Here is a 56,582-nt window from a genome sequence, read left to right as displayed (position 1 = left end):
GGCCCTCTGTCCACGGCGTGCTGGTATCAAATTCATACTGTGGTAAAGCCGCTAACATGGCCCGGTCAAACTGCGCTTCACTCCCCACATTGGTAAGGTCTATGTTACCACTGACGGTCAAAATAACGGGCCCGTTAGGCACGTCTAGTTCATCGACTGAATCAGCAAGCCCCACCAGGGGAGCGCTGAACATCAGCACGGCCCACCCCATTAACCACGCTTTCACAGTAAACACCTCACGCAAGGTTGCCCGCTGGTTATAGCTCCCAGGAACAATAAAAGAAGACAGCGTAAAGGTTACGCCATCTCCTTAAGCAGGTCAGGGCAAATACTGTTTTTTTCGTCACTGAAACGTTATTTACTGTTCACACTAGGGTTACGATTTGATTTTCTCGAAGGGTTCAAAGCGCACCAAATCTTCGTAGGCGTGCCAACTGGCATGTCCTAGCACAGGCAAAATAAGTGCAAGACCAATGTAAAACGTCATAACGCCAACCAGAACGCACAGGGTAAGAATCACCGCCCATAACAGCATCACGCGAAAGTTACGCGCGACACAGCGTACGCTAGCTTCTATCCCCTCCATAAAGGTTAGGTCTTGATCCATCAAGGTAGGAATCGCTACAACGCTTATGGCGAAGGCGCCAAAGGCTAAAATCCCGCCTGCAACTGTGCCCACTGCCAACATGCCCAGGCCCTCTGAGGTGGTCAGCAGCGCAGTATAGAGCGACGCGGGACTAGGCACTTCAAAACCGAAAAATAGTGCGAACAGCAGCGTGGCCAAACGAATCCAAGCGAGGAAGAAGATCATCATCATGACGCCCATCATCGCCAGCTGACCAGCATGGGGCTTCCAGCTTCCAAACGCATCACCTAGGTTAGGTACTTGTCCACGTTCCAACGCTCGGCTAATACCATAAGAGCCTACTGCCACCAGCGGGCCAATAAACATAAACCCGGCAATCATGGGCAGCAGCCAGTACCAGTAGCCCATGGTGAAGGCGCCAAGAGTAATGGCAATACTCAACCCCACCCAAAACATGCCATAAGAGAGGCTCACTACCGTTGCCCGACGAAAATCCTCTACGCCAGCAGCCAACCACGCCCTGGGTCGATCCAATCCAACCTTGTTAATAGTGATTTTAACGCTGGGTTGATCCGCATGGTGGTTTGTTTTTGTTGTAGCCGCATTCATGGCATCACTCCTGTTGTTCCTGATATAGACCCTGGATTCAGGATTTACCTCTAAGGCATCAACACTCATTACCCGTTGACGGTATTAACACTAAATTAATGGCTTAACATTATTTGTTAATACCCTCTTAATGTAGCTGACCAACGCTGTTTGGGGTGACGCTTTGAGATGCGCGTACAAAAAATCCACGAAACAGCTGTCAACCGCCAATTAAATTGCTGCGTTAGTAAAAACCGATATAGTCAAGACGCGCGACGGACGGCCATAAAAAACTCCGAGCAACTGCCCGGAGTTTTGGGTTTTCCGTACGTGACGCTCTGAATGTCTAGCGCACAATCATTACCGACATTTTGGCATGGTGCACAACGTGCTCTGCATTGGGGCCGAGCACATAATCGACAAACTTACGCTTATTGTGGGAAGCCATGACGATTAGATCGACGTCCAGTTTCTTACCGGCTTTAATAATGGCCTCCCAAGGTGAGCCATCCACAATGACACTTTGTACCTGAATGTCGTCGGGCACATTCGTCTTGATAAAGTCATGGAGCGCATCGGTGATCGCTGTATGCGCTTTTTTGGAGAAGTCCTTGGGGAAGTAGGAGCCCACCATGGGCATACGATAGTCCGGCAGTACCGTCACCACATGAAGCGAGGCGCCAAAAGTTCGACATAGCGTCAGGGCTGTAGGCAGCGCCTTCGACCAGGAAGACTCCTCGTTCAAATCCACCGGCAACATGATCTTGCTATACATGGCACTCTCCTTCATGCGGTGGCGGCAGCTTGCGTGTTATCGCGACGCCGACGCTGCATCAATACGATCAACCCAAAGACCAAGAAGGCAGGAATCCACATTAGCTCCTTAGTCCAGCGGTCGACGGGGGCCAGAACTTCGATGATTTCTTGATCGAAGTCGAAACCGAGCTCTGCCGCTTGGCTGCCGTAGGTCACCATATCAACGGTTGCCGTGCCATCCTCAATAAATAGCTCCATGCCCAGGTTATTGAGCCGCTCCTGACCTGTTTCGCCTTCAGGTACCGGTAATGTCATGTAAGTGGTCATGGGATCGCCATAATCATCAAGACCCGCAATCTGCAAACGCAAAGAGGAGTCTTCATCCACATCACCCAGCGCTTCGACGAATTGCGCGGGTGGGATGGATTCGTAGGGATCATGAATCATGTCCATCCAGAAACCAGGCCGGAACAGCGTGAACGCAATCAGCAGCAGCACGATAGACTCATACCAGCGGTTGCGCGTAATCATAAAGCCCTGGGTCGCGGCAGCGAAGATCAACATAGCGATGGTCGACACCACAAAGATCAACACCCCCTGAAGGAAGGTCACATCGATGAGTAGCAGATCGGTATTGAAGATAAACAGAAACGGCAGCGCCGCGGTACGAAGGCTGTAATAGAACGCCTGGAAACCGGTTCGAATGGGATCGCCACCGGATACTGCCGCCGCCGCAAAGGAGGCCAGCCCCACCGGTGGGGTAACGTCGGCCATGATGCCGAAGTAGAACACGAACAGGTGTACCGCAATCAATGGTACCAGCAAGCCATTTTGAGCGCCCAGGTTGACGATGACCGGTGCCAGTAGTGCCGATACGACGATGTAGTTTGCTGTCGTAGGCAGCCCCATGCCGAGGATCAAGCTAAGCACAGCGGTAAGCAGCAAGATTAGCATCAAGTTGCCCATGGCCAGCGTTTCCACCACTTCGGCTAGCACCAGACCCACCCCGGTCTGGGAGACGGCACCGACGATGATACCGGCGGTGGCCGTGGCAATGCCAATGCCGATCATGTTGCGGGCACCGGTGACCAGGCCATTCCAAAGATCCATCGCGCCTTCACGCAGATCCGCCCTCATATCGCTGCGTCCGCGAAAGATTGACGTAATGGGGCGCTGGGTCAGAATAATGAAAATCATGAAAACGGTGGCCCAGAAAGCCGACAGTCCTGGCGATAAACGTTCCACCATCAGACACCACACCAGCACAATAACCGGCAGGATGTACTGCAAGCCAACCAGCACCGTCGGTTTGGTCTGGGGCAGTGTAAAGATCGGTTGGTTAGGGTCATCGAGCTCGAGTTCTGGGTAACCGGCCGCCAGTTTGAGCAGGGCAATATAAATGACCGTAAGTCCAACGGCTACCACCCAGGGGGTCGCATCCCCCAGTACCGGCTTGAGCCAGCCAAGGCCGTAATAAACAGCCAGGGCGGTGCCCATCATCAGTAGCAAACCACCGAGAAAGCCAATCACTTTATTGACCAGCGGCTTAGGTGGGTTACTGCTTTGCAGCCCCTTCATGTTGGCCTTGAGGGCCTCAAGGTGAACGATGTAGACCAGCGCAATATAGGAGATCAGCGCGGGAAGGAAGGCATGCTTGATCACCTCGACATAAGAGATGCCCACATACTCGACCATCAAGAAAGCGGCCGCCCCCATTACCGGAGGCATAATCTGTCCATTGACCGATGACGCCACTTCAACAGCGCCCGCCTTTTCCGCGGAAAATCCGACACGTTTCATCATCGGCACGGTAAAGGTGCCGGTGGTCACCACATTGGCAATCGAGGAGCCGGAAATCAGACCGGTCATGGCCGAGGCCACCACGGCAGCTTTCGCTGGTCCGCCGCGATAGTGGCCCAATAGTGAGAACGCCACCTTGATAAAGTAATTGCCAGCACCCGCCTTATCGAGCAGAGCACCGAATAACACAAACAGAAACACGAAGCTGGTTGATACCCCCAGAGCGATACCGAAGACCCCCTGCGTAGTCAACCACTGGTGATTAATCAAGCCAAAGAGGCTCACCCCACCATGGGAAAGAATACCCGGCATCCAAGGGCCAGCCAGGCTATAGAGAAGAAAAACCGACGCTACAATCATTAACGGCGGGCCAAGCGCTCGACGCGTCGCCTCGAGCAGCAGCAGTATCCCTGCGATGCCAATAATAACGTCCTGCAGTATCGGTGCGCCGGGGCGCTGGGATAACTGCTCGTAAAACATAAACATGTAAGCGCCACAGAAGGCCGCCGCTGCTGCAAGCACCCAATCCTGAATCGGAACACGGTCGCGCGGGGAGCGCTTGAGTGCCGGATAAGCCATATACGCCAAAAAAAGCGCAAAGGCCAAGTGAATAGAACGCGCCTCAGTGGCACTAAATACACCAAACCCAAGGACGAAGGGCACTGGCGAAGCGATCCACAATTGAAAAAGAGACCACACTGCCGCAATGCTTACCAAAAGCTTTCCGGGCATGCCGGCTGGCTTGCGGGCTCCTGTGTCGCTAGAGGCGACCATATCCTCCAAGTCTACTCCGGCTCCCGAAGGCCTGTTCTTATCGTCTGTCATCTGCCTGCCCCGCTCCGAGTCGATTGACGCATCATTGCCATATCGAAATGCCCTATCAACATTTTAAACGCCCTATCAACATTCTAAACCAAAATGCGCGGCACCCTGAGGTAACCGCGCATTTCTTACTAAGGTAGTATCACCTTAGGCGTCTGGATTACTCAATCCAGCCTTGTTCACGGTAGTAACGCGCTGCCCCATCGTGCAAAGGTGCGGAAAGCCCTTCACTCACCATCTCTTCTGGATCAAGATTTTCGAAGGCCGGATGCAGACGCTTGAAACGATCGAAGTTGTCAAAAACCGCCTTGACGGTCTGATAGATCACTTCTTCGTCAGCCTCAGCGGTGGTGACAAAGGTTGCTGCCACGCCGAAGGTTTCGACATCTTCGTCATTGCCGCGATACAGACCACCCGGAATTACCGATGCGGCGTAGTAAGGATATTCATCGACGATGCCTTGAATGTCTTCGTCGTTCAATGGAATCAGACGAGCATCAACGGTGGTGGTGGCTTCCTGGATGGAGCCATTGGGGTGGCCAACCACGTATACCATGGCATCGACGTTATTATCAGCGAGTGCCGCCGCTTGCTCGGCAGCATCAAGCTGAGATGCCAACGAGAAGGTGTCTTCAGTCCAGCCCTTGGCTTCCATCACCACTTCCATGGTGTTGCGCTGGCCCGAACCTGGATTACCAATGTTGACACGCTTGCCTTCCAAGTCATCGAGCGTCTCGATGCCAGAATCAGCCCGCGCAAGCAGCGTCAACGGCTCACCGTGGACACGGAACACCGCACGCAGCTCTTCGTAGGGCTCGCCTTCGAAATTCCCAGTGCCGTTGTAGGCTTGATACTGAACATCGGATTGAGCGACACCCATGTCCAATTCGCCGGACTTGATGCCATTGATATTGGCGACAGAACCACCGGTGGAAGGTGCATTACACTTAATATCGGCGTCTTCGAGACGATTAACCAAACGACAGATCGACTGACCCACGACGTAGTAAACGCCGGTTTGGCCACCGGTGCCAATGGTGATGAATTGCTCGTCATCCTGTGCCATTGCCGGTGAGGCGAAAGCAGCGGCGGCAAGTAGCGCACCGGAGAAAGCAGTAGTGGAAAATACATGGCGTTTCATGAACACACCTCTTTGTATTGATGTTGTGAGCGTATTTGATGTTACGAGCATCGCACGCTTTGGTCTCACCTGATGAACCGTTCCCTCAGGTGCCCTTGTTCCAAAACGTTTTCAAGACATTCTATTTTCTAGACAAACGGTTACAGGCGACCCATAAGCTGCCTGCTAGCATTACTTTAGCGAAAAAAACCTAATTAGCGAAATGTAATACGCTAAATAATGAATTTCGCTGTCGTCTAATACTCAGTGTAGCGGTCTTCATCGTTTAGGGAACGTTAACTGCTATACCGCCTTTGCATAAGGTACGCAAAAGGGTAAGCAAAATTAATCAACGTTATAGCCCAAAACGCGCGGCAGCCATAGCGCGATAGCGGGGAAGATTGCCACTAGCGCTAGCGCACAGCCCATTGCAACGACAAACAGCAGCGCCCATCCGATGGTCTGCTCCAAGCGAATTTTGGCCACTTCGGTGGTCACCATCAAATTCACCGCCACCGGCGGGGTAAATTGGCCAATGGCAATATTCATCGCCAACAGAATCCCAAACCACACCGGGTTCCACTCAAAATGCTGCATCACGGGGATCAAAATCGGCATCATGATCAAATAAATCGAGATCGCATCCAACAGCATCCCAGCGACCAACACTGCTAACATCACCAGGATTAGCAGCAAAACGCCGTTATCGGTCAGGCTAATAATCCATTCCGCCAAGTGGCGGAAGGTGCCCAGCATGGTGCCTGCCCAGGCAAAAATCCCCGCCAGAGCGATAATCAGCATCACCACGCCGGAAATAATCGCCGCCTCACCCAATAGCTCCCATAAATCACGCAGCGACAGCTCGCGGGTTAGAAACAAACCGACAATCGCACCATAAGCAACGGCTACCACGGCCGCTTCGGTGGGTGTAAACAGCCCTGAACGCAACCCCCCCAAAATCAGCACCGGGGCAAACAGCGCCGGTATCGCCTGTTTAAAAGTGGAGCGCACACTTAGCCTTTCAGCCCCCTCTATGGGTGTGCCGCCCTCCCAACCGTAGCGTTTGGAAACGAGCATAGCGGGCACCAGTAGCGCCAGCCCCGCCAGAATACCGGGAAATAAACCTGCTGCGAAAAGTGCGCGTAAATCGACGCCCGGCACCACGATCGAGTAAAGAATCAGCGCCACTGAAGGGGGAATGAGAATCGCCGTCGAGGCAGAGGCGGCAATCAGCGTGGCGGAAAACGGCTTGGGGTAGCCCGCTTTGGTCATACTCGGCAGCATCACCATCGCAACCGCCGCGGCATCAGCAGGGCCTGAGCCACTCATTCCGCCCATAATCATACACACCAGCACCGCCACCAAGGCTAAGCCACCGTGGCGCGGGCCAATCAAAGCCTGGGCAAAACGCACTAAACGCAGCGCTACACCGGAACGTTCAAAAATAAGCCCGGTTAAGATAAACAGCGGAATCGCAATCAAAGGGTACTTGGCAATACTGTTATAGGTATTGGTACCCATCGTTGCGAGCATGTCCGGTGACAAACCCAGCACGATGCCAACGGCCCCGGAGAGCGCCAGCGAAAACGCTACCGGCACCCCCGCTATCAGCAGCCCCGCAAACGCCAGTATCATCCACACATCAGGGCTCATCGGTGAGCCTCCCCGTTAAACGGTCGGCGGTTTGCTGGCATAAGCGCCACACCATGGCCGCAGAGAGCACGGGCAGCCAGACTAAATACCACCACTGAGGCAAGCCAAGCCCTGGTGACAGCGACTCCCACTGATACTCTTGCCAGGCCATCTTGCCGCCATACCAAGTGATCAAACCCAGCACGGTGGCACCGCAAAGCGCTTGAAAAAGGATCAGTACACGAAGGTACTTGAGCGGCAATGCCCGTTCCAAAAAGCCAATACGAATATGGCGGTTACGCCGCAGCGCCACCGAGGCACCGGCAAAGGTCAGGACTACCAACAAAAACACAGAAAACTCTTCGGTAAATGAAAAAGAGCCGCCGGTTAAGTAGCGAGTAATCACATTACCAAGACTAATCAATGAGATAATGATTAATGCCAGCGCGCCCAGCCAACGTTCAGGGCGCGCATCAGGAAAGCCTTTCATGGCAGCCTCACAGCAAAAAACTCCCAGCCTTCAAGGCCGGGAGTTTGAACATCAAAAGTAATTAACGCGCGTCGATAGCGGCTTGTGCGGCCTCTACCACCTCTTCACCAATCCGCGGCGCCCATTTTTCGTAAACGGACTGGGTGGCATCGACAAACGCCTGGTACTGCTCATCGGAAAGCTCGGTTACTGTGACGCCGCGCTCTTGAATCGCCGCAAGCCGCTCGCCCTCTTCTTCACGGGTCATGGTGATTTCCCACTCACCCGCTTCTACCGCGGTTTCGCGCAGCAGGGTTTGCTGCTCTTCGCTCAATGTTTGCCATACCTGCTGATTGACCGCAAAAATCAGTGGGTCATTCATGTAGTTCCAGAGTGTCAAATGCTCCTGGCCGACTTGATCAATGCGCGCGACGTCAAACACAGAGAGTGGGTTTTCCTGGCCATCAACGGCGCCGGTGGTCAGCGCAGGCTGAGCGTCTGTCCAGCTCATTTGGGTGGGGTCGGCGCCCAATGCCGAGAAGGTATCCTGGAACAGCGGCGAGCCAACAACGCGGATTTTCAGGCCGTCCAAGTCGTCTGGCTGGCTAATCGGCCCGCGAGAATTGGAAACCTGGCGGAAACCGTTTTCACCCCAGGCTAATGGGATAACGCCACGAGATTCGATTGCTTCAAAAACCAACTCCCCTGCTTCACCACCGGTAACCGCATCAACGGCGGCTTCATCGGGAATGAAGAACGGTAAAGAGAATAGATTAAGTTCCGGCACCTGGGGCGACCAGTTGATGGTCGAGCCCACAGCGGCATCAATCAACCCGGAGCGCATTGCGGAGAATTCGCGGGTTTGGTCACCGGAAACCAGTTGAGAGTTGGGGTAAACGCGCAGCGTTAACTCGCCGTCGCTACGCTCCTCAACTAGTTCGGCCCACTTCTCAGCCGCCTGCCCCCAGGGGAAAGCGTCAGACAAAACCGTAGAAACCGAGAGTTCGCGTGCTTGTGCAGAAAGGGAGGCGGTCAGCAGAGCCGCACCGGCCAAGCCAGCGGTTAAACGAGCCATTGGGCGTGTCAGCGTCATGGTAGATCCTTTTTTAGCTATTTTTATGATGTGCGTTTAGTGGTGTGCGTGGACAGCAGTTGTGAAGCTTTTCGAGAAAGCCCCACTTATTGTATGCACTTAGGGCGCGAAAGGAAGTCGCCTAAGGTCGGCATGTTGCAGTACTGGCCCTTGAGACCAGGGTATATGGCAACACCAAATTGTCTACTTGCCTTCCTTCCAGCACCTCGATCAACATCGCAACAGCTTCGCGTCCGAAGGCTTCCGCCGGTTGGGCAATCGTCGTCAACGGCGGGTCGCTGTAAGAAGCAAACGCAATATCATCAAAGCCTGCCACCGAAATATCCTCCGGCACCCGCAGGCCCGCTTCTTTGATACGGCTTATAGCGCCTATGGCCATTTCATCGCTTTCACAAAAAATGGCGGAGGGGCGCTCCGCTAAAGCAATAAGCGTTTCAGCCGCCTGATAACCAGAACGTGGCGTGAAATCGCCAGGACAAAGCAGGCACTCATCTAACGGAATGCCCGCTGCGCTCAACGCATCCTGGTAGCCTTGTTGGCGGTCACGGGTCAAGGGGCTGCGCCGAGGCCCTTTAATCATGCCAATTCGACGATGCCCCAGGGAGATCAAGTGCTCGGTGGCCTCCCGGGCTGCCGCGCGGTTATCGAGTTTGACGGTGGGACAGGGCGCATCGTCCAGCACCTCGCAGGCATTGATCATGGGCAATACCGCCCCAGCAGGAAACGCCTTTTCAGAAAAAGGGTTAAAAGCACGCAGTTGAATCACGCCATCCGCCTGGCGGGTACTGACTAAACTGGCGTATTGGGTTTCCATCGCCTCATTACCAAGCGTATTACACAGCAGAACGCCGTAGCCGCGTTCTTGGGCAGCTTCCTGAATACCGCTGATTACCCGCGCAAAAAAGGTGTTTGCGATCGTGGGTACCAATACCACTAAGTTATAAGTACGTTGAGAGCGAAACTGAACCGCCATCAAATTAGGTTTGTAGCCCGCTTGATCAACGGCCTTCAGCACTTTTTCCCGGGTGGTGGGCGAGACGATATCCGGCGACTTTAACGCGCGTGATACGGTCGCTACCGATACCCCCGCTAACTCGGCGACCTTACGTATATTGGTCATGGCCTCCCTTATCACTAGGTAATCGCCGTAAGCAGATGGTTGCGCGGCATTATTCATATCAGCTTAACGTATCCCAGCGTTAAACTCAGCGCGCGATTTCCCAACCCTTCGCGCGCACCGATAGACCTTTGTCGCATTGACGCTTATAGCGTGGAGCCCTAATTTCAAGCCAAATGTAACCGGTTACATTATCGTCTGTACAAGCGCAGCCTGAACAAGCGCCACCTGAAAAATCATAAGCTTTATTAAAGCAGGAGCCTCTCTATGCCGCGACCCAATCAACCCCGCATCCGCTTAGGCATGATCGGCGGCGGACAAGGGGCGTTTATCGGCCAAGTTCACCGCTTAGCTGCTCGCCTCGACGATACCTGCGAGCTGGTATGTGGCGCCTTTAGCCGCTCGGCGGATAACAACCAACTGACTGGCGAAGCGTGCCACCTCCCCGACGAGCGTATTTACGCTGACTGGCAGCAATTACTGGAAAGCGAGCAGCAACTTCCCGCCGAACAACGCATGCAGTTATTGGTGATCGTAACGCCTAATCACCTTCACGTACCAATCGCGGAAGCGGCCATGCAGGCAGGCTTTCATGTGTTCTGCGAAAAACCGGCGGCAGTATCACTCCAAGAAGCTCAGCGCTTAGCAGCAAGCTGGCATGCCAGCGGCTGCCTGTATGGCTTGGCGCATACCTACTTAGGCTACCCCATGGTATGGCAAGCCCGAGAAATGGTGAGCGAGGGCCAAATAGGTAGCATTCGCAAAATTCATGTGGAGTATCCCCAGGGCTGGCTAGGCGAGCGTTTAGAACAGCAGGGTAATAAACAAGCCGCGTGGCGCACCGACCCTTCGCTCGCAGGTATCAGCGGCTGCATGGCCGACATTGGCACCCACGCTTTCGGCCTCGCTGAGTTTATTTCCGGGCATCGTGTTAGCGAGCTATGCGCCTCGCTTTCCAGCCACGCCGATGGTCGCCAACTGGATGATGATGGCGATGTGCTGCTGCGCACCGATCAAGGCGCCAGCGGAACCCTCATTGCCAGCCAAGTCTGCAGCGGGGAAGAAAACGCACTTAAAATTCGCATTTACGGTGACCAAGGGGCGTTGGAGTGGCATCAAATGGAGCCCAACAGCCTGTTCTACCGCCCGCTTCAAGCACCGATGCGCACCCTCCGTGCGGGCATCGACCAACCCGACCTTTTCCCCAGCGCGATGCAGCTCTTGCGCCTACCCGGCGGCCACCCTGAGGGGTATCTGGAAGCACTCGGCAACCTTTACCGCGACTTTGCCCACGCCATTCATCAAGGCAAGCAAGGCGACGTTGAGGGCGTTCCCGGTATGGCCTCCGGGCTACGTGGCATGGCGTTTATCGAGGCCGTCACCACCAGCGCCAAAAGCGAACAGAAATGGACGCCACTGCCTGCCACTCAACTAACGGGAGCCTAATCATGCCCAACACCCATCAAGGCATCCGCGGGCCCGCCATTTTCCTGGCCCAGTTTATCGGCGACGAAGCGCCTTTCGATAGCCTCGACGGTATCGCTCGTTGGGCGGCCGAACAGGGCTATCAAGCCATTCAGCTACCCACTGCAGACAGTCGTTTTATCGACCTGCACAAGGCCGCTGAAAGCCAAAGTTACTGTGATGAGTTAAACGCCCGCTGTGAAAAAGCCGGCGTTGTGATCAGTGAACTCTCTACCCACTTACAGGGCCAACTGGTCGCCGTGCATCCCGCTTGCGACGACTTATTCGATGATTTTGCGCCTGTTGAGCTACACGGCAAGCCTCAGGAGCGTACCGAGTGGGCCATTGAGCAGCTAAAGCTGGCTGCCAAAGCCAGCCAACGGCTTGGTTTAACGGCTCACGCGACGTTTTCCGGGGCGCTGCTATGGCCCTTTGTTTACCCCTGGCCCCAACGTCCTGAGGGGCTAGTCGAAGAAGGGTTCAACGAGCTGGCCCGGCGGTGGCGGCCAATTCTGGATGCCTTTGATGAGGCAGGTGTTGATCTGTGCTTTGAGATTCACCCTGGCGAGGATCTTCACGACGGTGCGTCTTTCGAGCGGTTCCTGGCGGCAGTGGACAACCATCCACGGGCGAAAATTCTTTATGACCCCAGTCACTTACTGCTGCAGCAGTTGGATTATCTCGAGTTTATCGACCGCTACCACGAGCGTATCGGCATGTTCCACGTTAAAGACGCTGAATTTAACCCCAATGGCCGCAGCGGCGTTTATGGCGGTTACCAGGGTTGGGTAGAGCGCCCTGGACGCTTCCGTTCATTAGGCGATGGGCAGATCGATTTCAGCGGGATTTTTAGCCGCCTGACGCAGTACGGATTTGATGGCTGGGCGGTGCTTGAGTGGGAGTGCTGCATTAAAGACGCCGCCCAAGGCGCTGCAGAGGGCGCACCTTTTATCGAAGCCCATCTGATTCAACCTGCCGGTCGCGCCTTTGACGATTTCGCTGGCGTAACCGCCAGCCCTTCTCGCAACCGACAAATTCTCGGTCTTCCTTCACACCGCTAATTGATTGTTTTAAATCAAGACCACAACCACAACAAAGGATCACGTCATGGCTATGATACGCACACGACTCAGTATCATGATGTTTTTGCAGTTCTTTATCTGGGGCGGCTGGTTTGTCACCCTTGGCACCTTCCTGGCCAACAACCTCAACGCCAGCGGTGGTCAGATTGGCATGGCCTTCTCCACCCAATCCTGGGGTGCCATTATTGCCCCTTTCATTATTGGCTTGATCGCTGACCGCTATTTCAACGCCGAGCGTATTCTCGCCGTACTCCACTTAGCAGGCGCTGCGTTAATGTACGGCCTGTATGTCGCCAGCGATTTCAGTACGTTTTACCCGTTAGTGTTGATGTATATGATTATCTATATGCCGACACTGGCGCTGGTTAACTCAGTCTCTTTTCGCCAAATGAGCGACCCAGGCCAGGAGTTCGCCAAAATCCGCGTGTGGGGAACCATCGGTTGGATTATCGCGGGCTTGGGTATCAGTTACTTATTCGCCTGGGACTCTTCTCAAGGCATCGCCGACGGCATGCTGCGTAACACCTTTTTGATGTGCGCTATCGCATCATTAGCCCTAGGCCTATACAGCTTTAGCCTGCCCGCCACGCCGCCTAAAGCAAACGGCCCGGTTGGCTTAAAAGAAGTACTAGGGCTAGATGCACTGGCCCTGCTAAAAGACCGCAACTACGCCATCTTCTTTATCGCCTCTATTCTGATTTGTATTCCGCTGGCATTTTATTACCAAAACGCCAACCCTTTTCTGGCAGAGATCGGCGTGACCAATCCAACCGGCAAAATGACCCTGGGCCAGGTATCGGAAGTGCTGTTTATGCTGTTGCTACCGGTCTTTATTCATCGCTTTGGTATCAAGAAAACCTTGCTGATCGGTATGCTGGCGTGGGCGCTACGCTATGCGCTGTTTGCGTTCGGTAACGCCGATGAGATGGTGTTTATGCTCTTGATTGGTATTGCACTGCATGGCGTGTGCTACGACTTCTTCTTCGTGACCGGCCAAATCTACACCGATGCCCGCGCAGGGGAGAAGTTTAAAAGCTCTGCCCAGGGCATGATCACGCTGGCCACTTACGGGGTAGGCATGCTAATAGGCTTCTGGGTAGCCGGTCAGATTACCGATCACTTCTCCACCAACGGCGCGCATGACTGGCAAGGCATCTGGATGTTCCCAGCGGTATTTGCTATCGCGGTTCTGGTGTTGTTCTACCTCACCTTTAAAAACGATAAAAGCGTAACGGCTAAGTCTAACGTGTAAGGGTATAGAGCATAAAAACAGTCGGGTGCATTGGCGGTGCCCGGCTTACTAAGCTTTGTACGAAAACTGTCCTAACAGATACAGAGCCAACACAATCAACGCAAGCAAACCCACTACTGCACACAAAGCGCCGTCGGCTCGACTCCTATGCTCATTGAGATATATCACTTCAGACGCCGAAGGATATTTTCCCAAAGTAACTAGCTTGCAGATTGGCCAGCCAACCCAGTAACAAACTGTTCTGAAGAATATCTCTGCCAGTATGTAACCTATTACCCTAAAAAACCCCCTGCCTATCTCTTCAACAAAGCCGTCCATAAAACTCCCTTTCGGTTAAACGTAAATACATAACCAAATCCGCTTTCTTTTCACTTCTATTTTGCCATAGCCGGGAATCGCAGCTGGCTTAATGGCTAACGCTCACCTTCCAGTTCGTGCCATACGCGCAGAATAATGATGACGCTCGGATGTACTGAATAGCGGATAACGTACTTACCAAAGACCATGTCACGAACAGAATCCGGTGCCATTTCAACCGGCGTTCCCATTTTAGGGAAGTCTGGCAGTAAGTCGATTTTGCCGACCAGCTCAGCTGCTATCCGGCCTGCTGCTGATGGATTATGGATGGCGATGAACTCTCTAAGGCGCTGCAAATCTTCAATGGCTTCATCCGTGTAAACCAGTTTCACCTACCCGACCTCGGTGCATCCTGCTCATTTTCGGTTCCCCAGCTATTGAGCCAACGATGAACCTCGCTGCTATCAACCACCTTCCCCTGCGCGGCAGACTCCATTGCCTCTAGCGTTTGCCTCCAACGCTCTTGCTCAAGCTGTTGTTTCTCGATGTATTCCGACAACGCCTGGTTGATCACCCAGCCTTTGCTCCGGTGGAGCCTGCTCGCGATAGCTTCCAGATGCTGTTCAACGTCTGTCTGAAGACGAACTGTAGTGACACCCATATCTATATCCTCACCCCAACGACTACAATGTATTACAGCATAGTCAATGAGGGCGATACAAAAAAGCCCAGTCCCCGATATATCTAGCATCAGAAGACTGGGCTTGCTCGCTGAGGGTGCTTAAAAGCGCCTGACTATAACTCTCTCACCCAAACGTTTCGAAAGCTAACGTCCGCATCGTGATCCTGCAGGTAAATGGGTGCGCAGTCGTGGGCTTCTTCGTAATTGGGTTCGCCAATCCACTCGGTGGTGCCTTGCACTTCAGCATGGTGCTGAACCACTACACCGTTATGCAGAACGGTGATGTAGGCAGGCGATTCAAGGGCGCCTTCATCATCAAAACGTGGCGCGGTGTAGAGGATGTTATAGCTCTGCCACTCACCAGGCGGGCGGGATGCGTTGACTAACGGAATATGCTGTTTGTAGATAGATGCCGCCTGGCCGTTGGGATAGGTCGGGTTGTCATAGGAGTCCAGCACTTGCACTTCATAACGCTCTTGCAGGAAGACGCCGCTATTGCCACGATCTTGACCCTCCATGCCATCGATATCGGCCGGCGCTCTCCACTCCAAGTAGAGCTGCACGTCGCAGAAATCCTGACGTGTGCGTATTCCTCCCGCGCCGCGATTCACCGTCATCACGTCGTCTTCCACGTGCCACTCGGCTGGCCCGCCCTCTTCGGCTTCCCACGCGCCTAAACCTGTGCCATCGAATAGCACGATCGCATCGGAAGGAACGCCCGTCTCAGGCACCGAAACCAAAGGTGGCACAGGCTCCCACACTTCTGTTTTGGTGGATTGCTGTTCGGGTGTCAGCGACTTATCCGAGCCGCCCTCCTGAGCCGCACTGTCGAATGCCAACAAACTGCCACAAGCCAATAAGCAGAATGCCTGGGTGTATTGATAGTTCATCAATGCTCTCCTTTCCATTATGTGGCCCAAGCAGGCTCGCCGTTATAAGGCGCGCAGCCCTCGTAGCGGCCTGGCACCGCTTCGTAGCGCAAGACTTCAGTCGCGCCAACTTCTGAGGTGAAGAAGCCGAACAGCGTTAGCTGCTTCATCATAGTGAAGTAGTGTGGAAACGCTTCCTCGCTATCCGCGTGCTCCTGGGATGACTGGGTTTCCGCCGTTTGATTTTGAGCGGTCTGGGTCTCTGCAGTCAGTGCCTCAGCAGGGGTTGGCTGCTTTCTGCGGGCCTGTTGCTGGGCGTGCGCCATCGCTTCGCGATCCAACTCGTTTACGAGCTCTAACCGCTGCTCGCCACTCAGCGCTATAAAATCACGTTCGTAAGCCGCTCTGCTGCGTGCCTCAAGCTGCGCTAAACCAAAATAGAACACCTCTCTTTCTGAGGGCGTATAGCAGTCGCTGACGAACAGGGCCATAAACTCCCCGACGCCAGCGTCTTTAGCACCTGGGGTATCGGTTCTCGGCAGAATGGTTTCGGCAAGCTCGTCCAGCCGCTCTACATCACGGCTGCTAAAGGGATGGCCTGACTGGCCAGCATCGCTAAAGGCAAATAGGGATTTGCCTCCAATCATCGCTGTACCGGTAGTCAGGGCGATCATTTTGAGTAATTCGCGACGATTCATGACAAGTTCCCCCGCTTCAGCTCTTCCACCGCATAGTCCACCGCCCGAGCGGTAAGCGCCATATAGGTTAGAGAAGGATTTACACAAGAGGATGACGTCATGCAGGCGCCATCCGTAACAAACACATTGGGCGCATCCCACACCTGGTTGTGGCTATTGAGCACTGAAGTTTTCGGGTCACGGCCCATACGCGCGGTGCCCATCTCATGGATCCCCATGCCTGGCGCGTAATCGCCTACGTCACCTGTGACGTTCTTCACGCCCGCGGCCTCAAGTAAGTCGACCGCATCTTGAACCATGTCCCGACGCATATCGCGCTCGTTTTGCTTGAGCTCAACGTTGATCGACAGCACAGGCAGCCCCCATTTATCGCGAACGCTGTGGTCAAGGGAGATGCGGTTATCGTGATCGGGCAGCATTTCGCCGAAGCCTGTCATACCGATCGTCCAACCGCCTGGCTGGCTAAGTGCTTGCTTTAAATCAGCGCCGATATTGAGCTCAGCAATTTCGCGATCCCAGCCCTCGCGGCTCGCCGCGCCTTGATAACCAAACCCGCGCACGTAGCTTCGCTGCTCATCGCCTACGTTGCGAAAGCGCGGAATGTAAAAGCCCGCAGGACGGCGTCCGAAGTAGTATTTGTCGAGATAGCCTTCCACTTCGCCACTGGCACCGCAGCGGAAGTGGTGATCCATCACGTTGTGACCCAGTTCGCCGCTGCTACTGCCCAAGCCCCCTTCCCAGACATCGGTGGCGGAGTTCATCAAAATCCAGGTAGTGTTGAACGTAGACGCATTGAGGAAGATGACATCAGCGGTGTACTCATGGACTTCATGGGTCTCAGCGTCAATCACCTCAACGCCCCGCGCCCGCTGACGGTCTTTGTCGTACAGCACCTGGCTGACAATCGAGAATGGCCGTAACGTTAGATTACCTGTGGCCACCGCCGCGGGAAGCGTGGCGGACTGGGTGCTGAAATAGGCACCATAAGGGCAACCCAGCCAGCATTTATTGCGGTATTGGCAGTTGACGCGATTTTGTTCCGGCTTTGGCTGGGTAATATTGGCGACTCGGCTGTGGATAAGATGGCGCTGCCCACCAAAGGCCTCTTTAATACGCTTGGCGGCATCTTTTTCCACGCAGTTAAGCGGTATTGGCGGCAGAAACTCGCCATCGGGAAGAATATCTAGCCCTTCCTGAGTACCTGCAATACCGGCAAAGCGCTCCACATAGTCATACCACGGGGCGATATCTTCATAGCGAATCGGCCAATCAATGGCGATGCCTTCACGCTGGTTGGCCTCGAAGTCCATAGGGCTGAGCCGATAGCTTTGCCGCCCCCAAAGCAGTGAGCGCCCCCCTACATGATAGCCGCGAAACCAGTCAAAGCGCTTCTCTTCCACGTAGGGATTGGCCTGCTCATCCGCCCACATGCCCATGGTGGCTTCATTAAGGGGGTAGTCGCGCCTGAGCACGGGGTGTTTAGCGATCATCTCCTGGGTCGGCTCATTACGGTGGGGATAATCCCACGCCTCTTTATTGGCATTGTGGTAATCCTTCACGTGTTCAATGTTGCGCCCACGCTCAAGCAGTAAAACCTTCAAACCTTTTTCAGTGAGCTCTTTAGCGGCCCAGCCACCGCTAATGCCTGAGCCAACCACGATGGCATCGTAGTGATTATCTGGCATGGTCATCTTCCTTATTGTGTTGTTGTTCGAGTCGAATCACACATCGCAGCGCTGAATAGCTGCCTGCAGTGATTCTATTTTTGCCTGTTGGCTAGTACGGTCAGGGAGAAATTCTTGGGCGATATAGCCCTGAAAGCCGGTATCTCGAATAGCGCGGCAAATCGCGGGGTAGTTGAGCTCTTGGGTGTCGTCTATTTCATGGCGCCCAGGCACACCGGCAGTATGGTAATGGCCGAAAAAGCGATGGTTTTCACTGATAGTGCGAATGACATCGCCCTCACTAATCTGCATGTGATAGATGTCATAGAGCAGCTTGAAGTTGGGCGAATCGAGGCGACGGCAAAGCTCAATGCCCCAAGCCGAGTTGTCACAAAGATAATCGGGGTGGTCGATTTTGCTGTTGAACAGCTCCATCTGTAGCACCACGCCTTTTGCCTCTGCCTGGGCAAGAATCTCCTTCAGCCCCGTTTCGGCATTTTGCAAACCCTGTTCAGGGCTCATACCCCGGGCATTGCCGCTAAAACAAATGAGATTGGTGTAGCCCGCCTGGCTGACCAGATCGATATGCTGAAGGTATCGCTCAATCAGCTCTGAGTGAAAGCGGGTATCGCCCCAGCCATCCTCAAGGCTCAACTCAGCGCCATTACACATGGAAGAGTCGAGCCCATACCGCTGAAGCACAGGCCACTCTTCTGGCCCCACCAGATCAATCGCCGTAATGCCCAACTCAGTTGAAAGCTGGCAAAGCTCTTCCAGAGACAGAAAATCGAATGTCCAACGAGCGACTGAATGATGGATATTGCCTTTTAGTGCCCGCTGAGAAGGCATATCGTCAGCTAGGGCTCGAGAGCCAAGCTGAGATAGCGCCGCCAGACCAATAGCACCGGTAACGCTGTGGCGCAGCAGGCTACGCCGATCAATAAGGTAGCGCTTCATAAAGCATCCTCGCGTTCGTCATCTAAATGAGATGGCCTAGGCGTGCATTACTCTTCTCGAAGCGCTGTCAGTTTTTCCTGTAAGAAGCTGTTGCCCTCGGTAATCACCGCTTCTGCGTCGAGTGGCATATCGTGTTCGATGATGTACCACTCAACACCAGCGGCCTCGATGGCAGGCAAGATTGCATCCCAATCCAGTACACCTTCCCCGAGTGTGGCGAAACCGCCCTCTTCTTCGGCGGTGCCTTCTGGAGCATTATCTTTGGCGTGAACAGCAAACAGTTGCCCATCAAAACGCGAGACATACTCAACCGGGTCAAACCCGCCACGTGCCACCCAGGCGATATCCAATTCCGCCAGCAGATCAGATCCAGCAGCATCAAACAGATGCTCTAACGCGGTTTTACCGTCATACACTTCCATCTCGAAATCATGGTTGTGGTACGCCAACCGGACACCTTCGGCATCGAGCTCAGCGGCAATATCACCTAGCTCTTCACCCAACGCCTGCCATCCTTGTGCATCACTAGGGCGTGCGTCCTCGGCTAGATAAGGCATTGTTAAAGTGTCGTTACCCACCGCCTGATTAAAAGCCACCGTTTCATCTAAGCGATTGCGCAAATCGTCTAGCTGCACATGACTTGAGATCACTTCAAGCGCGTGCTCTTCTAACAAAGCATTGAGTTCTTCGGCTGTCACTTGCTGGGTGCCCACCGTCTCAATGGCAGAGACTCCCGCCCGATTTACGGCGGCTAACTGCTCCTCCAAATTGCCAAAATCACGCAGCGTATACATTTGAACAGCAATGGGTAATTCTGCTGTGCTGCTTTGTTGAGCTTGAACAACGCCAGGCACACTCAGCACTGACAGCGCCACTGCACTAGCAGCCAGCAGAGCCTGTGAACTCAAACGTTTTGGGCGTAGTGGGGTATCCATATCCACCTCATTGTTGTTGGATTGTTATAGGTTGTGAAAGCGCCGACGCAAAAATGTAATCGGTTACATTTATTTAGAACATCTCAGTTAAATGTGCAAGTCAGCAACTTTTTTCACCGCTTTAAAGGGGACAAAAAGGACTTAACACCCACACAAGTCAGTTAACAACCAATTGTTTATCAACAACATATAGACTATTAAAGAAAAACCTAATACTTTGGTATCAAGCAGTAGCGGCGCTTACCTGCAACTCATTTCACTATTATTTTTGCCGTCTCCCAAGCTGATACAATGGCTATCGTTTCCATCCACCAACGGACATCAACGTGCCACTACGCGACCTGCTGCTCGGCCTCTTTGTTATCGCCATTTGGGCGCTGAATATCATTGTTATCAAGGTCGGTGTAGCGGAGCTACCGCCGCTATTGATGACCACCCTACGTTTTATGCTGGTCGCAGTTCTGCTGGTGCCCTTCTACCCGGTGGCGCGAGTGCAATTGCCGTTTTTGCTACTGTTATCCATCACCTTCGGCAGCCTCCACTTCGCTCTTCTGTTTATTGGTTTGGAGCATGCAGAAGCAGGTACCGGCGCGCTTTTAGTACAGATGGGCACGCCCTTTGCCACATTGCTAGCGGTCATCTTTCTAAAAGAGAAGCTAGGCCCCAAACGGATTGTCGGGCTGCTACTCTCTTTTGCTGGGGTAGTCGTACTGGCCGGTGGGCCAACGCTGCCCTCTCCTTTACCACTGGCGATTCTGTTGTGCAGTGCCATGGGCTGGGCGGTGTCGCAGCTGTTGATCAAGCGTGGCCCGCCCATTGCGCCGATGGCGTTGGCAGGCTGGGTGGCGCTGTTCGCGGTGCCTCAGGTAGGGTTGGGGTCATGGCTATTTGAGAGCGGTCAGTGGCAGGCGATGCAGCAAGCAACTTGGTTAGGCTGGGGGGCGATGATTTACACCGCCGTAATGTCGTCGATTGTCGCTTACGGGATTTGGTATGCGCTTTTACGCCGTCACCCGGTTAATCGCGTGGTACCCATGACGCTACTCGTACCGGTATTGGCAGTCGGCCTAGGCGCGCTGTTAATGGGCGACAGCCTAGGCGTGCATAAACTAGTGGGCGGCGGCTTAGTGGTCGCGGGTATAGCCCTGATTGTGATCAGATTTCGCCGCCGCCGATAAAGGTCATATCGAGGGAAATCAGCGTAGCGACATCGGCAGCAGCGCCGTCATCGAAACGTCACATATCCACTCAGGCCAATCAGTTAGACTGAACAGTCACCAAGCCGGGAGTTCCCTATGCAGATGCTGGCGCTTTACAGTATCAAGGGGGGCGTGGGCAAGACCGCCTCCGCCGTCAACCTCGCCGCCGAAGCGGCACGCGACGGCAGGCGAGTATTGCTGTGGGATCTCGATCCACAGGCCGCCACCACCTTCTACCTGCGCAGCAAACCCAAAGTGCGTGGTGGCGTCGACAAACTGGTCAAGGGCAAGGCCGATCTCGACCGGGCGATCCGCGAGACCGACATCGAAGGGCTCGACCTGCTGCCAGCGGCGCTGGGCTCGCGTGACCTGGAAGCGTCGATGGAAACCCGCAAACCCAGCCGGCTGCGTAAGATCCTCAAGCCGGTGATGAGCAGTTACGACCTGGTGATACTCGACTGCCCGCCGAGCCTGTCGGCACTCGCCGAGCAGATCTTTTCAAGCGTCGATGCCCTGCTAGTGCCGATGGTACCGACCACCCTGTCGTTGCGCACTCTTGAGCAACTGGACGGTCATCTCGACGCGGTCGACCATGCCTGCCCGATCTGGCCATTCGTGACCCTCGCCGACCGTCGCAAGACCCTGCACCGCCAGGTGATGGAGAGTCTCAGCGAACGCTGGCCGAGGCGCCTATCGACGACCGTGCCCAACGCCAGTGAGGTCGAGCGTATGGGTATCGAACGCGCTCCGGTCGGGCATTTCGCCCGCAGCAGTCGGGGCAGTCGCGCCTACACCGCGCTGTGGCGAGAGATCGCGCAGCGTATACAATGACCTTCTGAGCTTCGCTCTGCTGTTAATTGGCTTGCAGCAGGCGGAAGAGGTACCGGCGCGCTGTTAAGGGACGACAGCCTAGGCGTGCATAAACGAGTCGGTGGCGGCTTAGTGGTCGAGGGTATAGCCCTGATCGTGGTCAGGTTTCGCCGCCGCCCAGTTTAATCTCCAGGCTGGCAGAAACCGGCTTCTTCAGGAATAGAAACACAGTCCCCTACTTTGATACCGCGCTCAGCAAAGTAGCCGCCATTAACCTCTAACGCTGAATGATAAGCCGCACCTGCAGGATAAGAGGGGCAGTCGCTCGGCGACGAGGATTCGCAGGGCTGCATAGTATTAATCGCCGCGATCCGCCCATCGCTATCGATAAAGGCAATATCCAGAGGGATTAGCGTGCGATACATCCAAAAGGCATTGTTGGCCGACTGCTCGTTCTCAAAGCGAAACAGCATGCCACTTTTTTCGGGCAAGCTCTCACGCCCCATTAACCCGCGCTGACGCTGCGAAGCCGTTTCCGCCACTTCAACCTCTAGACGATGTGGGCCGCCCTCGCTGTGAATAGCCAGCGCCAGCGTCTGCATCTTTTGTGCAGATGCCTGCCCCCAAGCAAACGAGCTGAGTAGCGACATCGGCAGCAGTGCCGCCATCGGTAACAGTAAAGACGCCTCAAGCAGCGTGCGACGCGTGGGATCCATGCTTACTTCCTTTTGTCATGCGCATCTGCGCGAACTCGGTGGCCTGGCAAAAGGTAAATGCCTGCTGCCAGCAGCGAAACCTTCACCACGGCGCCGCTGGTTAACTGATTACGCCGGGCGGCATGGGTGGCAATATCAAAACGTAACATATCGCCGTGATCGACGCTTAGCGAAACTGAAGTGATGCCGCCCAGTACGACCAGTTCGCTAACGGTGGCAACGACCGGGTTCTCCCGCTCGCCGTGTGAAGGACGGCCGCGACGGTGAAGCACAATATCGGAGGGCGGCAAGTACCAGGTGACTGTTTCACCCAGCGTCAGATTATCTAACCCCTCGGCTACCTCTAGATAATTTTCGCCCCACCGCAGCCGACGCTTGCCCTCCTCATCCACCACTACCCCTTCAAACAGATTATGGCGGTCTAACAAGCGCGCCACCAGCGGCGACAACGGCCGACGAAAAAGCACATCAGGAGCATCTTGCTGCAGGCTGACGCCGTTATGCAACACGCAGATTTGGTCGGCCAGCGCGGCGGCTTCTTCCAGGTCGTGGGTCACCAGTACAATAGGAATCTCGATCTGCTGACGCAGCAGCGCCAGCTCGCGCTGCAACCGCCGCCGGGTCACTTGATCCACCGCCGAAAACGGCTCATCGAGTAACAGCACTTTGGGGTCACGGGCCAAGGCGCGGGCCAGCGCCACACGCTGGCGCTGGCCACCGGAAAGCGCGTTGGGGTAGCGCTTGCCCAGCCCGTCTAAACGCACCTTGGCTAGCCACTGCTCGGCCTGTTCACGGCGTTGCGGTTGGGGCAGGTGGCGCAGAGGGAGCTGAATATTTTGTGAGGCGGTTAGGTGCGGAAATAGCGCATAGTCCTGAAACACTATGCCGACCTGTCTACGCTGGGGCGAGAGTGAATGCTTACGTTCGGCGTCAAACCAAACCTCTCCAGCGCACTCCACTCGCCCGCCCTGGGGGCGATAAAGCCCGGCAATAGTGCGCAGCAGCGTGGTTTTGCCGCTGCCCGATGGCCCTACCAGCGCCAGCAGTTCACCGGGTTGGCAAACAAACTCGGCGGCCAGTGGAATCGGCCCCGTTTGATTGACCGCCACGCTCAGCCCTGCAATCGGCCCAGAGACCGGCTCTGTGATGCGCGAATCAGCCACGTACCCACCGTCTGCGCCCGGCCAGACCATAGACGAGCCCCAAGGTAATAAACGATACCAACAGCAACAGCGCCGACATCTGTGCAGCGCCCTGTTCATCGAAGGCCTGGACGCGATCATAGATGGCAATGGCGAGAGTCCGGGTTTCACCATCAATGGCGCCACCCACCATCAAGATGACGCCAAATTCGCCCAGCGTATGGGCAAAGGTAAGCGCTGCCGCTGACATAATGCCTGGCCACACCAAGGGCAGCTCGATGCGCAGCAGCGTCTGCCAAGGGCTTAGCCCACTGCACCAAGCCGCTTCACGCAGGTTGTGGGGCACATGTTCAAAGGCACGCTGAATGGGCTGCACGGCAAACGGCAAATTGGCGATCAGGGAGGCCAATAGTATGCCAGTGAAAGTGAAATTCAGCCCGCTACCGGTCATTGCTGCCCAAAACGAGCCCACTGGCGCGTCGCGGCCAAAGCTCAACAGCAGATAAAAGCCCAGTACGGTAGGCGGCAATACCAGCGGTAGTGCGATCAGCGCTTCGCATAGCCCTTTGCCGCGGAAACGCGCATAGGCTAGTGAGCGGCCTAGCCAAATAGCGATGGGTAGCAGGATAAGACAGGTGAACGCCGCAAGGCGTAACGAAACCGAAAGCGCCGACCAATCCATTATGCCCCTTCCATTATTCGACGCTAAACCCGTAGGTACGCAAAATGGATTGTCCCTCGTCCTCTTGCAACCACTGATAGAAGGCCGTGGCAATATCTCCAGCCTGATTGGTCAGTACCATTCGCTGGCGTAGTAGGCTATGCCACTCCTCAGGGATAAGTACGTACTCACTTCGCTCACCTAGTGTGGGAGCCAGCGCCAAGGAGTAAGCCACCAGCCCACCGCGCGCATCGTCGGAGAGCGCAAACTGCGCCGCCTGGGAGACATTTTCGCCCAGTATCCGCAGCGGCTCTGTTTGCTCCCAAAGCCCGGCGTACTCAAGCGCCTGCCGCGCCGCCACGCCATAGGGGGCGTGTTCGGGGTTGGCCAGGGCGATGCGCTCAGTAGTCCCCGCCTCTAACGCGGTTTTAACCGCTTCAAGCGGCGTCTCCTCGTTAGGTAAATCACCACGCCCTGCGCGCTGCAGCCACACTAAACGACCAATGGCGTAAATCACGCCCTCATCTTGTGTGTAGCCCTCCTCATAAAGCGCTTGAACGTAGCTCTCGTCAGCAGAGAGATAGAGCTCAAAGGGCGCGCCCTGGGCAATTTGACGCCGGAAGTTGCCTGACGAGCCAAAGTTTAGCCGTAGGGCGTGGCCGGTTTCCTGCTGAAACTGCTCGGCGGCTTCTGTCAGCGCAAACTGTAGATCAGAGGCCGCCGCCACGATAGGCGCCTCCGCCTGCGCAGGGGAACCTATCAGAAGCAAGCAGGCGAGCAGCAACCCATGCGCTAATTTAGCTTTTAGCATGCTCGTCAGTAATCTCCATTACCTTCATGGTATTGGTGCCGCCATGGGCGTTCATATGGTCGCCGCGAGTTAGGATTACATGGTCGCCAGGTTTGGAGATACCGGTCTTGACAAGCATCTCGAGGGCACGGTCGTTTAGCTCGGTGGCGCTCATTTCAGAGGTATCGAACGGTAGCGAAACAACACCGCGGTAGAGCGCCATGCGGCGTTGGGCAATGGGATTATGCGCCAAGCCGACAATCGGCAGGCCCGAACGAATGCGCGAAGCGATCAGCGGTGTATAGCCCGATGAGGTCATACAGGCAATCGCGGTAATGCCGGTCATATGGTTGGCCGCGTACATGGCGGAGAGCGCAATGGTCTCGTCAGGGCGGGAAAAGCCTTCATGAATACGGTGACCGGACTCCTGGGCGGTTTTTTCCCGCTCAGCTCCCAGGCAAACACGTGACATGGCTTCTACGGTTTCCAGCGGGTAGTCGCCCGCCGCGGTTTCCGCCGAGAGCATGACCGCATCGCTGCCATCCAGCACCGCGTTGGCCACGTCAAACACCTCAGCGCGGGTGGGAAGAGGCGCTGAAATCATGCTCTCCATCATTTGCGTGGCGGTAATGACCGCACGGTTGAGCGAACGCGCTCGTTTGATCATGCGCTTTTGCACGCCGACCAACTTGGCATCGCCAATTTCTACGCCTAGATCACCTCGCGCCACCATGACCGCCTCAGAAGCTTCGATAATGCCATCCAGGGTGGCATCATCCGCTACGGCTTCGGCTCGTTCGACTTTGGCCACCAGGCCAATCTCTTTACCCGCCTCACCTAATAAGCGGCGTGCTTCGAGCATATCTTCAGCATGGCGGGGGAAAGAAATGGCCAGGTAATCGACGCCAATCTCAACGGCGGTCTTAAGGTCTTCTTTATCTTTTTCAGTCAATGCCGGAGCGGAGAGTCCGCCGCCCTGCTTGTTGATGCCTTTATGGTTAGAGAGCTTGCCACCCACTACCACGGTGGTATGCACCTGTTGGCCGTCAACACGGGCCACGTCCAGCACCAAACGTCCGTCATCTAACAGCAGGCGGTCACCGGCGGTCACGTCTTGGGACAAGGTCTTATAGTCGCAGCCGACTTGATGCACATCGCCCGCATCGCCATCCAGCGCCATATCGAGAATAAACGGCTGGCCCTCTTTAAGCACCACAGCCCCATCTCTAAACCGTGCAATACGAATTTTGGGCCCCTGCAGATCACCCAACACCGCGACGCTGCGGCCTAGCTTGGCGGCGATTTCACGTACCTCGGTTAGTCGGCGGCGGTGATCATCCGCTGTGCCATGGGAGAAGTTAAGACGCACCACATCGACACCCGCCTTGAGCATGGCTTCCAATACGCCTTCCCGGTCGCTGGCAGGCCCAAGGGTGGCGACAATTTTGGTACGACGGATCGAGGAGAAGTGCAGTGCGTTCATAATGTTCCAACCATGCAATTTAGCGTGTAGTGACTTTTATTAAGTAACTCTATCCAGTAACCCTAGCTTACCAGTTTAACGCGCTCTATATGACAGCAGTGCAACGCAGAGGGTTGGTTTAAGTCAACGTCACGGTGATCGTGAGAGGAAACTCATCGCAATTATTGCCATCACCGCCGCGATCCACTACCAAAAACTCGCCTTCGCGCTCCAGCACCGATTGAATGGCGTGCCAAGTGCCAGCGCGGTAATTCACCCCTTGGCGGCCATCGGTGACAAACGCTCGCACGTCTGCAGGGTTAATATGTTCCCCCGGTGGGGCTACCACAACAATAAAGCGCTCCTGGTGCAGCGGCATAAACGCCTGACTGCCCTGGGGGTGACGCTCTAAAAACGTTAGCTCCAACGGCAGTGTAATCGGCTGGCTCACGAAGATATTAATCAGCGTGTGAGCGTTTTCGCCTAGAGTTTCCACCTTGGCAAGATCATGGTGGCGCTGAGTGCGCCCGGCGTTGATGGGAAACGACGCGGAGGTGCGCGCATCAATCACATCGCCAAAAGGGGCGAAGGCCTCTGCGGTCAACGGCTCGGCTTTTAGCTCTAGCATTGTTGTGTCCTTCTAAAGTTCTTTGTTACTCAGCGTGGCATGGCCACTGCCAGCCTGATAAATGCACTAGTGGGAGGCAGCTTTAGCTCGCGCGACCCTTTAAAGCTGCCTGCTTGAAAAGCTAGCGCAACCAGTTTTAACGAGCCCCCAGACGAAGAGCAGGATGACGATTAACATCTTTATACAACAGATACCGGAATGGCCCGGGGCCAGCGGCGTAGCAGGCCTGGGGGCAGAAAGCGCGTAGCCACATGAAGTCCCCGGCCTCTACTTCTACCCAGTTTTGATTCAGGTGATAAACCGCTTTGCCTTCGAGCACGTAAAGGCCGTGTTCCATGACATGGGTTTCATCGAAAGGAATTACGCCGCCGGGCTGAAAGGTAACGATATTGACATGCATATCGTGGCGAACGTCCGCAGGGTCGACAAAGCGTGTGGTGGCCCAGCGTCCTTCGGTGCCCGGCATTTCGATAGGCGCAATGTCCTGCTCGTTGGTGACAAACGCCGTTGGCACCTCGAGCCCTTCCACAAACTCATAGGCCTTGCGTACCCAGTGGAAACGTACCGGCGCGTTAGATTCGTTGCGCACTTGCCACGAACTGCCCGGGGGAATAAACGCATAACCGCCGGGCTGCAGGGTGTGGCGCTCGCCTGACAAAGTAAGCGTTAACTCACCTTCCACAATAAACAACACGCCTTCCGCCTGAGGATCAGGCTCGGGCTTATCGCTGCCGCCCTGGGGCTGGACTTCCATAATGTACTGGGAGAACGTCTCGGCGAACCCCGACAGCGGCCGCGCCAGCACCCACAGACGAGTGCCTTCCCAAAAGGGGAGATTGCTGGTGACGATATCGCGCATCACGCCTTTGGGGATCAGCGCATACGCTTCAGTGAACACGGCGCGATCAGCGGTGATTTGCGTTTGCGGCGGGTGCCCGCCGGTGGGAGCGTAGTAAGTAGCTGGCATTTTTAACCCTATTTGACTTAGTAAAAACACAAGTTATTCATCTTGTATACAAGATTAGCTAACCACAATAAAGCAATCTTTAACAAAGCTCTTGTGAAACACTCCTCCCAATAGTAACTTCTTTAGAAACTTTCGTTTCATGATTCTAAGATCATACGAGCATGTCCAAAAACAGCAACCTCGGCGCGGCGTGACGCCCGCTAACCGCTGCTCAGGTCAGCTACTTATAACAAACGCGAGGCATAGCATGTCCCAACACACCCCCTCTTCGTCTTCCTCAGATCGCCCCACGTCCAAGAAAAGCTGGTGCCGGATCCCTGACATTTACGCGGTTCTGTTCATATTTATCGCCCTGGCCGCGATAGCAACGCACTTTGTGCCGGCCGGGCAGTTCGAGCGTGTTCCTGGCCCGAATGGGCGCATCACTATCGACCCGAACTCTCATGAGCAGATCGCTTCGTCACCAGTTGGCATCGTCGACTTTATGCTGGCGATCCCGAATGGCTTAATGAGTGCCGGTGAAGTTGTCTTTTTCACCTTCATGATCGGCGGTATGTTCATGGTGCTAAGGCGCACCGGCATTATTGAAATAGGTGTGGACAAGCTAACGCGCCGCTTTGCGCGACAGAACCTGCTCACTATCCCCGTGTTGATGACGGTTTTTGCCCTCATAGCGACGGTTATCGGTACCCAAGAGTTGGCGCTGGTCTATGTGCCGGTCATCTTGCCGCTGATGATTGCCTTGCGCTTTGATTCAGTCACGGCCGCGGCGGTGGCACTTTGTGCTACCACGGTCGGTTTCACGACGGGTGTGCTCAACCCCATCAATACCGGCCTAGGACAGCAACTCTCAGATCTTCCTCTCTACTCCGGCTATGGCTTGCGCGTTGTGGCATTTGTGGTGATGTTAGCCGCGGCCATTTTCTTCGTTATGCGTTACGCCCGTATGGTGCATCAAACACCTTCACTTAGCCTGCTGAGCAGTGACACTAGCGAATCCGAAAAACGCTCGCTTTATCAACATGCTGACAATAGCCCAGCCTTAATCGCCAGCGCTCGCCAGAAGCTCGCGGCCATCGCCACCTTCGCCTTCTTCGCGGTACTCGTCTATGGCGTACTGCAGCAAGGCTGGTTCATGATGGAAATGGCAGGCCTGTTTATCATCATGGGCATTGTTGTGGGCCTAATAGCAGGCCTCGACACCGACGAAATATGCGCAGGCTTCAACCAAGGCTTCCGAGATGTGCTGGTCGGCGCCATGATCGCCGGCGTCGCACGCGGTGTTGCCGTGATGCTGGAAGATGGCCACATCATGGACACGCTGGTGTTTGGGCTTGGCAACCTCGTCGGAGGCCTGCCAACCCTGCTTTCGGCGATTGGCATGTTCTTCGCCCAGCTAGGCTTCAATTTCATTGTCCCCTCCGGTAGCGGCCAGGCCCTGGTCACCATGCCGCTGATGGCACCGCTCTCCGACATCATCGGCGTTACCCGCCAAACGGCGGTGCTGGCGTTCCAGTTGGGTGACGGTATCGGCAATATTTTATACCCGACCTCAGGCTACTTTATGGCGACCCTGGCACTGGCAGGTGTGCCATGGCAAAAGTGGGTCAAATTCTTCTTCCCACTTTTTTGCGTCTGGATAGCGATTGCCCTGGGCTTTCTTATTTTCGCGCAGGCAACCCAGTGGATCGGCTAGAAGTGGATCGACTAGAGCACGGCAGAGATAAACTGCTTTAGCTCCGGCGTTTGTGGGTTGCTGAATAGCTCGCTGGGGGCGCCCTCTTCATGGATGCGCCCCTGGTGCATAAACACCACGCGGTCGGCCACATCACGTGCAAAGCTCATTTCATGGGTGACCAGAATCAGCGTCATGCCCTCGGCCGCCAACGCCTCCAATACGCGCAGCACTTCCCCGACCAGCTCAGGGTCAAGTGCTGAAGTCACCTCATCGCAGAGCATCACTTTGGGGCGCATGGCCAGCGCCCGGGCGATGGCGACCCGCTGCTGCTGACCACCGGAAAGCTGCGCCGGGTAGGCATCGTATTTGTCGGAGAGGCCCACTTTCTCAAGCACTTCGCGGGCGACTTTCTCGACCTCGGCTTTCTCCTCGCCACGCACCACCAGCGGCGCCAAACAGACGTTCTCACCCACGGTTTTATGAGGAAACAGATTAAAGCTTTGGAATACCATGCCGACGTTTTCACTCAGCTCTTTGGGCGACATTGACGCCGCATCGAGCTGCTTATCGGCAATGGTGATCTCGCCGCTGTCATGTTTTTCCAGCTGATTCAGGCAGCGCAGCAGGGTACTTTTACCCGAGCCACTGCGACCAATAATCGCCACCACTTCGCCTTGCGCAACTGAAAGGTTGATACCTTTAAGCACTTCCAGGTCGCCAAAGGCTTTATGAACGTTATCAACGTAAACCAGCGTCATAGAGCTTTTTCTCCAGATAGCGCGCGTAGCAGGAAAGTGGGTAGCACAGCGCGAAGTAAAGCAGAGCCACAAGGGCAAAAATGGTGAAGGGTTCGAAGGTGGCGTTATTGAGCATGGTGCCCGCCTTGGTCAGCTCGACAAAGCCGATGATGGAGGCCAGCGCCGTGCCTTTGATGACCTGTACCGAGAAACCCACCGTGGGCGGAATCGAAAGCCGCAGCGCCTGAGGTAGAATCACATGGCGCATGGTCTGGAAGTAGTTCATGCCCAGCACCTGCGCCGCGTGCCACTGCCCTTTGGCAACCGCCTCTAAACAGCCGCGCCAGATGTCACATAGAAAAGCACTGGTGAATAGTGTCAGTGCGATGGAAGCCGCCAACCAGGCAGAGATCGGATGCCCCATGGCAGCAGCGCCAAAGAAGATCAAAAACAGTTGCATCAACAGCGGCGTACCTTGGAACAGGTCAACATAAAGAGACGTTAAGCGCTGCAGCCAGCGGTTGCTGGAGAGGCGCATAAAGGTCAGTAGCAGTCCCACCGTCGCACCGCCCACAAAGGCAATCAACGACAGCACAATGGTCCAGCGGGTTGCCAGCAGCAGGTTGCGCAGAATGTCCCAGAAGGTGAACTCAATCATCGTTGTTCTCCTTGCTGATAGGCGAATACCCGCTTGCCAACCAGCATAAAGCTGCGCCGCATGCCGAAGGCGAGGAGCAAATAGACCAGCGTGATCAGCAGGTAGACTTCAAAGCTGCGAAAGTTGCGCGATTGGATAAAGTTAGCGGCATAGGTCAGGTCAAATACCGATATTTGCGACACCACCGCCGAACCCAGCATCACAATGATCGACTGACTGATCAGCGCGGGGTATACCCTGGCAAACGCGGGCACCAGCACGATATGGCGATAGCTTTGCAGTGTGGTCATGCCCAGTGCACGCCCAGCTTCTAACTGCCCTTTCGCCGTGGCGCTAATACCGGCGCGTAGAATCTCGGCGCTGTAAGCGGCCAGGTTGAGCGTCATGGCAATAAACGCCGCGGTAATGGCATCAACTTTAATGCCGAGCCCCGGCAGTCCAAAGAAGATAAAGAACAGTTGCACAATGAAGGGCGTATTGCGGGTTACTTCGACGTAGCCGCCTAGCCCCCAGCGCACCCATGGCTGCGCGTTGACGCGTAAATACGCCACTGCCACCGCCAGCGCTAGCCCCGTCAAGGTGGTCACCACGGTCAAAACGACCGTGGTGGTAAGACCTTTGAGGAGCTCACTGGCGTAGGGCAACAGGGTAAGAAAATCGAGTGTTGGCCCCATGCTAAACCTCAGCTACCGAAGTTTTCAGGCAGGTCGGCACTGAACCAGCGCTGAGATAGCTCATTCAGGGTGCCATCTTCCAGGCCTTGTGCGATCAGGCGATTCACTTCTTCCATTAACGCTGGCTCGTTTTTATTCATGCCCACGTAGCAGGGTGAATCTTTGAGCTGATAAATCAGCGAGGGCGCACGGTCGCTGTTTCGTTCGGCGATTTCGGCGGCGACTACGTTACCGGTGGCTACGTAATCGACCTGACCGGAAAGAAACGCAGAAATGGTGGTGGCGTTGTCTTCAAAGCGCTGCACCGTCGTGGAGTCCGGGGCAATATTGGAAAGCTCCATATCTTCCACGGCACCGCGGGTTACCCCAATGGTTTTATCGGCCAGGCCTTCTGGGCCTTCCACGCTTTCATCTTCATCAGCGCTGAACACGCCTAGAAAGAACGGCGCGTAGGCATCTGAAAAATCAATCGCCGCTTCGCGCTCAGGGTTTTTACCCAGGCTAGAGATCACTAGATCCGCCTGCCCGGTTTGCAAATAGGGAATACGGTTAGCGCTGGTAACGGGGATCAGCTCTAACTCAACGCCCATTTCATCAGCCAGGTATTGCGCCATATCAATATCGTAGCCGCGCGGCTGCAGGTCAGTACCTACTGAGCCAAACGGTGGAAAATCTTGCGGCACAGCTACCCGGATGGTGCCGCGCGACTCGATATCCTCTAGCGCATCCGCCTGAACGTTTGGGCTAGTGGTAATAGCACCGAGGGCAACGACGGCACTCAGCCCTGTGGCTAAGACACCGGACTGTAGGCGTTTGAATTGGTTAGAGAAAGAGTGATTGAAGCGGCGCGATAGCGATTTCATGGTGTTCTCCTAATAAGAGCAACCTGACAAGGGCATGTCGGTCAGTCAGTAGCCGTAGCGGTATTAGTTAGGGATGCAGAGCGAGTGAAAGCTTTGTTGCATAAAATCTAACAAAGAAACTTTCGTTTCACCCGATCACCTAATAGCAACAGCGATACCAGAAGTGGCTAACATTTTTTAGAACAGCAGCTTAGCGGGCACGCGAAACAACAACGCAGCGATTGCCGCGCTGAGAAGAGGATTTAAAAGGAGAGAGATGCAATGTGTTGGTGCAGTTTTCATCCACCAACAGGACGAGATGCACCATGAAAGGATAAAGACTTAGGCTTTGTACGAAAAGTCGTCGAGCGACGACTAGACAAGGCAAAAATCAACGAAAAAAGGATCGGATTCGCGTACGAATTTACGGGGTTGTAAATGAGCATTTTGATCGGACTCGCGCACGAGGCGATTTTTAACGCCGTATAGTCGAGCGCAGACAGTTTTCGTGCAAAGACTACTGGGCGCTCCAATCCACGCTCATGGTGGCCGCTTCCAGCTCACTAAGATCAGCGTAAACATCGCTGATCGCGCTGATTCGCTCTCGACCTTCTGCAAGACGACGGTGCAGTAAACCGTTGGCAATAAGGCAGATCAGGCTATTAGCAGCGGCGTAGCTATCAAACGCCGAGAGACTTTCCAGCGGCGTTTCAAAAAACCACGTTACTTGTGAGGCGAAATTGACCGCGGTGGGGTCAGCCAGTAAGGCTACCTTGGCAGGTGAGCGCTCAAGTGCGTCAATTAGCGAAGCAAATGCCGCTGGGCGGCGGCGAAAACCAAACAGCACCACTACGTCCTGGTCGGTGAGATCGACGATCTCTTCCGCTAACGACTGGTTTGGGTGAGGAACCACTCGCACCTGGGTGCGCGCCTGAATCAGCTGCTGACGAAAATGCAGCGCTAGCGGGTAGCTGTTACGAAAACCGATCACGACCACATGACGCGCGCTATCCAGCCGCTCTACCAGTGCAGCAAATTGATCCGCCGCAATGCCGTTTAAGCAGCGCTGCAGATTATCCTGCTCCCGCTGCAGATGGCGCTGGAACGGCGCCCCGGCCTCTTCCTGCATGGCGTTGGGGTCGATCACCAAAGGCACGCCCAGGTTCCGTAGCTGGCGGGCGTGGTCTTTAACGGTGCGGTAGCTTTCAAACCCCAGCCGCTTGAATAGGCGGCTAACTGTCGATTTGGATACCCCGGTCAAACGCGCCAAATCAGCGGCGCTATACACCGCAAGATCATCAAAGTGATCGAGGATAAAGCTCGCCACCCGCTGCTCCTGGGCAGTTAGCGTGTCAAACTGGGCGGTAATTCGCTGTCCGATATGCGGCGTCATAGCATCCTATTAAACTGCTTAATTAACGAGTTGCAGGGTGGTGCTCTGCCCAGTGACGGGCAATATCAACCCGCCGGGCCACCCACACACGGTCGTGAGTTTCGATGTAATCCAAAAAGCGCTGCAGGGCGCGAAAGCGCCCTGGGCGACCCAATAAACGGCAATGCATGCCCACCGAGAGCATTTTGGGCGCCTCCTCCCCTTCTGCGTAAAGTACATCAAAGGCATCGCGCAGGTAGGTAAAGAAGTGATCCGCCGTATTGAAACCTTGCGGCGCGGCAAAACGCATATCGTTGCTGTCCAGCGTGTAGGGCACGATCAGGTGGTTGTGGTCACTGCCCTGACTATCGGTCACCTGCGTCCAAAAAGGCAAGTCGTCGCCGTAGTAGTCGCTATCGTAAAGGAAACCACCTTCGTCTAGCACTAAGCGCCGGGTATTGGGACTATCGCGACCGGTGTACCAGCCTTGGGGTTTTTCGCCATAGAGGCGTTGAAAAATCTCCATGGCCTGCTGTAGATGCTCGCGCTCAACGTGCTCGGGCACTTCCTGATAGTGAATCCAGCGATAGCCATGGCAAGCAATCTCGTGGCCCAGCTCTTTAAATGCCAGGGCGACATCCGGGTTACGCTCCAGCGCCATGGCAACGCCAAACACCGTGAGCGGCAAATCACGCTTCTCAAATTCACGCAGAATGCGCCATACCCCGGCGCGAGAGCCGTACTCGTAGATCGACTCCATGCTCAAGTGGCGATCCGGATAAGCCGGTGCGCCGATAATTTCCGATAGGAACTGCTCGGAGCCTGAGTCGCCGTGCAACACGCAGTTTTCGCCGCCCTCCTCGTAGTTGAGCACAAACTGAACGGCAATTTTGGCCTTGTTTGGCCAGTTGGCATGGGGCGGGTTGCGTCCATAACCGATCAAATCGCGGGGATAGTGGCCCTTAGGTGACGACGACATAGCTAGCTCCTTGATTCATACAAACCATTCATACAAGCCCTGGCAGATCACTGGCAAATAGCCGCCCAGCAATACAGAAAAATATTTGTATACAAAATAGCGACATTCATAACCAACCGCAACGCGGTCGACCGCTAATCCTCTGACACGAATAGCGTTTCTCGGTTTAAAAGGCGTTAAGCCATTGAATCCTGAACAAATGGTCAAGTTTTATCAGCTGCTTTTTTATTGCCGATTGCTCATTAGTCCCTTGCGCCACGTAGAAAACCGCCCTATTTTTGTATACAAGAAATTCCATATTGTTTACACACGGAATAGCTATCATGCATATACGCATTATTAACCCCAACACTACGGCCTCCATGACCGCTGCTATTCATCAGGCAGCGCAGCAGCAGGCGGGCACTGGCACCACGGTGAGCGCTTCACAGCCGGACGCGGGCCCGGTTTCTATCGAGAGCCATTTCGACGAAGTGATCAGTGCGGTAGGAGTGGCCGAAGAAGTTCTAAAAGGCGAACGCGAAGGCGGCATCGATGCCTATGTGGTGGCCTGTTTTGGTGACCCAGGCCTGCTCGCAGCGCGGGAGCTAACCCGTGCGCCGGTAATCGGCATCGCCGAAGCAGCGTTTCATCTCGCCACACTGGTGAGTACACGCTTTTCAATTGTCACCACCCTGGGCCGCACCGGCATTATCGCCGAGCACCTGCTTCAGCAGTACGGCTTTAGCCACCACTGCCGTCGTATACGTGCCGCTGAAATTCCGGTGTTGGATCTTGAGCACCATCCTGAAGTGGCGTTTACCCGCATCGTCGAAGAGTGCTGCCGCGCCAGGGATGAGGACGGTATCGGCGCCATCGTTTTAGGCTGTGGCGGCATGGCGAATTTGACCCAGGAGATCAGCCGCGAAGTGGGCCTGCCGGTAGTAGAAGGTGTTACCGCCGCGCTGAAACTGGCGGAATCACTGGTCAGTTTAGGGCTGCATACCAGCAAACACGGCGATCTTGCCTACCCACGGCCAAAGATCTTTACCGGTAAGTTTTCTGAGCTTTCTGATCTTGCGCTACCGCTTAAGTCATAACAGTTCCAAAAAATAATAGTGACTCAACAACATCTAATAACAATAGCTTAAATAGAGTTTTAAAAAGTACGTCCATTAGCACGCCACGCCGCAAGCGTTTCCCGATACCTAATCGGGGATTAATAAAAACCGACAATCTTGCGAGGACGACAACATGAGCGCTTCAACCTCGGCTCTTGCGTCAGAAGAACGATCCGCTGCTGGATCAAAAGCACTGGGGGCAGAAAGCCTGGCCCCTCAACACACCCGAATCATGGGGCGCGGCTCCTACTTCCTGGCTTGGTTCGGTGGCTGCGTTTCCATTGGCACCTTTGCCATGGGCTCCAGCGTGGTCGGCACACTGAACCTGTTACAAGCTACGCTGGCCATTGCCATCGGTTGCTTTGTAATCGGGATTGCCTTGGCCATCAACGGGGCCGCGGGCTACAAGTACGGCATTCCGTTTATGGTGCAAGCGCGCAGCGCGTTCGGCTTTACGGGCACGCGCTTACCGGGCTTGGTGCGCGCAGTGCCAGCGGTAGTGTGGTACGGCTTTCAAAGCTGGATTGGTGCCGGGGCACTCAATATGGTGTCGGCCACCCTGTTCGGTTTCGACAACCTTATCTTTTACTTTATTACCTTCCAGTTTCTGCAAATTGGCATGTCGGTAATGGGTTTCCAGGGTATCAAGTGGTTAGAGAATATCGGCAGCGCCTTCATCCTCGCCTCGTTGGTGTATATGTTCTACGCCACGGTGCAGCGTTACGGCGATGAGCTTTCCGCCAGCCTGCTGACCATGGAAGGCTCCTGGGGCATGCCGTTCTGGGGCGCGACCATGCTGTTTCTGGGCATCTACAGCACCATGATGCTCAACGTTAGCGACTACTCCCGCGAGCACAAGAAGGGCACCGCCCAAAGCCTGCTGACCACCATTTACGCCATGTCGATTCTGCCCTGCACGCTGTTTATGGGCTTGATCGGCTATATGGTCTCTCAGGCCACCGGCACCGCCGACCCTATCCAGGTGTTTGCCAACGCCGTCGACAACACCCCGCTGCTGATGACTACCCTTCTGTTCATCGCCTTCGCCCAGGTCACCACCAACGTACTCAACAACGTGGTACCGCCGACCTATGTATTGATGGACATCTTCAAGATCAAGTTCTCGGTCGCCACGGTGATCGTTGGCTTGCTGGCTTTCGCCACCTTCCCCTGGAAACTGGTTCAGCCGGGCTCCGCTGCGGGCCTGCAGCTATTTGTGCAAACCTACTCTGCCTTCCTAGGCCCGATCTTCGCCATTCTGGTGGTCGATTATTATGTGATTCGCCGCCGCACGCTGGATATCAATAAGCTGTATGACGCCAACGGCCCTTACCAAGGCGTGAACTTAGCCGCTTTCATCGCCACGGCGGTGGGCATTGTTGCGGCGCTCTCTTTCTCGGCGATCTCGTGGTACGCCAGCCTGATACCCGCAGGTGTTACCTACTACCTGCTTATGAAGTACTGGGCTCCCTGCCAGCGCTTTAGCCAGTAACTCCATTTGCCAACCGAAGAGCTAATAAGATGAAAGAGAGCAACAACGTTAGTGACCTGGATATTAAGCACATTGATCCCACGCTGTATAACGAGGATCTCGCACCGCTGAAACCCCAGGATCGTAACTGGGGTGCGTTTGAGATATTTAACGTTTGGTCTAACGATATCCAGAGCCTGTTTGGCTACACTCTGGCGGCCTCGCTGTTTTTAACCTACGGCCTGAACGGCTGGGCGGTGATGGCGGCGATTATTCTGGCGGGCGTGATCGTGATGTTTTTGGTCAACCTCACCGGTAAGCCCAGCGTTAAATACGGCATCCCTTTCCCAGTGATGGTGCGCGCCAGCATGGGCATACGTGGCGCGAACCTACCCGCGATGCTGCGCGCCATCGTGGGGATCTTTTGGTACGGCGTGCAGACCTACTTCGCCTCCACCGCCGTCACCCTTCTAATTACGGCGTTTTTTGGCACAGGCAATGGCAGCACCTTCCTGGGGCTTTCCGGCGTGGCCTGGGTGTCGTTTGTGATTGTGTGGCTATTCCAGATCGCGATTTTCTGGCAGGGCATTGAGCGCATTAAGCACTTTCTCAACTGGGCGGGCCCGTTAGTATACGTGGTGATGTTGGTGCTGATGATCATTGTCTGGTATCAGGCGGGAAGTGAACTGATTCCTGCCATTGGCACTATTTTTAGCGGTGGCAGTGAGACAAGCGGCAGCTCAATCGCGGCCTTTATGGCGATTGTCGGCACCATGGTGGCGTATTTCGCAGCGGTGGTGATCAACTTCGGCGACTTCACCCGCTTTGTGAAAACCGAACGCCAGATGAAGCTCGGCAACCTGTTGGGCTTGCCGCTCAACGTGGCGTTTTTCTCGTTTATCGCACTGATTATTACCGCTGGCACTCTAGTGCTGTTTGGCGAGGCGCTGACCAACCCCGCCGATATCGTCGAGCGTGTAGATTCGCTGCCGCTGACGATTATCGCCGCACTAACCTTCTTTGCCGCCACGGTAGGTATCAACCTGGTCGCCAACTTCATTCCGCCCGCCTACGACCTGGCCAACCTATTCCCCAGCAAAATCAGCTTTAAAATGGGCGGCCTAATTACCGCGGTAATCGCATTCTTTGTCGGCGCGCTGTGGCTTTCGGTCATCAGCCAGATTGGCGTGCCCGGCTTTGTAAATGCGCTAGGTGCCATCGTCGCGCCCTTCTACGGCATTATCGTGGTCGACTACTACCTGATTAAGCGTCAGCACTTGAACATGCAGGAGCTGTTCTCATCAGCACCGGGCAGCGCCTACTACTACGTAAACGGCTGGAACACCCGCGCCCTTCTCGCCTTTGGCGTGGCGGCACTGTTCTCTCTCTCTACCGTGTTAGTACCCGCCCTTTCCGCGCTTGGCGGCTATGGCTGGCTAATCGGTGCAGGCTTAGGTGGGCTGTTTTATTACGGTTTGATGCGGCAGTTTAAGGCTGCGCCTGCGTTGGCTCAGCAATAGACAAGTGGGTCGTAACTAGCTGATTAAAAGCTCATACAAGCGCCATCGGTTTTGCCGGTGGCGCTTTTTTGGGTCGCGGGCTGGGGTGGCCAGTGGAAAACCTGCCTGCATCCTCCCATGGCGCTACCAAGCAACGTATTTGGCGGTATCAAAACTCAGTGGAATGAGCTATTTTTTGATCTGTAGTGCGAGTTTTTCTGGTAGGCGCATGGGACATGTGCTTATTTTTCTGAAAAGAATTTGATTAAAGCAATTAAAAAAACAACGAGTTATTAAAATGCTGCATGCGTTTATGCGTAAGTTAAAAAAGTGTTCTGGGATGTTTATGCACAAGCGCAATTTTCTGGCGGCCCTAAGTAGGATAAAGTTATTTTTTCATTTCATATCAGACGCTTGTTGCTTATTTATGGTTTTTGGCTTCCCAGGAAAACGCGCATGCGTATGAGTAAACTGTTAGGCAATGCAATGAATAATGCGCCGCTTGCCGATACCGGCACTTCTGATGAAAAAGAAAAAATTCGAGCCATTGTTGCTAGAAGAGGATTGAGTGGCGCAGCAAATAATACCAAGTGGAACGAATTCATAAGTTTTATGAGGCAGCAGGATGAATGGCGGCCTTCATACCGTTTCAAATGGGTAAATGGCCATATTTCAAGATGGGATACCGAATGGTGGTATCACCTACCGTTCCCCTTAATGGGTGTTGAGTGGTTTGATATCGGCCTACATCAAGAGCGACCAAGAGGCAGCCTCATCAAAAACAAGGTAATTGACCACTCTCCATGGATTCTCCAAAAATTAAGAGAAATTGGTTTTGAATACGAAGTTTCAGGCGATGTGGTGCGGATTTTTGGCTACCTTCCCAGGTCGCTTGAAGACTTCCCGCCAAGCAATGCCTAACAAGTGGTTCAACCGCTCGCTGGGACGGGCTAAAGCCCGCCCCTTAACCAAACGTTAGGGCATTAGACGGAGCTATTGATGTTTTCCCGAAGAACCATATTGACATTGGTCGACGCTCTCAATTTCAAAACGCATGATAAAGTGGAGCGTTTTGCCCTTGAGCTTGAACTTGAGGCCGCTGTTTCTGGCCAGTGGATAAAAGAAAAAGAGACATCGATATCAAAGTACTTGATCGCTCATGGCAATGAAAAATCCTCAACTGGAGCACCGTTGGTTGTTGATGTGATTGAGTACCTCATAAGAGAAGCCTCATACAATTCAGATTTCAGCGCACTCCGAAACAGCCTTGCAAGTGATGGATATGAGCTGACTGATAAAAGCGTCCGACAATCACTTCCTCAAGCTATCCCTTTAACTGAGTCAGAAAACAAACTTCTTTCGATTCTGAATGCTAGGGGGTTAAATGTCGCCATAGGGCACTACGAACAAGCTCTGGCCGCTCACGGTCGCGGCGATTGGGCGGCTACAAATGCCCAATTAAGGTCTTTCGTTGAGGAGTTCTTCAACCAATGCCACGCGCTATTAGGTATAGGGACGGGCCAATCAACACAACAAAAGAAGCAAGATTTAGCAAGCAGCGGTTTCTTTATCTCTCAATATAACGAGTTTTTAGGCAATGGCTCGGGATTCGTTGAAGGCTTTTGGAAACGGCTGCACCCTCACGGGTCGCACCCAGGCCTTTCTGAGTCTGCGGATTCAACATTTCGGTTACACATGGTTCTGTTGGTCTTACATCACTATGCAGAGAGGCTTGATGAAAAGTTGCCCTAACAAGGCCAGGCACGGCGACGGCTTTTCCGTTGCGGCTTCGCCTCCACAACAAAGCCGCGCGTGCTAGCGGCGTTAGAGCTATATCAGGGAGAATGCTATGAGTGAAGCAGTAATGATCAAAGAGCCGGAACCTCGTGAAAAGCTCTTGATGATTATTTATGAGGTGTTGGCGGACCTTTCTATCAATGAAGATGCTGAAAAGCGATTTGAAAATTTAGTCGAGAAAGGAATGCATAAGGTCGATTTTGATCGTGTCACTCATGCACGAACAATAGAAGCACAAGAAAACTTTCGAATGCTCGCTCAGGACATCCGAGACAGGTTGCACGGCGTCAAGTCGGTAGTTGAAGTAGAAGATATTGAAAATAGCTTGTCTACTTTATGTCCAATTTACCCAATTTGTTGATCGATGATGGAAGAAAAAACTCAAAAAGCTTTTGATTTTGCTGCTGATTTAGTAAAGCAGCTGATTACCTTGTCGACAGCGATCATAGCTTTAACAGTTACGTTCGCCAAAGACATTTTCGCCGAGAATGGAGATTGCTTTTCGGGCTGGCTTGTCGCCGCTTGGATAACCTATTTCTTATCAATTATTTTTGGCGTCTGGGCGCTTATGGCATTAACAGGAACACTTGACCCCCCGAAAAATAAAAGCCCTTCCTTATCTATTCAGGGCGGAAATTGTAGGCTGCCAACAGGCTTGCAGATACTTGCCTTTTTAATGGGAATTGGTCTGACGATAACATATGCGATCAAGTCGCTCTAACAAAGCCATGAAATTCGCTCCCTACAGTCGCCGGACGCTCGCAAGCTCGCGCCGTTTATGGCGGCGTAAGAGCATCATTGATCCAGGAGGCGGGGAAAGTATGACAATATCACACCTCTCCCATGTTAGGAGCATCAGCCATGAGCATGCACCGAAAAACCATCACGCTGACTGAACAGCAAAACGACTGGGTGAAAGCCCAGATTGAAAGCGGTCACTATGGCAATGATAGTGAATACATCCGCGATCTTATCCGAAGGGATCAGCAGGCCAAACAACGTCTTGCCATGCTGAGGCAAGCCCTCGTTGAGGGTGAGTCAAGCGGGAACCCGAAACCCCTGGATATATCGGCTATTAAGGCGGCTGGCCGTAAGCGGATCAAGGCGGTTGATTAGTGCTTGAGTTGAATGTCACGCCAAAGGCGGAATCAGATCTCATCGGAATTTGGGTGTATACCTGTGAGGAATGGGGCGTTGATCAGGCGGATAATTACCTGGATCGGCTTGAGACCGGCATGAAACGGCTGATTGATCATCCATCACTTGGCGCGAACTACGACCATGTTTTTTCTGGGTATCGCAGATTACAGGTCGAGCACCACGCTGTTTTTTATCAACTGCATGACTCGAAAGTGCTCGTTGTTCGTGTGCTTCATGAGGACATGGATGCTCCGGAAAGGCTTTTGAAGTAGTAGGAGCTATATTCTCGGCGCAGCTTCAATATCACCGCCCCGTGCCGTTGCCCCCAACAAGCTGCAGCTTGAGCCATCAACCTCATCCCCCAAATATCTGCTGCAAATCCGGCACATTCTCCTCCTCTTCGACCATGGATAGCGACGCCTCAATAGCTTTTAGATGGCGGCTCATAAAGGCTTTGGCGCGTTCGCCGTTGCCTGCTTCCAGGTAGCCGATCAGGTCGTCGTGGTCATGGGATTCACAGCCTAAATGGCCGCGATGGCCGTAGACGGCGAGTATCAGTGAAGAACGCGAACAGAGGCGTTCAACAAACTCTGCCAGGGTGGCGTTGCCTGAGAGCTGCGCTAAACGCACATGGAAGTCGGCCGATAGGCGAATAGCCACGCTCTGTTGGCCGCTGCGCAGCGCTTGGCTCTCTTGGCGGGCCATTTCGCGCAGCTCCGCTGCTTCTTTTTCGCCCATGCGCCGCGCCACATCGGGCATTAATCCGCACTCGATTAACTGGCGGGCATCGAACACGTCTTTGGCTTCATCGGCGGTGGGCCGGGTAACGCTGGCGCCACGGCGCGGTGTTAGCGTGACTAACTGCTCCAGCGCCAGGCGCTGCAGGATTTTACGAATACCGGTGCGACTAATGCCAAAGACTTCCGCCAGCGCATCTTCGCGCAACCGTGCGCCGGGCTTTAAGCGCTGCTCGACAATGGCATCGCTCACGGAGCGATAAATGGCGTCGTGGCGTTCATCGCCCTCTTTGCTATTTTTCGTTTCTTTAGCAGGAGCGCGCCGTTTTTCCGGCGCCTGCGCATCACTCATAGCTATCCTCTCTGATCATTCCTCCCAAGCGGCAATCATATCGCGCTCTTCATCGCTCATGTTGGTCATATTGCCTAACGGCATATAGCGGCTGGTCACGACCTGCTGAATTTGTGCCTTTTGCCCGAGGATTTCATCCCAGCTATCGAAAGCAATCCCCGCGGGCGGTGCTGAAAAACCGGCATGCTCAGGGTTGCGAGCATGACACTGAACACAGTGCTGCTCAATCAAGCCGGTGATTTGTTCCTGATCCGGCCCTTGCGCGCCGTCATTACCACTAGGCGACGATGAACTTGGTGCGGCCACCCAAAACGCTAACAGAATAAGCCCTACCCCAACGGCGGGATACGCTGGCTGGGTTTTGCCTGCATGCATCAACACAAAGAATTGACGGATTAAAGCACCGGCAAAGATAAACAGCACCATCACGACCCAGGCAAGCTCGTGGGAGTAGATAAAGGAGTAGTGATTACTCACCATCAACAACACGACCGGTAGCGTGAAGTAGGTGTTATGCACCGAGCGCTGCTTGCCGCGTTTGCCATCCAAAGGATTAGGCGCACCGCCTGCCTTCATGGCTTTTACCATGCGGCGCTGGCCGGGAATGATCCAGAAGAAAACGTTGGCTGACATTGCCGTCGCCATCACCGCACCTGTGAGCAGAAAGGCAGCACGGCCGGTGAACATCTGCGTGCTGAGGTAGGCAACGACCACCATCATTACGGCAACAGCGACACTGAGCAGGCCGTCGCGATCCATATTGGGGCTAATGCGTTTACACAGCTCGTTATAAACCACCCAACCGCCCAGCAAAAATGCCAGCGCCAGCACGTTGGCCTGCCAGCCCGTCATGCTGGCTGCCCACTCCCAGGGACTATTGGGGTTTACCAGATAGAAGCCCGGATTGACCATGTAGAGAATCACAAACAGCGCAAAGCCGGAAAGCCAGGTGGTGTAAGCTTTCCAGAATGACCAGTGCAGATCATTGGGTAACTTGGCAGGTGCGGTAGCGTACTTCTGGTTGTGGTAAAAACCACCACCATGCACCGACCACATTTCGCCAAACACACCCTTCTGGCGGTCTTCCTCAGCTTTCGGTGTGCGCAGGCTATTATCCAGCATTACAAAATAGATCGACTCGCCGATCCAGGCGATGGCCGCAATCACATGCAGCCAGCGCAGCAGCAAATTAACAAAATCGATTAGATACGCTTGCATAACGGAAGTCCCTTATCAGCTACCGCGGTAAGTTGAGTAGCCATAGGGCGAGAGAAGTAGCGGCACATGGTAGTGCTGGCTGGCATCCGCAACGCCAAAGCGCAGCGGGATAACATCTAGAAAGCGCGGTTCGGCAGCTTCAACGCCTTGAGCACGCAGGTAGTCACCGGCATGGAACACCAGTTCGTACTCGCCTGGCGTGAGCGCATCACCCTCTAAAATGGGCGCATCGCAACGCCCGTCACTGTTGGTGATCACGGTACTCAGATGCTGGCGCTCACTGCCGGTAAGGCGAAACACCTCAATGGTAATCCCCTGACCGGGCTGACCTTTGGCGGTATCCAGTACGTGGGTGGTTAAACGTCCCATAGCCGCTCCTTGTTGATTATTGATGACGTTGCTTGACCTATTGGTCAAAGAGTACCGTTACTGATATTTATTGTATACAGTAAGTCCAACCCTGCACATTTAGATCCACGTTTGCTTTGAATCACGTATGTTGTAAAAACTTAAACCGCTTAGGAGAGTTCCAGTGCCCACACCGCAACCGTTACTGCTTTCACCCGCGCCTAGCAAGTGCAGTCTTGAAATGCTGACTCATCACTATGGGGATGTTTATGAACACTCCCCCTGGGTGGCCGAAGCTGCCTGGCAGCACGGCCTGGCTGAAGCCCACGACGAGCCTGACGCATTAGCCGAGCTGATGGGGCTTATGTTGCAGCAGGCGAGCAACGAACAGCAAATTAAGGTGATTCAGGCGCACCCTGACCTGGCAGGCAAAGCCGCTATGGCAGGTGAATTAACCCAAGACTCAACCAGCGAACAAGCAGGCGCCGGGCTTGACCAGTGCAGCCCTGAGGAGTTTGCGCGCTTTGAATACCTTAATGCGGCGTACAAGGAGAAGTTTGGCTTTCCTTTTGTGATTGCCGTTAAAGGGCTGGATCGACATGCCATATTAGCAGCCTTCGAGGAGCGCCTGAACAACGATGCGGCTACCGAGCGCCAAACGGCAATTGAGCAAATTATTCGCATTGCGCGCTTTCGGTTAAGGGCGCGGGCCGAGCAATAAAACGAAGCGTTGAAGACTATTCGTTGATCGGGCTATTGCATTTATTTCTTGTATACACTTTTATTGGCTAATGGATGCAAGAAGAAAACAATGTCACCCACAGCGAATAAAGGCTCTCTATGTCCACACTGCCCGATGCCAAAACGCGGCCTTCGCGTACCATTAATCAAAACCCCGATGCGATGCCGCCGTTATCAAAAGCGATCCCGCTAGGCCTCCAGCACATCATGGCCATGTTCGCTGGCAACGTGACACCGCCGATTATTATTGCTGGCGTGATCGGCGCTAATCCGGCGGAGCAGATCTTTTTAATTCAGGTGGCACTGTTTGTTGCGGGGGTATCCACGCTGGTACAAACCATCGGCATCGGCCCGATAGGCGCACGCCTACCGATTGTGCAGGGCACTAGCTTTGGCTTCTTGCCGGTGGCGCTGCCGCTGGCGAAAGCGTTTGGCCTACCCGCCGTTCTGGGCGCTTCCTTTGTAGCAGGGCTGCTGCAAATTGTGCTCGGTGCGTTTTTAAAGAAGATTCGCCACTGGTTCTCTCCAGTAGTCACCGGCATTGTGGTGCTATTGATCGGGATTACATTGATGCCGGTCGGCCTCAATTACGCCGCGGGCGGTGTGGGGGCGGATGACTTTGCATCACCCAGCAACTTGTTGCTGGCGCTCTTTGTACTCAGCGTGACGATTGCCGTTCATCAATATGGGCGGGGCTTTATCAAAGCATCCTCTATTCTATTTGGCTTATTGGCTGGCTACATAGTGGCCATTGCCCTTGGAATAGTTGATTTTACGTCACTGAGTAACGCTGCCTGGTTTGCACTCCCCAAGCCGCTGGAATACGGCATGACGTTTTCGGGCACCGCAATCATTGGCATGACGCTGATTATGTTCGTGGTTGGGTTAGAAACGATCGGCAATATCTCTGCGATTACGACCACAGGGGCAGGCCGCCCGGCGAAGGATCGCGAGCTTTCCGGCGGCGTGATGGCCGATGGTGTGGCCACTTCATTGGCAGCGGTTTTCAATACTCTACCCAACACCGCTTACGCTCAAAATGTTGGTTTGATTACCCTCACCGGCGTGGTGAGTCGCCATGTGGTTACCATCGGTGGGTTGCTATTAATTGCCATGGGGCTATTTCCCAAGCTGGGAGGACTGGTGGCCGCCATGCCGCCTGCGGTTCTTGGCGGTGCGGGCGTCGTCATGTTCGGCATGATTGCATCGGCGGGTCTTAAAATTATCAAAGAGTGCGAGCTGGATCAGCGCAACATGCTGATAATTGCCGTTTCGCTAAGCCTGGGTATCGGTCTACCAGCCGTCGAGGCGATTTCAGAAACCATGCCGGGGCAGCTAGGGCTGCTGCTTAAGTCGGGCTTAGTGCCTGCCGCCCTCGCCGCTTTATTACTAGACGCCATTTTACCAGGCAAACCTGACAGGCGTGCCAAACTGGCCAAGGCCGAAGCGGAGTATCAAAACCGTTAATCATGCACTGATGAGCGGGTGCAAATAAAAACGCCGCACCCTCGGGGCGCGGCGTTTTAAAGCGGTGGTACAGTTAAATTACTGCTTGGCGGTCTCTACCGCTTTCTTAGTGGTCTCTTCTGCCATTTTTTGGCTGTCTTGAGCGAAGCTTTGGCCGATGGAAGTTACTTTTTCCGTGTCGCCCTTCACTCGTTCCATAAATTCGCCAGCCGTTTTTTGCTGGGTTTCCATGGCTTTTTTGAAGCTGTCGGGGTCTTTGACATCAAGCCAAGTGCGCGCTTGCGCAATCGCCATGTCCGAGTAGGCACGGGCTGCATCTAACTGTGCACTCACCAGCTGATCATAGTAATCTAGCGCTGTCAGCGTGTAAGAACGCATCGGTGAAACAAAAACGGACTCAAACTGCTGCGTGGTTTTCTCAGTCGCTTTGTTCATAATAGTACCTCCAAGAGTGAGCTAGCACATAAACACGCCTTGATTAGGCGGTTCTTAGCCAGGCTTTTGCCTCTGCTGTCCTTAAAGCTAGCAGTGCTTTTTGTGCAGCGCAACATGATTTTTCCTCATGCTGCGCCTGCTCACTCACAAATAGTTAGAACGGCTGACAGCAGCCTGCTACTAGCGGTTACCGAACAAGTGCTTACGCGCCTGCTCATCCATTTCCACGCCGGCTTGGGGATTGACGTCTTCGACCAATGCATAAGCTCGACGTACGGCCGGGCGTGCTTTGATCATGTCAAACCAGCGCTCCAAGTCGGGAAACTCGTCCAGGGTTTGACGCTGTTTTTCCCAGGGAACAATCCAGGGATAGATCGCCATGTCAGCAATCGAGTAGTCATCGCCACCGACATAAGTGTGATGCGCCAAGCGTTGGTCTAGCACGCTATAAAGCCGATTGGTTTCGCGCACGTAGCGCTCAATGGCGTAATCGATCTTTTGCGGCGCATAGTGGCAAAAGTGATGGTTTTGGCCTGCCATGGGCCCTAGCCCACCCATTTGCCAGTGCAACCACTGCAATACGATATAGCGCTCGCGGCCTGCAGAGGGTAAGAAGAGGCCACTCTTATCGGCCAGGTACTCGAGGATAGCGCCCGACTCAAACATCGATAGCGGCTGGCCACCATCCTGTGGTGAGTGATCGACAATAGCGGGAATTCGATTATTGGGGGCGATAGTGAGAAATTCAGGATCAAACTGCTCGCCTCGGCCAATGTTAATCGGCTTCACTCGGTACGCCAGATTGGCTTCTTCGAGCATGATGGAGATTTTATGGCCGTTAGGTGTTGTCCAATAATACAGGTCAATCATTGCCATCTCCTTGATGAAAACCTTGATTCACTCGCAATGAGCCACCAAGATTTCAAAATTTATCGAGCGGTACTTTAGCGTACCGCCCTGTTAGCCATATCGCGCCGTTGGCGTTATATATCGCGTACGGTCAGGGCATTACTGGCAGCCCCATTGTGCACGTTGAGCATACGCTTGAACCACTCATCCACCGGGTCGCCAGGCTCTACTACCGCCTGTGTCGATACAACGTGAGCCCACATCATGCTGCCAAACAGCAGGTAATCTGAGCCGCTGGGTGCGTCACCGTCTAAAAAGGCGCTCTCCCGCAGCAGGTCACGTACCGGTGCCAGCGCCTGCTTGAGCTGCTGCTTACCCTGCTCGGGCTGATGGAACTCTTCCAGCGTGCAACCAAACCGCGCTTCGCGTGTTTCGCGGAAATAGCTACGGTCGTCTGGGTGGACGGCTGCAAATAAATCCATGGCAATAATGCGGAATAGCGCAGGGTTTATGCTGCGCTCAACAAAGTATTTGAACAGTAATACCCGCTGATAGCTGACGCCCTCACCCAACACGGGTGCCTCGGGATACGCCTTATCCAGGTAGCGCATAATCTCGAAACTGTCGGTAACGACCTGATCACCGTCGCAGAGCACCGGCACTTTGTCGTAGTCGGCAAACGCCAGCGCTTTCTTATCGAGGAATCGCCACGCTACGGAGGTGAACTCCAGCCCTTTGTGGGCGAGTGCCATACGTACGCGCCAGCAGTAAGGTGAGAAGCGGAGCCGTTCGTCCCGGCCGCACAGATCATAAAGAGTCATTGCCACTGCCATAACCTCCGTGTGGTTGATCATAGTGAGTACACAGCATTTCAGCCGATAACAATGAGCGTAAGACAACTACGACGCAACTAGCGAGTTCTGTACTCATCCTTTCGCTGGCAACTGTACTGTCTATTAGTCTAATGACTCAGCGCCTTTAGACTTACCCCCGACTACCAAAAAACCATTTAAAAACATATATATAAGAAAATAAAAGCCGTGAAAAACTAGCTATCAAACAAGCACTTAAGTGGTAAGACCAATTTTCCAATGTAGTCATATGATTAGCCTAATCGTATCTTTCACCTACACCCGACTGGCGGTACGACTGCCAGACGGTTATTGCGGAGCATACCAAATCAATAACAAGGGGCAGTTCCTTCCATGAATGAAACGATACTTGCACTTCTGGCCTTCCTGCCGCTGTTGCTGGCCGGTATTTTGCTCATAGGGTTTAAAATACCTGCCAAGATAGCGATGCCGATTGTTTTCCTGACCGCGGCCATTATTGGCTTAACCGCTTGGGATATGTCCTTTAGCCGCGTGGCGGCGTCGACCATCCAAGGCCTGATTCAAACTGCGGGTCTCCTATGGATCATATTTGGCGCCATACTGCTGCTTAATACGCTTAAGCACTCCGGCGGTATTACGGCTATCCGTAATGGTTTTTCAGGCATTAGCCCTGACCGCCGTGTACAGGCGTTGATTGTTGCCTGGCTGTTCGGCTGTTTTATCGAAGGGGCCTCAGGCTTCGGTACGCCCGCCGCGGTAGCTGCACCGCTAATGGTCGCTCTTGGCTTCCCGGCGCTTGCTGCTGTGGTCGTGGGTATGATGATTCAATCAACGCCTGTCTCGTTTGGCGCGGTGGGCACGCCTATTGTGGTCGGGGTTGGTAGTGGCCTGGATCGTGCTGGCATTAGCGCCGAACTCGACTCGGTAGGCTCAAGCTGGGATGTCTTCTTCCAACTAGTCACCAGCGAAGTGGCGATTACTCACGGCATCGTGGGCATTTTAATGCCGCTGATTCTCGTTACCGTGATGGTGCGTTTCTTCGGTGCCAACCGTTCCTGGAAAGAGGGACTGTCGATTACCCCCTTCGCCATCTTTACCGGTATCTGCTTCGTAGTGCCTTACATGCTGGTGGGCGTGCTGTTGGGCCCTGAATTCCCGTCAATGATCGGCGCGATGGTGGGCTTGGCGATTGTCGTACCCGCTGCCAAACGCGGCTTTCTGATGCCTAAAGATACCTGGGATTTCCCCGAGTCCTCTTCTTGGCCAGACGAGTGGATCGGCAACCTGCAGATCAAGCTTGACGACGTTGTCGGCAGAGCGCCGATGTCCACCTTTAAAGGCTGGGTACCCTATGTGCTGCTCGCACTGTTTTTGGTGGCCTCTCGCATTATTGAGCCCCTCAAAACAGCACTTACCTCTATTAACCTCAGTTGGAACAATATTCTTGGTGAAGCGGGCATCAGCGGTGGGGTTCAGCCGCTCTACTTGCCCGGCGGTATTATAATTGCCGTGGTCATTGTGACCTATTTCCTGCACCGCATGAATCCGCAAAAGATTAGCGCTGCGGTGTCTGAATCTACCAAAACGATTTTTGGGGCGGGTTTCGTTTTGATCTTTACCGTGCCGATGGTGCGCATCTTGATCAACTCCGGCGTTAACGGCGCAGACCTTGTTTCAATGCCGGTAATGATGGCCCAGGCAGTGGCCAGTAGCGTAGGCGGCATTTACCCCTTCTTTGCCCCAGCGGTAGGGGCGCTGGGCGCCTTTATTGCAGGTTCCAACACGGTATCCAATCTAATGCTGGCGGAGTTCCAGTTTAGTGTTGCTGAAACCCTGGGCCTCTCTACGGCCATGATGGTAGCGCTGCAGGCCGTGGGTGCGGCGGCAGGTAATATGATTGCCATCCATAACGTGGTCGCGGCGTCAGCAACGGTCGGGCTGTTAGGCCGTGAAGGCGCCACGCTGCGTAAGACGATTCTGCCCACCATCTACTACCTCATCTTTGCCGGTACCATCGCACTGATTGCGTTCTACGTTATTGGCGTCACAGATCCGTTGATGTGATGTAATGTGAGCTAGCGCTCGTATACGCTACGCTAGAAACACAAACCCCCAGGCCTAAACCTGGGGGTTTTGTCGTTTTGGTGAGATCAATCTAGCCAGCTAGCGTCAGTCTATTCGCTTTAGCTCATGGCTGTGGCGTTTACCGCGCTCGACATAGCCCTGGGCATTCTTTTTCATACCCGCAACGGCCTCATCAGAAAGCTCCCGCACCACCCTGGCAGGCGAGCCAACGATTAACGAGTTAGGCGGAAACACCGCGCCCTCCTTAATAAAGGCACCGGCACCCACCAGGCTATTCTCACCAATCACCGCGCCATTGAGTACTACCGCCTGTATACCGATTAAGCAGCCATCGCCTACGGTGCAGCCATGCAGCATAGCCTGATGCCCGACCGTCACCCCTTTTCCTACTTTAAGCGGAAAGCCTGGGTCAGCATGGAGAACCGCACCATCCTGAACATTGCTCTCTTCGCCTATCTCCAGATGGTCACTGTCGCCGCGCAACACGGCCTGATACCAGACGCTTGAATGTGCCTTTAAGGTCACTTGGCCGATAACATCCGCCGTTTCCGCGATGTAGACCTCGTCGTGAATCTCTGGGCGATACTCACCGTATTGATAAATGGCCACATTGATCTCCTGGGTTGTTGTTGGTGTTCCGCATTCAGGCTAGCGCTTGCTCCAGCAATCGGGCAACGTGAATCGCTTCGCGGCCACTTCCATCGTGAATCTGATGGCGACAGCTCGTGCCATCGGCAATCAATACGGCGTTGCTATCCGCTTTTCGAATTGCAGGTAAAAGCGAGAGCTCCGCCATTTTCAGTGAGGCGTCGTAGTGCTCTGCTTCATAGCCGAAGCTGCCTGCCATACCACAGCATGAGGACTCGATAGTCTCGACGTTGAGGTCAGGAATCCAGCCCAGCACTTGCTCAACGGGGCGCAACGCATCAAACGCCTTTTGATGGCAGTGACCGTGCAGCAGCGCTCGATCGTAGTGCAGCGGCTTAAGTTCGAGGAGAAGCTGATCTTCGGCACGCGCCTTGACCAGAAACTCTTCAAACAGATAGGCCGATGACGACAGTGCTTTAGCCTCTTCGCCAAAGCCGTACTGAAGGAATTCATCGCGCATGGTGAGCAGGCAAGAGGGTTCCAAGCCCACTATCGCCACGCCGCGTTCGACAAACGGCATCAGGTGCTCAAGGGTGCGTTTGGCTTCCGCTTTGGCTTTATCAAACTGGCCCGACGATAAGTAGGTTCGACCACAGCAGAGTGGCCGTTGGCCTTTGGTAATATTGAGATGCACGCGGTACCCCGCGGCTTCCAGCACCCGCTTGGCTGCCTTGGCATTTTCGCCCTCCATATAGTTATTGAAGGTATCCACAAACAGCAGCACTTCGCGCTCCGAGGCAAATGACGATTGCGACGCCTCGGCACTGGCGAGAAAATTACCGTTAAACAGCGGCAACGAGCGTTGGGGCGCCAGCTTTAACGCCTGCTTGATCTGTTTGGCCAGAAACGGCACTCGCTCCACGCCATTTACCAGAGCAGAAAACTTGCTGGCCCAGGGCGCGTAGCGCGGCATCTCGCCGACCATGCGATCACGCAGTGATAACCCATTGGCACGAGCGCGTGCGGTGCGGGCTTCGATCTTGAACTTCGCCATATCGACCCCCGTGGGGCAATCCCGCTTGCAGCCCTTACAAGATACGCAGAGATCAAGCGCTTCTTTCACGTCGTCACTGGCGAGCCCTGACTTACCCAATTGGCCTGAGAGCACCAAGCGCAGCGTATTGGCTCGGCCGCGGGTCAGGTGCTGCTCGTCTCTCGTGATACGGAAGCTCGGACACATGGTGCCCGCATCAAACTTACGGCAGTGGCCGTTGTTGTTACACATCTCTACCGCCATGGCCAAGCCATGGGTCGCATCGCCGCCGCTGCCAGGCGGTGTTTGCTCACCGGTGAGTGGGACGCGCTTTACATTCCAGGCGGACCAGTCGAATACTGGGGTAAGCGGGATTGTGGTGTAGCTTTTAGGAAAACGAAAATAGCGCTCGTCGTCCATTTTGGGGGTATCGACGATTTTGCCCGGGTTGAAGAGGTTTTCCGGGTCGAACAGCTGCTTGATTTCGCGGAAGGCATTGTTGACCGTTTCGCCAAACTGCCACGCTACCCACTCGCCACGGCAAATTCCGTCGCCATGTTCCCCGGAGTAAGCGCCTTTGTATTCGCGGACTAACGCGGAGGCCAGCTCGGCGATTTCGCGCATTTTTTCTGCGCCGTCGCGGCGCATATCAAGAATCGGCCGTACGTGCAGTGTGCCAACGCCTGCATGGGCGTACCAGGTACCTTCGGTGCCGTAGCGGTTAAATACCTCGGTGAGCTTGTCGGTGTACTCGGCCAGGTGTTCAAGCGGCACCGCGCAATCTTCAATAAAGGAGACCGGCTTACCGTCGCCCTTCATGCTCATCATAATGTTGAGCCCGGCTTTGCGCACGTTCCACAGCGCTTTCTGCTCAGCCGCTTCGGGCATATCCACCACGCTGCCCGGCAGGCCTAAATCGCCCATCAATTCATTAAGCCCACTCAGCGCTTCAAGCTGCGTTACATGGTCGTGACCGGCAAACTCCACCAGCAAAATGGCTTCCGGCTTGCCAATCAGCGCCTTCTCAATGACCGGGCGGAACGCTGGGTTCTCCAGCGACAGCTCAATCATGGTGCGGTCAACCAGCTCGACCGCCGTGGGGCCGAGCTTGACGATATGCTGGGTGAAATCCATCGCCTGATAAAAGGTCGGGAAATTCACCACGCCCAGCACCTTCTGCTCGGGCAGCAGTGAAAGCCTGAGCTTAATACGCTGGCTTACTCCTAGCGTACCTTCCGAGCCTACCAGCAGATGGGCCAGGTTGGCGCGCCCATCAGGGTCGTAGGGCATAGGGTTTTGGCAATCAAATAGATCCAGGTTGTAGCCACCCACCCGACGCAGCACTTTGGGAAAGTGATCACGAATTTCAGGGCTCACACGCTCCGCAATCGCCTTCACCTGCTGGGCAAGGCGCTGCTCCTGCGAGCCTTCCGCGAATCTGTCAACGAAACCAAAACTCGCCGCGCTGCCGTCAGCCAATAGTGCTTCCACGCCCAGCACGTTGTGCACCATATTGCCGTAGAAGATTGACCGTGACCCACAGGAGTTATTGCCTGCCATGCCCCCAACGGTGCACTGTGCGCTGGTGGAAACATCTACCGGATACCAGAGCCCGTAGGGTTTGAGCCAAGCGTTGAGGTGGTCGAGAACGATGCCCGGCTCAACCACCACGGTGCGCGCCTCGGCGTCAAACTCAACCACCTGATTGAGCCAACGGGTGGTGTCGATTACCAGCGCTTCGCCGACGGTTTGGCCACATTGGCTAGTGCCCGCGCCCCGGGCCAAAATCGGCACTTTGGCATCACGGGCAATATCCAGGGCAATTTTCAGATCTTCCTGGTGGCGCGGAATGATCACACCTATCGGCGTCACCTGATAAATCGAAGCGTCGGTTGAATAGCGCCCCCGAGTGGCCCGGTCAAACAGCACCTCCCCGGCCATCTCTCGGGATAACCGCTCGGCTAGTTCGCCGAGCGGTTTAATCTTGGCATCACGGGACGGGTGTTGGTTCGTCAGAGACGTCATGTGGCTCTCCCCCGTCGTTTAGCGTTTGCCTGCGTTAAGCGGGTTGGCGGCAAAGTAGTCTAAAGCAGCCGTCACGCCACTGCCTTTAAGATCAACGCCCGCCAGCTTCATGCCTGCCTCACAGCCGCCGAGAGTGGCAATTAGGGTAAGGTCGTTGCAGTCGCCCAAATGGCCGATCCGGAACATCTTGCCCTTGGCCTTACCTAGCCCCATACCCAGTGAAAGATCAAAACGCTCATAGATAATCTTGCGTATCGCATCTGCATCGACACCTTCAGGCATCACAACGCCCGTGAGTACCGGCGAGTAAACCGAAGGATCTACACACTGAATCTCAAGCCCCCACGCTTCTACCGCCGCGCGCACCCCAGCGGCCCAGCGTTGGTGGCGAGCCAGCACGTTGTCCATGCCTTCATCCAACAGCATATCCAGCGCTTCATTCAGGCCATAAAGCAGGTTGGTGCTGGGCGTGTAGGGCCAGTAGCCGTTTTTGTTAGCCTCTAGAATTTCATCCCATGCCCAGAAGCTTTTGGGCAATTTCGCCTGCTTGCTGACCTCAATCGCTTTGGGTGAAAGCGCGTTAAAGCTGATGCCCGGCGGCAGCATCAGGCCTTTCTGGGAGCCGGAGACGGTAACATCAACACCCCATTCATCATGACGATAATCGGCACTGGCCAAACCGGAAATGGTATCGACAATCAACAGCGCGGGGTGGCCCGACGCGTCGATGGCTTTACGCACGGCGGCGATGTCACTAGTCACGCCGGTCGAAGTCTCGTTGTGTACTACACATACAGCCTTAAGCTCGTGACCGGTATCCTCTTTCAGGCGTGCTTCGATCATGTCGGCCTGAACACCGTGGCGCCAGCCTTCGTAGCCCGGCAACCCCAGAAACTCAGGCTGTATGTCTAAACGCAGGGCCATTTTGTGCCACAGAGTGGCGAAGTGTCCGGTCTCGAACATTAGCACCTGATCGCCAGGTGATAAGGTATTGGCCAGTGCCGCTTCCCAGGCACCGGTGCCCGACGCCGGGTAAATAATCACCGGGTTCTCGGTTTTGAAGATTTTTTGAATCTTGCTCAACAGCTCAAGGCCCAGAGCGCCAAACTCAGGCCCGCGGTGATCAATCGTAGGCAGGCTCATCGCCCGTAAAATGCGGTCTGGCACCGGAGAGGGGCCAGGAATTTGCAAAAAGTGACGGCCGGATGGATGAAAATTAAGTTTTAACATGGTGACGTTCCTGTTTGTTGTTGTACGGCTCGTGGTTGGATCTGTCGATTAGCGTTATTGAAAATGGATAATGAATGCAATCACACACATCAAAAAAGCGTTATTTGATACATCCTTCAGCACGTAAAGCGTCAAGCTCCGCGCCAGAGAGCCCTAAACTATCGAGCACTTCGTCGGTGTGCTGGGCAAAGAGCGGTGCCGGGCTGCGAATTTGCGACGGAGTCTCTGAAAACTTGCTCGGAAACCCGATGGTTTTCATTTTGCCTATCACCGGGTGCTCCATCTCCTGCACCATGCCCCGCGCTAAATAGTGCTCATCCTGCATGGCCTGAGCGAAGTCATTAATAGGTCCGGCAGGCACGCCCGCGCTGTCACACAGTACTAGCCACTCATCAACGCTTTGATTCGCCATTAGTTCTTCAAGCAGCGCCTCCAG

The 56,582-nt window shown here is 54.4% G+C and carries 57 protein-coding genes (2 of these 57 running past the window's edge); 18 read left to right on the top strand and 39 right to left on the bottom strand.

Annotation, left to right across the window (positions count from 1 at the left end; all coding sequences use genetic code 11):
• From E0L35_RS06115 to E0L35_RS06075, 9 genes are all read right to left on the bottom strand, one after another.
• A protein-coding gene (locus tag E0L35_RS06115; RefSeq protein WP_223828113.1) for a molybdopterin-dependent oxidoreductase crosses the window boundary here: on the bottom strand, positions 1-226 show its beginning. Its footprint begins 287 nt before the window's first position; the window shows 226 of its 513 coding nt (coding positions 1-226); the start codon lies at positions 224-226; its stop codon lies beyond the left edge, outside the window.
• A gap of 150 nt (positions 227-376) precedes the next feature.
• Positions 377-1,195, bottom strand: coding sequence for a DUF2189 domain-containing protein (locus tag E0L35_RS06110; protein WP_022522289.1), 819 nt, complete (start codon positions 1,193-1,195; stop codon positions 377-379).
• A gap of 325 nt (positions 1,196-1,520) precedes the next feature.
• Entirely contained in the window at positions 1,521-1,949 is a 429-nt protein-coding gene (locus tag E0L35_RS06105; protein ID WP_027958076.1) for a universal stress protein, read from the bottom strand.
• An 11-nt stretch (positions 1,950-1,960) separates the two neighbouring features.
• A complete protein-coding gene (locus tag E0L35_RS06100) occupies positions 1,961-4,555 on the bottom strand; it encodes a TRAP transporter permease (RefSeq protein ID WP_027958077.1) in 2,595 nt (864 codons plus the stop codon).
• 157 nt (positions 4,556-4,712) lie between these two features.
• Positions 4,713-5,693 (bottom strand): TAXI family TRAP transporter solute-binding subunit, encoded by a 981-nt coding sequence (locus tag E0L35_RS06095; protein WP_022522286.1) that lies wholly within the window; start codon positions 5,691-5,693, stop codon positions 4,713-4,715.
• A 324-nt stretch (positions 5,694-6,017) separates the two neighbouring features.
• A complete protein-coding gene (locus E0L35_RS06090; RefSeq protein WP_009287381.1) occupies positions 6,018-7,325 on the bottom strand; it encodes a TRAP transporter large permease in 1,308 nt (435 codons plus the stop codon).
• Positions 7,315-7,794, bottom strand: a complete 480-nt coding sequence (locus E0L35_RS06085) for a TRAP transporter small permease (protein WP_138799880.1) — start codon at positions 7,792-7,794, stop codon at positions 7,315-7,317. The genes E0L35_RS06090 and E0L35_RS06085 overlap by 11 nt, the downstream gene beginning before the upstream one ends.
• Before the next feature lie 61 nt (positions 7,795-7,855).
• Positions 7,856-8,866: a DctP family TRAP transporter solute-binding subunit gene (locus E0L35_RS06080; protein WP_022522283.1), complete on the bottom strand. Its 1,011-nt coding sequence runs from the start codon at positions 8,864-8,866 to the stop codon at positions 7,856-7,858.
• 121 nt (positions 8,867-8,987) lie between these two features.
• On the bottom strand, positions 8,988-9,986 hold the full coding sequence (locus E0L35_RS06075) for a LacI family DNA-binding transcriptional regulator (protein ID WP_027958079.1): 999 nt from the start codon (positions 9,984-9,986) through the stop codon (positions 8,988-8,990).
• Positions 9,987-10,250: 264 nt separating this feature from the next.
• On the opposite strand from E0L35_RS06075, the gene E0L35_RS06070 reads away from it, so the two are divergent.
• From E0L35_RS06070 to E0L35_RS06060, 3 genes are read left to right on the top strand one after another with little or no spacing between them, the layout of a single operon-like run.
• Positions 10,251-11,429 (top strand): Gfo/Idh/MocA family oxidoreductase, encoded by a 1,179-nt coding sequence (locus E0L35_RS06070; RefSeq protein ID WP_138799879.1) that lies wholly within the window; start codon positions 10,251-10,253, stop codon positions 11,427-11,429.
• A 2-nt stretch (positions 11,430-11,431) separates the two neighbouring features.
• The gene (locus E0L35_RS06065; RefSeq protein ID WP_138799878.1) at positions 11,432-12,508 is read left to right on the top strand and encodes a sugar phosphate isomerase/epimerase family protein; all 1,077 of its coding nucleotides are present in this window, start codon (positions 11,432-11,434) and stop codon (positions 12,506-12,508) included.
• A gap of 46 nt (positions 12,509-12,554) precedes the next feature.
• Entirely contained in the window at positions 12,555-13,781 is a 1,227-nt protein-coding gene (locus tag E0L35_RS06060) for a nucleoside permease (RefSeq protein WP_138799877.1), read from the top strand.
• A 413-nt stretch (positions 13,782-14,194) separates the two neighbouring features.
• Here E0L35_RS06060 and E0L35_RS06055 read toward each other — a convergent pair whose 3' ends face one another.
• From E0L35_RS06055 to E0L35_RS06025, 7 genes are all read right to left on the bottom strand, one after another.
• Complete coding sequence (locus tag E0L35_RS06055; RefSeq protein ID WP_022522278.1) at positions 14,195-14,470, bottom strand: type II toxin-antitoxin system RelE/ParE family toxin; 276 nt, start codon at positions 14,468-14,470, stop codon at positions 14,195-14,197.
• A complete protein-coding gene (locus tag E0L35_RS06050) occupies positions 14,467-14,739 on the bottom strand; it encodes a ribbon-helix-helix protein, CopG family (RefSeq protein WP_022522277.1) in 273 nt (90 codons plus the stop codon). The genes E0L35_RS06055 and E0L35_RS06050 overlap by 4 nt, the downstream gene beginning before the upstream one ends.
• Before the next feature lie 134 nt (positions 14,740-14,873).
• Complete coding sequence (locus E0L35_RS06045) at positions 14,874-15,650, bottom strand: DUF1080 domain-containing protein (RefSeq protein WP_138799876.1); 777 nt, start codon at positions 15,648-15,650, stop codon at positions 14,874-14,876.
• Between the two features lie 17 nt (positions 15,651-15,667).
• Positions 15,668-16,327 carry a gluconate 2-dehydrogenase subunit 3 family protein gene (locus tag E0L35_RS06040; protein WP_138799875.1) on the bottom strand — a complete coding sequence of 220 codons (660 nt, stop codon included), beginning with the start codon at positions 16,325-16,327 and terminating at the stop codon, positions 15,668-15,670.
• A complete protein-coding gene (locus tag E0L35_RS06035) occupies positions 16,324-18,012 on the bottom strand; it encodes a GMC family oxidoreductase (protein WP_027958090.1) in 1,689 nt (562 codons plus the stop codon). The genes E0L35_RS06040 and E0L35_RS06035 overlap by 4 nt, the downstream gene beginning before the upstream one ends.
• A 36-nt stretch (positions 18,013-18,048) precedes the next feature.
• Positions 18,049-18,948, bottom strand: coding sequence for a TIM barrel protein (locus tag E0L35_RS06030; RefSeq protein ID WP_027958091.1), 900 nt, complete (start codon positions 18,946-18,948; stop codon positions 18,049-18,051).
• Positions 18,949-18,995: 47 nt separating this feature from the next.
• Positions 18,996-19,883, bottom strand: a complete 888-nt coding sequence (locus tag E0L35_RS06025; RefSeq protein WP_051430479.1) for a sugar phosphate isomerase/epimerase — start codon at positions 19,881-19,883, stop codon at positions 18,996-18,998.
• 326 nt (positions 19,884-20,209) lie between these two features.
• On the opposite strand from E0L35_RS06025, the gene E0L35_RS06020 reads away from it, so the two are divergent.
• Positions 20,210-21,061, top strand: coding sequence for an EamA family transporter (locus E0L35_RS06020; protein ID WP_022522271.1), 852 nt, complete (start codon positions 20,210-20,212; stop codon positions 21,059-21,061).
• A gap of 117 nt (positions 21,062-21,178) precedes the next feature.
• Positions 21,179-21,913, top strand: a complete 735-nt coding sequence (locus E0L35_RS06015; protein WP_027958093.1) for a ParA family protein — start codon at positions 21,179-21,181, stop codon at positions 21,911-21,913.
• A gap of 161 nt (positions 21,914-22,074) precedes the next feature.
• Here the strand turns inward: E0L35_RS06015 and E0L35_RS06005 are convergent, their stop codons facing one another.
• The 7 genes from E0L35_RS06005 to E0L35_RS05975 all read right to left on the bottom strand — a co-directional run bounded on the left by E0L35_RS06005 (position 22,075) and on the right by E0L35_RS05975 (position 28,258).
• Positions 22,075-22,608: a DUF192 domain-containing protein gene (locus E0L35_RS06005; RefSeq protein ID WP_027958094.1), complete on the bottom strand. Its 534-nt coding sequence runs from the start codon at positions 22,606-22,608 to the stop codon at positions 22,075-22,077.
• 2 nt (positions 22,609-22,610) lie between these two features.
• Positions 22,611-23,771 (bottom strand): ABC transporter ATP-binding protein, encoded by a 1,161-nt coding sequence (locus E0L35_RS06000; protein WP_027958095.1) that lies wholly within the window; start codon positions 23,769-23,771, stop codon positions 22,611-22,613.
• A complete protein-coding gene (gene modB / locus E0L35_RS05995; protein WP_027958096.1) occupies positions 23,764-24,432 on the bottom strand; it encodes a molybdate ABC transporter permease subunit in 669 nt (222 codons plus the stop codon). Before modB ends, E0L35_RS06000 begins: the two co-directional genes overlap by 8 nt.
• 13 nt (positions 24,433-24,445) lie before the next feature.
• A complete protein-coding gene (gene modA, locus E0L35_RS05990) occupies positions 24,446-25,222 on the bottom strand; it encodes a molybdate ABC transporter substrate-binding protein (RefSeq protein ID WP_027958097.1) in 777 nt (258 codons plus the stop codon).
• Positions 25,209-26,684 (bottom strand): pyruvate kinase, encoded by a 1,476-nt coding sequence (pyk, locus tag E0L35_RS05985; protein ID WP_022522265.1) that lies wholly within the window; start codon positions 26,682-26,684, stop codon positions 25,209-25,211. Before pyk ends, modA begins: the two co-directional genes overlap by 14 nt.
• A gap of 118 nt (positions 26,685-26,802) precedes the next feature.
• Positions 26,803-27,291 (bottom strand): ureidoglycolate lyase, encoded by a 489-nt coding sequence (locus E0L35_RS05980; protein WP_022522264.1) that lies wholly within the window; start codon positions 27,289-27,291, stop codon positions 26,803-26,805.
• Positions 27,292-27,427: 136 nt separating this feature from the next.
• Entirely contained in the window at positions 27,428-28,258 is an 831-nt protein-coding gene (locus tag E0L35_RS05975; protein WP_027958098.1) for a bifunctional allantoicase/(S)-ureidoglycine aminohydrolase, read from the bottom strand.
• Between the two features lie 247 nt (positions 28,259-28,505).
• On the opposite strand from E0L35_RS05975, the gene E0L35_RS05970 reads away from it, so the two are divergent.
• A complete protein-coding gene (locus E0L35_RS05970) occupies positions 28,506-29,954 on the top strand; it encodes a YfcC family protein (RefSeq protein WP_138799874.1) in 1,449 nt (482 codons plus the stop codon).
• 11 nt (positions 29,955-29,965) lie between these two features.
• Here the strand turns inward: E0L35_RS05970 and E0L35_RS05965 are convergent, their stop codons facing one another.
• The 6 genes from E0L35_RS05965 to puuE form a co-directional block, all read right to left on the bottom strand.
• On the bottom strand, positions 29,966-30,694 hold the full coding sequence (locus E0L35_RS05965; protein WP_022522261.1) for an amino acid ABC transporter ATP-binding protein: 729 nt from the start codon (positions 30,692-30,694) through the stop codon (positions 29,966-29,968).
• The gene (locus E0L35_RS05960) at positions 30,675-31,331 is read right to left on the bottom strand and encodes an amino acid ABC transporter permease (RefSeq protein ID WP_027958100.1); all 657 of its coding nucleotides are present in this window, start codon (positions 31,329-31,331) and stop codon (positions 30,675-30,677) included. Before E0L35_RS05960 ends, E0L35_RS05965 begins: the two co-directional genes overlap by 20 nt.
• A complete protein-coding gene (locus E0L35_RS05955; protein WP_027958101.1) occupies positions 31,328-32,005 on the bottom strand; it encodes an amino acid ABC transporter permease in 678 nt (225 codons plus the stop codon). Before E0L35_RS05955 ends, E0L35_RS05960 begins: the two co-directional genes overlap by 4 nt.
• 8 nt (positions 32,006-32,013) lie before the next feature.
• The gene (locus E0L35_RS05950; protein WP_197029714.1) at positions 32,014-32,868 is read right to left on the bottom strand and encodes a transporter substrate-binding domain-containing protein; all 855 of its coding nucleotides are present in this window, start codon (positions 32,866-32,868) and stop codon (positions 32,014-32,016) included.
• Between the two features lie 496 nt (positions 32,869-33,364).
• Positions 33,365-34,240: a MurR/RpiR family transcriptional regulator gene (locus E0L35_RS05945; RefSeq protein WP_027958103.1), complete on the bottom strand. Its 876-nt coding sequence runs from the start codon at positions 34,238-34,240 to the stop codon at positions 33,365-33,367.
• A 22-nt stretch (positions 34,241-34,262) separates the two neighbouring features.
• Positions 34,263-35,198, bottom strand: a complete 936-nt coding sequence (gene puuE / locus E0L35_RS05940; protein WP_027958104.1) for an allantoinase PuuE — start codon at positions 35,196-35,198, stop codon at positions 34,263-34,265.
• 323 nt (positions 35,199-35,521) lie between these two features.
• On the opposite strand from puuE, the gene E0L35_RS05935 reads away from it, so the two are divergent.
• The 9 genes from E0L35_RS05935 to E0L35_RS05895 all read left to right on the top strand — a co-directional run bounded on the left by E0L35_RS05935 (position 35,522) and on the right by E0L35_RS05895 (position 42,477).
• The gene (locus tag E0L35_RS05935) at positions 35,522-36,277 is read left to right on the top strand and encodes an aspartate/glutamate racemase family protein (protein ID WP_138799873.1); all 756 of its coding nucleotides are present in this window, start codon (positions 35,522-35,524) and stop codon (positions 36,275-36,277) included.
• A gap of 154 nt (positions 36,278-36,431) precedes the next feature.
• Positions 36,432-37,790, top strand: a complete 1,359-nt coding sequence (locus tag E0L35_RS05930) for an NCS1 family transporter (RefSeq protein WP_027958106.1) — start codon at positions 36,432-36,434, stop codon at positions 37,788-37,790.
• Between the two features lie 29 nt (positions 37,791-37,819).
• Entirely contained in the window at positions 37,820-39,289 is a 1,470-nt protein-coding gene (locus E0L35_RS05925) for an NCS1 family nucleobase:cation symporter-1 (protein ID WP_138799872.1), read from the top strand.
• Positions 39,290-39,730: 441 nt separating this feature from the next.
• Complete coding sequence (locus E0L35_RS05920) at positions 39,731-40,189, top strand: DUF6678 family protein (RefSeq protein WP_197029713.1); 459 nt, start codon at positions 39,731-39,733, stop codon at positions 40,187-40,189.
• A gap of 99 nt (positions 40,190-40,288) precedes the next feature.
• Entirely contained in the window at positions 40,289-41,020 is a 732-nt protein-coding gene (locus E0L35_RS05915; protein ID WP_138799871.1) for a hypothetical protein, read from the top strand.
• 97 nt (positions 41,021-41,117) lie between these two features.
• A complete protein-coding gene (locus tag E0L35_RS05910) occupies positions 41,118-41,426 on the top strand; it encodes a hypothetical protein (RefSeq protein ID WP_027958110.1) in 309 nt (102 codons plus the stop codon).
• Between the two features lie 6 nt (positions 41,427-41,432).
• Positions 41,433-41,786, top strand: a complete 354-nt coding sequence (locus E0L35_RS05905; RefSeq protein ID WP_027958111.1) for a hypothetical protein — start codon at positions 41,433-41,435, stop codon at positions 41,784-41,786.
• 140 nt (positions 41,787-41,926) lie between these two features.
• Positions 41,927-42,181 carry a type II toxin-antitoxin system ParD family antitoxin gene (locus E0L35_RS05900; protein ID WP_027958112.1) on the top strand — a complete coding sequence of 85 codons (255 nt, stop codon included), beginning with the start codon at positions 41,927-41,929 and terminating at the stop codon, positions 42,179-42,181.
• Complete coding sequence (locus E0L35_RS05895; RefSeq protein ID WP_027958113.1) at positions 42,181-42,477, top strand: type II toxin-antitoxin system RelE/ParE family toxin; 297 nt, start codon at positions 42,181-42,183, stop codon at positions 42,475-42,477. The genes E0L35_RS05900 and E0L35_RS05895 overlap by 1 nt, the downstream gene beginning before the upstream one ends.
• An 82-nt stretch (positions 42,478-42,559) precedes the next feature.
• Here the strand turns inward: E0L35_RS05895 and E0L35_RS05890 are convergent, their stop codons facing one another.
• From E0L35_RS05890 to uraH, 3 genes are read right to left on the bottom strand one after another with little or no spacing between them, the layout of a single operon-like run.
• On the bottom strand, positions 42,560-43,294 hold the full coding sequence (locus E0L35_RS05890) for a GntR family transcriptional regulator (protein ID WP_138799870.1): 735 nt from the start codon (positions 43,292-43,294) through the stop codon (positions 42,560-42,562).
• Between the two features lie 15 nt (positions 43,295-43,309).
• Positions 43,310-44,512, bottom strand: coding sequence for a urate hydroxylase PuuD (locus E0L35_RS05885; RefSeq protein ID WP_027958115.1), 1,203 nt, complete (start codon positions 44,510-44,512; stop codon positions 43,310-43,312).
• Between the two features lie 15 nt (positions 44,513-44,527).
• Positions 44,528-44,881, bottom strand: a complete 354-nt coding sequence (gene uraH / locus E0L35_RS05880; RefSeq protein ID WP_027958116.1) for a hydroxyisourate hydrolase — start codon at positions 44,879-44,881, stop codon at positions 44,528-44,530.
• Between the two features lie 163 nt (positions 44,882-45,044).
• Between uraH and uraD the strand changes: the two genes are divergently transcribed.
• Together uraD and E0L35_RS05870 are read left to right on the top strand one after the other, a co-directional pair.
• Positions 45,045-45,581: a 2-oxo-4-hydroxy-4-carboxy-5-ureidoimidazoline decarboxylase gene (gene uraD / locus E0L35_RS05875; RefSeq protein ID WP_027958117.1), complete on the top strand. Its 537-nt coding sequence runs from the start codon at positions 45,045-45,047 to the stop codon at positions 45,579-45,581.
• A gap of 119 nt (positions 45,582-45,700) precedes the next feature.
• Positions 45,701-47,068, top strand: coding sequence for a nucleobase:cation symporter-2 family protein (locus E0L35_RS05870; RefSeq protein ID WP_027958118.1), 1,368 nt, complete (start codon positions 45,701-45,703; stop codon positions 47,066-47,068).
• A 78-nt stretch (positions 47,069-47,146) separates the two neighbouring features.
• Here the strand turns inward: E0L35_RS05870 and E0L35_RS05865 are convergent, their stop codons facing one another.
• The 3 genes from E0L35_RS05865 to E0L35_RS05855 all read right to left on the bottom strand — a co-directional run bounded on the left by E0L35_RS05865 (position 47,147) and on the right by E0L35_RS05855 (position 49,179).
• Positions 47,147-47,503 carry a phasin family protein gene (locus E0L35_RS05865; RefSeq protein ID WP_027958119.1) on the bottom strand — a complete coding sequence of 119 codons (357 nt, stop codon included), beginning with the start codon at positions 47,501-47,503 and terminating at the stop codon, positions 47,147-47,149.
• Between the two features lie 180 nt (positions 47,504-47,683).
• Entirely contained in the window at positions 47,684-48,373 is a 690-nt protein-coding gene (locus E0L35_RS05860; protein ID WP_027958120.1) for a glutathione binding-like protein, read from the bottom strand.
• A gap of 113 nt (positions 48,374-48,486) precedes the next feature.
• Complete coding sequence (locus E0L35_RS05855; protein ID WP_039859469.1) at positions 48,487-49,179, bottom strand: glutathione S-transferase family protein; 693 nt, start codon at positions 49,177-49,179, stop codon at positions 48,487-48,489.
• A 378-nt stretch (positions 49,180-49,557) separates the two neighbouring features.
• Between E0L35_RS05855 and E0L35_RS05850 the strand changes: the two genes are divergently transcribed.
• Complete coding sequence (locus E0L35_RS05850; RefSeq protein ID WP_009287404.1) at positions 49,558-51,249, top strand: L-lactate permease; 1,692 nt, start codon at positions 49,558-49,560, stop codon at positions 51,247-51,249.
• A 105-nt stretch (positions 51,250-51,354) separates the two neighbouring features.
• Here E0L35_RS05850 and E0L35_RS05845 read toward each other — a convergent pair whose 3' ends face one another.
• From E0L35_RS05845 to E0L35_RS05830, 4 genes are all read right to left on the bottom strand, one after another.
• Positions 51,355-51,879, bottom strand: a complete 525-nt coding sequence (locus tag E0L35_RS05845; protein WP_027958122.1) for a gamma carbonic anhydrase family protein — start codon at positions 51,877-51,879, stop codon at positions 51,355-51,357.
• Between the two features lie 34 nt (positions 51,880-51,913).
• Positions 51,914-54,916 carry an FAD-binding and (Fe-S)-binding domain-containing protein gene (locus tag E0L35_RS05840; protein WP_027958123.1) on the bottom strand — a complete coding sequence of 1,001 codons (3,003 nt, stop codon included), beginning with the start codon at positions 54,914-54,916 and terminating at the stop codon, positions 51,914-51,916.
• An 18-nt stretch (positions 54,917-54,934) separates the two neighbouring features.
• The gene (locus E0L35_RS05835) at positions 54,935-56,146 is read right to left on the bottom strand and encodes an aminotransferase class V-fold PLP-dependent enzyme (protein WP_027958124.1); all 1,212 of its coding nucleotides are present in this window, start codon (positions 56,144-56,146) and stop codon (positions 54,935-54,937) included.
• 100 nt (positions 56,147-56,246) lie between these two features.
• Positions 56,247-56,582, bottom strand: the 3' end of a protein-coding gene (locus E0L35_RS05830) for a CoA transferase (protein ID WP_027958125.1). Its footprint extends 852 nt past the window's final position; the window shows 336 of its 1,188 coding nt (coding positions 853-1,188); the start codon falls outside the window, past its right edge — the gene reads right to left on this strand; its stop codon occupies positions 56,247-56,249.

It is taken from the genome of Halomonas sp. ATBC28, from assembly GCF_005937175.1.
GTDB lineage: Bacteria > Pseudomonadota > Gammaproteobacteria > Pseudomonadales > Halomonadaceae > Vreelandella > Vreelandella titanicae.
Note: the sequence above shows the minus strand (reverse complement) of the source record. Positions and strands in the feature narration are given on the sequence as shown.

What these genes read in the sequence shown, in the direction of transcription:
- E0L35_RS06025 (WP_051430479.1), bottom strand. Translation starts at nt 19,883, where the DNA reads ATGGATACCCCACTACGCCCAAAACGTTTGAGTTCACAGGCTCTGCTG.
- E0L35_RS05935 (WP_138799873.1), top strand. Translation starts at nt 35,522, where the DNA reads ATGCATATACGCATTATTAACCCCAACACTACGGCCTCCATGACCGCT.
- E0L35_RS05910 (WP_027958110.1), top strand. Translation starts at nt 41,118, where the DNA reads ATGAGTGAAGCAGTAATGATCAAAGAGCCGGAACCTCGTGAAAAGCTC.
- E0L35_RS05960 (WP_027958100.1), bottom strand. Translation starts at nt 31,331, where the DNA reads ATGATTGAGTTCACCTTCTGGGACATTCTGCGCAACCTGCTGCTGGCA.
- E0L35_RS06015 (WP_027958093.1), top strand. Translation starts at nt 21,179, where the DNA reads ATGCAGATGCTGGCGCTTTACAGTATCAAGGGGGGCGTGGGCAAGACC.
- E0L35_RS06060 (WP_138799877.1), top strand. Translation starts at nt 12,555, where the DNA reads ATGGCTATGATACGCACACGACTCAGTATCATGATGTTTTTGCAGTTC.
- uraH (WP_027958116.1), bottom strand. Translation starts at nt 44,881, where the DNA reads ATGGGACGTTTAACCACCCACGTACTGGATACCGCCAAAGGTCAGCCC.
- E0L35_RS05885 (WP_027958115.1), bottom strand. Translation starts at nt 44,512, where the DNA reads ATGCAAGCGTATCTAATCGATTTTGTTAATTTGCTGCTGCGCTGGCTG.
- E0L35_RS05840 (WP_027958123.1), bottom strand. Translation starts at nt 54,916, where the DNA reads ATGACGTCTCTGACGAACCAACACCCGTCCCGTGATGCCAAGATTAAA.
- E0L35_RS05970 (WP_138799874.1), top strand. Translation starts at nt 28,506, where the DNA reads ATGTCCCAACACACCCCCTCTTCGTCTTCCTCAGATCGCCCCACGTCC.
- E0L35_RS05945 (WP_027958103.1), bottom strand. Translation starts at nt 34,240, where the DNA reads ATGACGCCGCATATCGGACAGCGAATTACCGCCCAGTTTGACACGCTA.
- E0L35_RS06100 (WP_027958077.1), bottom strand. Translation starts at nt 4,555, where the DNA reads ATGACAGACGATAAGAACAGGCCTTCGGGAGCCGGAGTAGACTTGGAG.
- E0L35_RS06090 (WP_009287381.1), bottom strand. Translation starts at nt 7,325, where the DNA reads ATGAGCCCTGATGTGTGGATGATACTGGCGTTTGCGGGGCTGCTGATA.
- E0L35_RS06070 (WP_138799879.1), top strand. Translation starts at nt 10,251, where the DNA reads ATGCCGCGACCCAATCAACCCCGCATCCGCTTAGGCATGATCGGCGGC.
- E0L35_RS06005 (WP_027958094.1), bottom strand. Translation starts at nt 22,608, where the DNA reads ATGGATCCCACGCGTCGCACGCTGCTTGAGGCGTCTTTACTGTTACCG.
- E0L35_RS06095 (WP_022522286.1), bottom strand. Translation starts at nt 5,693, where the DNA reads ATGAAACGCCATGTATTTTCCACTACTGCTTTCTCCGGTGCGCTACTT.
- E0L35_RS05900 (WP_027958112.1), top strand. Translation starts at nt 41,927, where the DNA reads ATGAGCATGCACCGAAAAACCATCACGCTGACTGAACAGCAAAACGAC.
- E0L35_RS05905 (WP_027958111.1), top strand. Translation starts at nt 41,433, where the DNA reads ATGGAAGAAAAAACTCAAAAAGCTTTTGATTTTGCTGCTGATTTAGTA.
- E0L35_RS05850 (WP_009287404.1), top strand. Translation starts at nt 49,558, where the DNA reads ATGAATGAAACGATACTTGCACTTCTGGCCTTCCTGCCGCTGTTGCTG.
- E0L35_RS06080 (WP_022522283.1), bottom strand. Translation starts at nt 8,866, where the DNA reads ATGACGCTGACACGCCCAATGGCTCGTTTAACCGCTGGCTTGGCCGGT.
- modA (WP_027958097.1), bottom strand. Translation starts at nt 25,222, where the DNA reads ATGCTAAAAGCTAAATTAGCGCATGGGTTGCTGCTCGCCTGCTTGCTT.
- E0L35_RS06040 (WP_138799875.1), bottom strand. Translation starts at nt 16,327, where the DNA reads ATGAATCGTCGCGAATTACTCAAAATGATCGCCCTGACTACCGGTACA.
- E0L35_RS05925 (WP_138799872.1), top strand. Translation starts at nt 37,820, where the DNA reads ATGAAAGAGAGCAACAACGTTAGTGACCTGGATATTAAGCACATTGAT.
- modB (WP_027958096.1), bottom strand. Translation starts at nt 24,432, where the DNA reads ATGGATTGGTCGGCGCTTTCGGTTTCGTTACGCCTTGCGGCGTTCACC.
- E0L35_RS06045 (WP_138799876.1), bottom strand. Translation starts at nt 15,650, where the DNA reads ATGAACTATCAATACACCCAGGCATTCTGCTTATTGGCTTGTGGCAGT.
- E0L35_RS05860 (WP_027958120.1), bottom strand. Translation starts at nt 48,373, where the DNA reads ATGATTGACCTGTATTATTGGACAACACCTAACGGCCATAAAATCTCC.
- E0L35_RS05870 (WP_027958118.1), top strand. Translation starts at nt 45,701, where the DNA reads ATGTCCACACTGCCCGATGCCAAAACGCGGCCTTCGCGTACCATTAAT.
- pyk (WP_022522265.1), bottom strand. Translation starts at nt 26,684, where the DNA reads ATGAACGCACTGCACTTCTCCTCGATCCGTCGTACCAAAATTGTCGCC.
- E0L35_RS05930 (WP_027958106.1), top strand. Translation starts at nt 36,432, where the DNA reads ATGAGCGCTTCAACCTCGGCTCTTGCGTCAGAAGAACGATCCGCTGCT.
- E0L35_RS05980 (WP_022522264.1), bottom strand. Translation starts at nt 27,291, where the DNA reads ATGCTAGAGCTAAAAGCCGAGCCGTTGACCGCAGAGGCCTTCGCCCCT.
- E0L35_RS06065 (WP_138799878.1), top strand. Translation starts at nt 11,432, where the DNA reads ATGCCCAACACCCATCAAGGCATCCGCGGGCCCGCCATTTTCCTGGCC.
- E0L35_RS06050 (WP_022522277.1), bottom strand. Translation starts at nt 14,739, where the DNA reads ATGGGTGTCACTACAGTTCGTCTTCAGACAGACGTTGAACAGCATCTG.
- E0L35_RS06110 (WP_022522289.1), bottom strand. Translation starts at nt 1,195, where the DNA reads ATGAATGCGGCTACAACAAAAACAAACCACCATGCGGATCAACCCAGC.
- E0L35_RS05865 (WP_027958119.1), bottom strand. Translation starts at nt 47,503, where the DNA reads ATGAACAAAGCGACTGAGAAAACCACGCAGCAGTTTGAGTCCGTTTTT.
- E0L35_RS05955 (WP_027958101.1), bottom strand. Translation starts at nt 32,005, where the DNA reads ATGGGGCCAACACTCGATTTTCTTACCCTGTTGCCCTACGCCAGTGAG.
- E0L35_RS05835 (WP_027958124.1), bottom strand. Translation starts at nt 56,146, where the DNA reads ATGTTAAAACTTAATTTTCATCCATCCGGCCGTCACTTTTTGCAAATT.
- E0L35_RS06035 (WP_027958090.1), bottom strand. Translation starts at nt 18,012, where the DNA reads ATGCCAGATAATCACTACGATGCCATCGTGGTTGGCTCAGGCATTAGC.
- E0L35_RS06075 (WP_027958079.1), bottom strand. Translation starts at nt 9,986, where the DNA reads ATGACCAATATACGTAAGGTCGCCGAGTTAGCGGGGGTATCGGTAGCG.
- E0L35_RS05965 (WP_022522261.1), bottom strand. Translation starts at nt 30,694, where the DNA reads ATGACGCTGGTTTACGTTGATAACGTTCATAAAGCCTTTGGCGACCTG.
- E0L35_RS05950 (WP_197029714.1), bottom strand. Translation starts at nt 32,868, where the DNA reads ATGAAATCGCTATCGCGCCGCTTCAATCACTCTTTCTCTAACCAATTC.
- puuE (WP_027958104.1), bottom strand. Translation starts at nt 35,198, where the DNA reads ATGTCGTCGTCACCTAAGGGCCACTATCCCCGCGATTTGATCGGTTAT.
- E0L35_RS05890 (WP_138799870.1), bottom strand. Translation starts at nt 43,294, where the DNA reads ATGAGTGATGCGCAGGCGCCGGAAAAACGGCGCGCTCCTGCTAAAGAA.
- E0L35_RS06085 (WP_138799880.1), bottom strand. Translation starts at nt 7,794, where the DNA reads ATGAAAGGCTTTCCTGATGCGCGCCCTGAACGTTGGCTGGGCGCGCTG.
- E0L35_RS05920 (WP_197029713.1), top strand. Translation starts at nt 39,731, where the DNA reads ATGAGTAAACTGTTAGGCAATGCAATGAATAATGCGCCGCTTGCCGAT.
- E0L35_RS06030 (WP_027958091.1), bottom strand. Translation starts at nt 18,948, where the DNA reads ATGAAGCGCTACCTTATTGATCGGCGTAGCCTGCTGCGCCACAGCGTT.
- E0L35_RS06105 (WP_027958076.1), bottom strand. Translation starts at nt 1,949, where the DNA reads ATGTATAGCAAGATCATGTTGCCGGTGGATTTGAACGAGGAGTCTTCC.
- E0L35_RS05975 (WP_027958098.1), bottom strand. Translation starts at nt 28,258, where the DNA reads ATGCCAGCTACTTACTACGCTCCCACCGGCGGGCACCCGCCGCAAACG.